Genomic DNA, 44,849 nt, shown 5'->3' on the forward strand with positions numbered 1-44,849 from the left:
AGGCCTTGGCCCGACCCTGGCGCGGCTGAAAGACGTGTGCGCCTCGGCGCCGGTGGTGGAGAAGTTGCATTTTTCCTGCGTACCCGCCGAGTGCCTGCCGCCTTCGTTGATGCAGCGTGAGCAGGTCATTCTCTGTGGAATCGAAAGCCATGTGTGCGTGCTTCAGACCGCGCTCGACCTGCTGGCCGCCGGCAAGCAGGTGTTCGTGGTCGCCGACGCCACGTCAAGCCGCACCGTGGAGAACCACCTCGCGGCACTCCAGCGCATGGCGGCGGCGGGTATTCAGGTCGTCACGCGTGAAATGGTCGTGTTCGAATTGTTGCGTAGCGCAAGCCACGAACAGTTTCGGGACATCAGCAAGGCCTTCCTGGCGGGCGAGCAGCCCTAACGGTTGACGGTTTTCTGACGGTGAGCCGGTTGCCCGGCTAACCGGCGCCCACCGATAGCCCTGCGGCTGTTTGCTGAGGCTGTGCGTGAGTGGGCGCGCCAGCAGCACGGGTAGCCTGCCTGCATGCCTTGTGATCGGTTGCGGTAATGCCAATCTAACGGCATCATTTGCTAATAGTTCCCATTAGCAAGTTAGCCATGTCTTACGCGCCTCCCGATAATCAGTCCCTCGCGCTACGCAACCGCATCCTGCAGCAGATGTTCGGCGACCACCATGACTGGCTGCTGCAGCGCCTGCGCGCACGCCTGGGCTGCAGCCATGACGCGGCCGACATGGCGTCGGAGACGTTTGCGCAAGTGGTGAAATTGCCCGACCCACAGGGCATCCACGAACCGCGCGCCTTGCTCACCACCATTGCCAAGCGACTGGTGTTCGCCAGTTGGCGGCGGCGTGACCTGGAGCGTGCCTACCTTGAAGCGCTCAGCCAGCAGGCGCCGGGTTATGAGCCATCAGCCGAAGAGCAGGTCCAGGCGCTGGAAACCCTGAGCGCCCTCGACAGCATGCTTGAAGGTTTGTCACCGCTGGGACGCAGCGCGTTTCTGTACAGCCAGCTGGAGAGCCTCACCTATGCCGAAATCGGTGCCCGCCTGGGTATTTCGGCGCCTCGCGTGCATCAGTATGTGACCAAGGGCTTGACCTTGTGCTACCTGGCCCTGGAATAAACATGCCCAAGACTCGACTGCCACGGGCGGTGGCCGAGGCCATCGACTGGCTGGCGCTCCACCGTTCAGGGGCCATGAGCGATGCAGATCGCCAGCGTTTCCAGCAATGGCTGAGCCTTGACCCGGACCACGCCGTGGCCTGGCAGCGCCTTGAACAGCGCCTGGGCATGGCGTTCGCCGATATGCCGCCACTGGCGCGTCAGGTGCTCAGCACCGAGTCCGGCAGCCGGCGCCGGCTTTTGCGCGGTGCATTGGCGGTCGCTGGGGTAGGTGCGGGTAGCTGGTGGTTGCAGCGCCTTGGCCTGTTGCCCGTTCCGGGGAGCGACTTGCAGACCGGCTTGGCCGAGCGCAAGCCGTTCACCCTGGAGGACGGCAGCCACGTTGTGCTCAATGCCCAGAGCCGTGCGGACATTGCCTTTACGGCCCACTCACGCACGCTTTTCCTGCGTGAGGGGGCGCTGAGCATTCAGGTTGCCGCCGACCCGCAGCGGCCGCTGATCGTTGTCACGGCCTTTGGCGAGGTGCGCGCCTTGGGCACACGCTTTACCGTCAACCAGCGTGACCAGGCTGCCGACGTTTGGGTACAGGAATCGCGGGTACAACTGCAGGCGCCAAACGGCGCCCGTCTGGAACTGGGCAGTGGTCAGGGTGCCGTACTGTCCAACGCGGGGATCCGTGCGCTGGATCCTTCCCGGGCCGGCGAGGGTACTTGGGAAGACGGCTATCTGGAGATTCACGACCAGCCGCTGAGTGCCGTAATCGATGCCCTGCGTCCCTATCACCGTGGCGTGTTGCGTATCAGCCCTGACGCTGCGGCATTGCGGGTATCGGGCGTGTTTGCGCTGGATGACAGCGGGCAAGCCTTGCGCACGCTACAAGAAACCTTGCCTGTACACGTCGAGCAACGCTTCGGTTGGTGGACCCAGGTGAGCCTTCACTGATTTTTTTTCATCCCCCCCTTAATAACAGAGCCACTCGCGTCACATAGCTGGCATCGACCACCTTCCGGGACCGCTGCCCATGTACCGAACACACCGTTTCAGCCTGACACCTCTGGCCTTCGCCCTGGCCTTGGGCGCACTGCACGCTCCCGTTAGCGCTGCGAGCGAGCCGGGTGGCCAACAGCAAGTGCTTGCCTTCGACCTGCCTGCTGGCGCGCTGGATGCAACCCTGACCGCTATCGCTCGGCAGAGCGGGCGCAGCATTTCTTATGACGCCTCGCTCACTCGCGGCCTGACGGTACCTGCACTGCGTGGCCGTTTCAGTACCGAGCAAGCCTTGCATCAAGCCCTGCAAGGCACCGCATTGCAGTTGAACGTCACGCCCGGCGGCGCACTGAGCGTCGAGCCGCGCGCAAGCGATGCTTTGCACCTCAGTGCCATCAATGTGTCTGGCCAGGCGTACGAGCAGGATGCCTGGGGGCCGGCCTACAGCAAGGTCGCCCGGCGCAGCGCGACCATGAGCAAGACCGATACACCGCTGCTGGAGATACCCCAGTCGGTGTCGGTGATCACGCGCGAGGAGATGGTGTCGCGCCAGCACGACAGCCTGGCGGATGTACTTGGCTATACCGCCGGTGTGGTCACCCAGCCCAATGGCTACAGTCGTGTGGCCGACGACTACCGGCTGCGTGGCTTCGACATCGGCCCACGCACCGGAAGCGTGTTGCGCGACGGCATGAAGATGCAAAGCACACAGTTCGAAGGTGGCCAGGAGCCCTATGGCCTGGAGCGCGTCGAGGTGCTCAAAGGCGCTTCGTCTGTGCTGTATGGCCAACTGGCACCGGGTGGTTTGATCAACACCATCAGCAAGCGGCCGACCCTCACCCCGCTGCACGCGCTCAACCTGGAATATGGAAACCATCAGCGCCGGCAGATATCCACCGACCACAGCGGCGCGCTGGATGACCAGGGGCGCTTCAGTTACCGCTTGACCGCGCTGGTGCGCGACAGTGGTACGCAGTTTGACGAGATCGATGACGACAAGCAGTACATCGCGCCCGCGCTGGCCTGGCAAGTGGACGACGACACTCGCCTGACGCTGCTGGCCAGCCACCAGCGCACGCAAACCACGCTGACCCCGCCCATCCGCTACGACCTGACCACCTTCAGCGACACGCCGGGCTACAAAGTGCCGTATGGCCTGTTTCCCGGCGAGCCAGACTTCGACAAGTACGATGGCACCCTGCAGACGTTCGGCTACCTGCTGGAAAGCCGCCTGGGCGATAGCCTGCAATTGCACCACGCCACCCGTTATTTCGAATCGCGCAGCGACTATGACTACATCACCCTGAACAACAGCCGGGTCACCGGGGCGAACCTGAACAACCTGACCCGCAGCTACAACGCCCGTGAGGACATTTCCACCGGTTGGACCAGTGACAGCAACCTGACCCTCCAGCTTGCCCATGGCAACTGGCAACACACGCTGCTCGGCGGCATCGATTACTACCGCAAGACCTACGACAGCCACCGGCACAGCGGCAGTGCGCCGACCCTGGACCTGGCCAATCCGGTTTACGGCAACTTGCCGACGGTGAACACCGCGATCGACAGCGGCTCGGACTTGCACAGCACGCAGATGGGTATCTACCTGCAAGAGCAGGCCACGTTTGACGAGCGTTGGGTGGTCATGCTGGGGATGCGCCAGGACTGGGCCGAAAACAACACACGCAACTACCGCGACGGTTCGCGCAGCACGGTTACCGACCACAAGACCACCGGCCGGGTTGGCCTGGTGTACCTGGCAGACAATGGCTGGGCGCCCTATGTCAGCTACAGCCAGTCGTTCTTGCCCTCCGCAGGCACTGACAGCAATGGCGACACCTTCGAACCCACCGAAGGCGAGCAGTACGAGATCGGTGTGCGCTATCAGCCTGCCGACCGCGAGTTACTGATCAGCGCTGCGGTGTATCAACTGACCCAGCGCAATGTGTTGACCTCGATCGCTGGCTCCGACTTCGACGAACAAACCGGCAAGGAACGCAGCACGGGCTTCGAGCTGGAAACCAAGGCGCAGCTGACGCCCGACCTGGCGATGAATGCCTCCTATGCCTATACCGATGCGCACATCATTTCCGATAACGACAAGGCACTCGAAGGCTCGCGCATCGAAGGCACGCCGTACCACAGTGCCGCCTTGTGGCTGGACTACCGGTTGAGCTGGCTGGGGCTGCCCGACGTCAGCGTGGGCGCTGGCGCCCGCTACAACGGCACGACACACACCGTGCCGAGCGTGAGCGACCGAAAGATCCCGGCCTATACCCTGTTCGATGCCCGCGTCACCTACCAGGTGAATGACCAATGGCAGGTGAGTGCTCGCGCCCAGAACCTGGCCAACGAGCGTTACCTGTATTGCGCCAACTCATGCCGCTATGGCGATGAACGCAGCGTGGTCGGCGCACTGAGTTACAACTGGTAGCGGTGTTGCTGGCCAGACACGCTCGGGGTGGCCGCCTGGCGCGCGATCAGAAGCCTTCCAGTACAATCTTGCCGCGCGCTTTTCCGCTTTCCAGCATGGCGTGGGCGCGCTTGAGATGCTCGGCGTTGATCGTACCGTAGTGCTCGCCGAGGGTGGTCTTGAGCACGCCACTGTCGACCAGTTGCGAAACGCGATCGAGCAGTTGGTGCTGCTTGATCATGTCCTCGGTCTTGTACAAGGAGCGCGTGAACATGAGCTCCCAGTGCAGTGAAAGTGATTTGCGCTTGAGCGGCATGACATCCAGCTGCGCCGGGTCGTCGATCAACGCAAGCTTGCCTTGTGGGCGAAGCACTTCCACCAACTGCGGAAGGTAGGTGTCGGTGTGCGTGAGGCTGATCACATAATCGACCGGGCCCAGCTTGAGCGCCTCCAGCTGAAGCGGAATCGACTCGGCGTGATCGATCACATGATGAGCGCCCAGCGCCTTGACCCACGCCTGGGTTTCGGGCCTTGAAGCTGTGCCGATGACGGTCAGTTGAGTGAGTTTGCTGGCGAGCTGGACCAGGATGGAACCCACCCCGCCACCGGCACCGATCACCAGAAGGCGCTGGCCATTGCCACCGTTTTCTTCAACGCCCAGGCGGTCGAACAGCAGCTCCCAGGCAGTGATGGACGTGAGGGGCAGGGCCGCGGCACTGGCGTTGTCCAGGCTGCGAGGCTTGTGCCCGACAATGCGTTCATCCACCACATGAAGTTCGCTGTAGCTACCCGGGCGGTCAATGGCACCGGCGTAGAACACTTCATCGCCCGGTTGGAACAATGTGACCTCTGGCCCGACCTCGCGGACAACGCCGACAGCGTCCCAGCCGAGCACTTGTGGCTGGTCACCGCCGCGGCTTGCACGGATTTTCGTATCGACCGGGTTGACGGCAATGGCCCTGACTTCGACAAGCAGGTCCCGGGCACCGGGTTTTGGGGTGGGCAGTTCCGCGTCGTACAGCGACTGTGGGGCGTGGATCGGCAAACCAGGTTGGGTGTAAACGACGGCCTTCATTGGCGCTACCTCTAGGGTGGTCGAAAAGTGCATCCAGACTATGCGTTTCGATTTACTCAAAAAATAGCCTGAATGCAGTAAGACTTTCTCGTTTTCAATGAAAATGAACGGTGAGGCCTGGCCTCATGCTGGTCACTAGGCCCTGTAGCGGGGCGCGAGCTGGTTGCTGGACAGTTGGCCGAACAAGGACTGTCGGCTGGCTTCGTAGTGCTCGAACGCTTGCAGGTCGTGCACCGAAGGCAGTGAGATCAGCACACCCTTGTCGAAGTCCTGCAGGGCGCCGTCCACCAGGTCCTCGGCCGACATCACGATGGCGGGGTCGAGGTTTTCGAGCGGCAAGCCACCTGTCTGCCAAAGGTCTGTCGCCGTGGCCCCGGGCAGTACAGCCTGGACCTGGACGCCTTTGCCGGCCAGCTCCTTGTCAAGCGCCTGAGTGAACGCGGTGACATAGGCCTTGCTGCCGCCGTAGACGCCGTTAAGCAGTTCCGGTGCCAGGCTGACGATGGACGAAATGTTGATGACCGCGCCCTGTTTGCGCGCCACGAAGCCTGGTACAGCCGCGTAGGTGAGGCGGGTGAGGGCGGTGACGTTGAGGCTGATCATTTCGGCCATGCGCTCGACGTCACTTTCCAGCAGGCCGGTATGGGTACCAATACCCGCGTTGTTCACCAGCAGGCTGATGCTGGCGTCTTCGCGCAGTTTGCGTTCGACCTTGGCGAGGTCGGCTGCGTTGGCCAGGTCGGCCGGGAACACTTCCACGTTCTGCCGGGTTTCGCTGGTGAGCCGGGCGGCCAATGCATTGAGGCGTTCGCGGTTGCGTGCTACCAGCACCAGGTCATAGCCGCGTCGGGCCAGGTGCCCTGCGTAGATCGAACCGATGCCGGTGGAGGCGCCCGTGATGAGCGCGGTGCCTTTGAATTGCTGCGTCATGGTGATGCTCCGGGGTTTGGGTGTGGAGCCATCATGCAGAATGTGTTATGTGTCTTAAACGACGTATAGGGTACGCTTTCAGGACATTTCAAAGAGGGGCCCCACAATGCACCGAGTCGGCTACCTGATACCCGAAGGCTTCCAGGTCATGTCCCTGGCGACGCAAACCGTGTTCGAGTTCGCCAACATCGTGGCAGGCGAAGCGGTTTACAGAATCCAGAATTTCTCCATTGGGGGTGGCACGGTACGCTCCTCCTTGGGGATGCATATCGACACTTTACCCTTGGGCGCGCCGGGCCTGGCCGACACATGGATGGTCACCGGCACTCTGACACCGCTGACGCCTCCCAGCGGAGAAGTGCTGGCCAGCGTGCGTGGCTTCGTCGACGCTGCGCGCCGTACCGCAGGCCTTTGTACCGGCTGTTTCGTGTTGGCGCAGGCCGGCGTGCTGGATGGCCGTCGCGCCACCACCCACTGGGCCTATGCGAACAAGCTGCGTGAGTTGCACCCGAAAATCGACGTCGAGGAAGACCGGATTTTCATTGTCGATGGGCCGATATGGACGTCTGCCGGCATGACTGCCGCCCTGGACATGGCGCTCGGCATGGTGGAAAAAGACCTGGGCACCGAAATGGCCAGGTCGGTGGCGCACAAGATGGTCATGCACCAGCGGCGATCTGGCGGGCAGTCGCAACATTCCGAGCTTTTAATGCTCTCGCCCAAGTCGGACCGTATCCAGAGCGCGCTGGATTACGCCCGCAAACACCTCAACCGCCCACTGAGCGTGGAAGAGCTTGCCGACGTGGTACACCTCAGCCCGCGGCAATTCACGCGTGTATTCACCGCCGAGACCGGGCAATCACCGGCCAAGGCCGTCGAGAGCCTGCGCCTGGAAGCGGCCCGGCTGATGATCGAGCAGAGCCGGCACAGCCTGGATGTGGTGGCCAAGGAAACCGGGTTCAGGGACCGTCGGCATATGCGAGAGGTGTTCATGCGCGGGTTTGGCGTACCCCCTCAGGCCGTGCGCCGGGATGCCCGGCGGTTGTTGTCCATTTGAAGTTGGAGGCAATGCCAGCATTGCCACTCGTTTTTTCCGCACTCAACGGATAATTCACGCACCGCCCGGACAGCCCTTTAGCGGCAACCGCCTGAAGATGTCTCCATCCCCCAGCGAATGGAGACATGACAATGAAGGGCCAATACATCACCCTCGCTGCCGATTCCGGCGAGCACTTCCAGGCTTACCTGGCCACTTCGATCGATGGCCGTGGCCCGGGCGTGGTGCTGTGCCAGGAGATTTTCGGCGTCAACGCGGCCATGCGCGAGGTGGCCGATCACCTGGCGCAGGAGGGTTATACGGTGCTGGTGCCAGACCTGTACTGGCGTCAGGAGCCAGGGGTAGACCTGGCTTATACCGAAGCCGACTTCCAGCGCGCCTTCGCCCTGTACCAGGCGTTCGACGAGGCACTTGGTGTGCGCGATATCGCCGCCAGCCTGCGACACCTGCGCAGCATGGAGGCCTGCAGTGCAGATGGCCTGGGCGTGGTCGGCTATTGCCTCGGCGGCAAGCTGGCCTACCTGGCGGCGTGTCGATTGCCCGAAGTGGCCTGCGCCGTGGGTTACTACGGCGTCGGCATCGAGAAGGCGTTGCATGAACTGGAAGGCCTGACAGGCCGCCTGGTGCTGCACTTTGCCGAACGGGACTCGTTCTGCCAGGCCGATGCCCGCGAAGCGATCATCAGTGCACTGCATCAGAAGCCTGGCACCGAGGCCTATGTCTATCCTGGCGTAGACCATGCTTTCGCCCGCCCCGCAAGCGATCACTACCACAAGCCCTCGGCCTTGCTCGCCCATGAACGCAGTATCGCCGCGCTGCGCCGTACCATCGGCCCGGACTACAACCTGTCGGCGTTGTGGGACGAGCATGTTCGTCATGAGTTCGATACCCGTGATGTGCCGGCGACCATGGCCACCATGGTCCCGCAGCCTTACGTCAACCATATCCCGACCATGACCGGCGGGGTTGGCTATCGCGAGCTGGCGCGTTTCTACCGTTACCACTTCGTGCATGGCAACCCGAAGGACATGGCACTGACGCCGATCTCGCGCACCGTGGGTGCGTCGCAGATCGTCGACGAATTCGTCATGAGCTTCACCCACGACCAGGAGATCGACTGGATGCTGCCGGGCGTGGCGCCTACTGGGCGCTTTGTCGAGATTCCGATGCTCGGTGTGGTCAAGTTCCGTGGGCCCAAGCTCTACCACGAACATATCTACTGGGACCAGGCCAGCGTGCTGGTGCAGGTCGGCTTGCTCGACCCCACCGGCTTGCCGGTGGCGGGTGTGCAAACCGCGCACAAACTGCTGGACGAGACGCTGCCATCCAACACCCTGATGCCGCGTTGGCCCAGCAGCGCCAACCTGCCGATCGAGGGGTGAGCCATGCATGTGAATCTGGCGGGGAAGGTAGCGGTGATCAGTGGCGGTGCGACCCTGATCGGGGCTGCAGTGGCTGAGACGCTGGTAGCTGCGGGGGCGCGGGTGGCGCTGCTGGACATCGACCACAAAGGTGCCGACGTGGCGTCGGGCTTCGCTGAGGCGGGCATGTTCGTGGCGCTGGACCTGACCGACGACGTCGCCATCGGGCAGGCGGTCGGTACGGTGAAGCAGCGTTGGGGGCGGGTGGACATGGTGATCAACCTGGCCTGTAGCTACCTCGACCAGGGCTTCGCTTCCGACCGAGCCGAGTGGCTACGCGCCCTGGATATCAACCTGGTTTCAGCGGTGCAGCTGGTGCGCGCACTGCACGACGAACTCAAGGCCAGTGGCGGGGTGGTGGTCAACTTCACCTCGATTTCCGCCGGCTGTGCGCAAACCGGGCGTTGGTTGTACCCGGTGTCCAAGGCGGCCATCAAGCAATTGACCCGCTGCATGGCCATGGACCTGGCCACCGACGGCATCCGGGTCAACTCGGTGTCGCCGGGCTGGACCTGGTCGCGGGTCATCGCCGAGGTGAGTGGCGGTGACCGCGACAAGGCCGACCGGGTGGCCGCCGACTATCACCTGCTGGGGCGGCTGGGTGACCCGGCCGAGGTGGCCCAGGTGGTGGCGTTTCTCTGCTCGCCAGCGGCCAGTTTCGTCACCGGTGCCGACTATGCGGTGGACGGTGGCTACTCGGTGATGGGGCCGGAACGCAACGTCCCAGCCATTCCACGGCTGGCCGAATAAGGCTGGCGAAAGCGTTATTCCAGCGCGTGCCGAGCGCGCTGCATTTCACACAGCAATCGAACAACAGGAGACACTCCATGCGTCGTATCGCCATCGTCGGGGCCGGCCAGGCCGGCCTGCAACTGGGGCTCGGGCTGCTTGCCCAGGGCTACCAGGTGAGCATCACCACCAACCGCACCGCTGAACAGATACGCACCGGCAAGGTGATGTCCAGCCAATGCATGTTCAACACCGCCTTGCAAACCGAACGGGACTTGGGCCTCAATTTCTGGGAAGAGCAGTGCCCCGCCGTGGAAGGCATCGGCCTCTGCGTGCCACACCCCGAACAGCCGGGCAGCAAGCTGATCGACTGGAGTGCGCGGCTTGAGCGCTACGCCCAGGCCGTGGATCAGCGCCTGAAGATGCCTGCGTGGATGGATGAGTTCGTCCGCCGTGGCGGCGAGTTGACCATCCAGGACGTTGGCGTCGAAGCGCTGGAAGCGCTGGCGGTCAGCCACGACCTGGTGCTGCTGGCGGCAGGGAAGGGCGAGATCGTCAACCTGTTCCCCAAGGATGCTGAGCGCACCCGCTTCAGCCAGCCACAGCGGGCCCTGGCGCTGACCTATGTGAAGGGCATGACGCCGATGTCGCCCTATTCGCGGGTGGCTTTCAACCTGATTCCGGGCGTGGGCGAGTACTTCGTGTTCCCGGCGCTGACCTTGAACGGACCGTGCGAAATCATGGTGTTTGAAGGCGTTCCTGGCGGCCCGATGGACTGCTGGCAGGATGTGCAAGGCCCTGAGCAGCATTTGCAACGCAGCCTGGAGATTATCCGCCGTTATGTGCCTTGGGAGGCCGAGCGCTGCCGCAATGTCGAGCTGACCGATGCCGGTGGCGTGCTGGCCGGGCGCTTCACACCGATGGTGCGCAAGCCGGTGCTGCAACTGCCGTCAGGCTTGCCGGTGTTCGGCATGGCGGATGCCTTGGTAGTCAACGACCCGATCACCGGCCAGGGCTCCAACAACGCCGCCAAGTGCAGCAAGGTCTACCTCGACGCCATCGTCGCCCATGGCGACCAGGCCTTCACCCCGCAATGGATGGTGCAGACCTTCGAGCGTTACTGGGACTACGCCCAGCATGTGGTCGGCTGGACCAACAGCATGCTGCTACCGCCCCCCGCGCACCTGTTGCAGTTGCTTGGCGCTGCCGGCAAGTCCCAGGCGCTGGCTTCGGTCATCGCCAACAATTTCGACGATCCGCGGCAATTCGCCCCCTGGTGGTTCGATGCCCAGGCCTGCCAGGCCTTCGTTGACAAGCTGTGCCAGCAAGCTGCCTGAGGAACCATGAGCATGAACGCAATGCATTTGCCTTACGACCTGATCGCCGCCGACGGCAGCGAGCCACGAGCCCTGCGCAACCTGCTCGGGCAGTTCGCCACCGGGGTCACGGTGGTCACTACCCGGGGTAGCGACGGGCGCAAGGTGGGGATGACCGCCAACTCGTTTTCCTCGGTGTCGCTGGAGCCGCCGCTGGTGCTTTGGAGCCTGGCGCGCACGGCACCGAGTGTGAGCGACTTCCTGGCCGCCAGCCACTTCGCCATCAACGTGCTGGGCAGCGACCAACACGGCTTGTCCGGGCATTTTGCGCGGCCGGCAGCGGACAAGTTCGCCGGCATCGAGCATGCCGAGGCGACCGCCGGCGTGCCGCTGCTCGACGGTGCCATCGCCACCCTGGTGTGCCGCAACCTGACCCAGTACGAGGGCGGTGATCACCTGATCTTCCTCGGTGAAATCGAGCACTACCGATACAGCGGCGGAGAACCGCTGGTCTTCCATGCCGGGCAGTACCGGGTTGCCGTCGCGCATCCCGAACTCGGCCGTTGAGTCTCCTGCCACTAAAAACAACATGTGGAGCCTTGCATGAACAACATCCGTTACCTGGCCTGCGCCCTTGCGCTGGGCAGTGGTGCGGCCCAGGCGTATGACCTGCCGGTGGTCAACCTGGGCCTTACCAGCTTTCTCGACGGCGGCCTGCCGGCGGGGCCTGGCTGGTACCTGCAACAGTACTTCCAGAACTACAGCGCGAACCGGCTGGTGGACAAGAACGGCGACAAGCTGGGTTTGCCCAAGACCCAACTGGACTATCAGGTGGCGGTGACCCAGGTCAGCTACCTGTCCGAGCTGCGCCTTGGTAACGCCAGCCTGGGCCTGAACACGGTGTTGCCCCTTGTTACCCGGATGAAGGTCGACGATGGCTTGAACAATGCAGCCCTGAAGGACCAGGGCGGGGTCGGCGACTGGCTGATCGGGCCGTTCATCCAGTTCGACCCGATCATGGGGCCGGACGGCCCACGCTTTGTCCACCGCATCGAGCTGCAGGTCAACCTGCCCACCGGCGAGTACAGCGACAAGAAGGACATCAACCCTGGCAACAACGCGGTGTCTTTCAACCCCTATTGGGCGGCGACTTACTGGTTCACCCCCGACTGGACCGCGTCGGTGCGTGCGCACTACCTGTACAACTTCAAGAACCACGACCCTGGCTACGGCTTTGGCGATGCCGGCGATATCCAGGCTGGCCAGGCGTTGCACGCCAACTTCGCCACTGAGTATGCAGTTACCCCGCAACTGCGGCTGGGCATCAACGGCTACTGGCTCAAGCAGATCAGTGACACCCGGGTTGATGGCCATGACGTGTCCGGGCGCCGAGAAAAGGTCTGGGCCATCGGGCCGGGCGGGATGTACAGCTTTTCCAAGGACGATCACCTGGTATTCAACGCCTACTTCGAGCAGGACGTGGAAAACCGCCCGGACGGTTCGAGGCTGCAGGTGCGTTACATCCACCACTTCTGATTGAAGCGGCGTGTGCGCCTTGATGAGACGTTGGCCTGCCCTTGTGGCAGGCCTTTTTTTTAAGGCGTGCTTGGCACGGCAGGGCGTGTCCCAGAATGAATTAAGCCCAGGCATTCCAGGAAATGCCCAGGCTCATGATGGTTACACCTATGTAATGCTGTTACTTCAGCTGTCAGCGTCGGCTGGCGCTTTGCAGGAACTTCTCGGCATAAACCTGTACCCCGGCCGGCGCCTGCTCGGCGACCCAGACCTTCACGGCTTCGACCATGGGTGGCGGGCCGCACAGGTACATGTCGAACGGCATGGCGGTCAGGCGTTCACGGTCGAAATGCTCGTGGATATAACCGCGCCGCCCGTTCCAGCCGGCGCCGGGCTGGCTGACCACCTGGGTGAACTCGAAGCCGGGGATACGCTCGCGCAGGGCCTCCAGGCGCGCGGTTTCGCACAGGTCGGCTTCCTGGCTCACACCGTAGAACAGCTGGATCGGATGGCCGCAATCGCCGCGCTCGGCGATATCGTCGAGCATGCCAAGGAACGCCGACAGGCCAGTGCCGCCCGCTACCATCACCAACGGCCGTTCCACCTGGCGCAGGTAGAAGCTGCCCAGCGGCGCCTCCAGCAGCATCTGCATGCCGGGCGTGCAGTGCTCGCGCAGGAAGGTGCTCATCACACCGTCTGGCAACAAGCGGATCAGGAACTGCAACTGGTTGCCAGGGTTTGGCCGGTTGGCGAAGGAATAGGCGCGCCATTGGTCGGTGCCGGGCACTTGCAGGCGGGCGTACTGGCCGGGCAGAAAGTGCAGGGTACCTGGCTGCTCGCCGGCATCCAGGTGGAGAATGGCGGTGCTGGCCGAAACCAGCTCCACGTTGGTCACTTGGCTGCGCAGCAGGAGCGGTTCGCCAGCATGGCAATGGCTGGAGTCGTGGTCGAAGTAGAAGGTGGCATCGGACTGCACCCGGGTCTGGCAGGCGAGCATTTTGCGTTGGGCCAGGTCGCGGGCGCTCAGGGCTTCGTCATCGACGTAGTCCTGCTCGTAGCGGCCGGCCTCGCAGCGGCCCTGGCAGGTGCCGCAGACGCCTTCACGGCAGTCCAGCGGCAGGCTGATACCTTGGCGCAATGCGGCATCAAGCAGCAGTTCACCCGGCTTGACGGCAATGAAGAAGGTCTTGCCGTCGGCGAAGCTGAGGGCAACGTTGTGGGTCATGGCGGTGGCCCTCAGAGGTGGTAGAAGTCGAGCACGGAGTCGATGGTGTCGTTGAGCAGCAGCACATGCTTGCGGCGAATGCGGAAACTATCGCCGGCCTTTCGCAGGCGGTAGGTGCAGTGACCGAAGAAACTGCTCTGCTGGCCCTGGCGGGCGTACAGGGTGTGCCAGGCCACGCGTGCTTCGAACTCGCTGTCACCCAGTGCGCGCAGCCGCAGGTTGCTGACCTGGTGCAGCGTGCGCGGCAAAGGCGTGGAGGCTGCAGACTTGCCGGTGCGCAGGCGGAACACCCGGTCTTCCAGGCCGGAGCGGTCGGCGTAGTAGATGTACGAAAGGCCCTGGTCCGGGTCTTCCACATAGCGGTGCTCGCTGATCCACTGCGGCAGGTGGAATTCGCTGTCCGCATCGAACAGCTCCAGGTAGGCGTCCCAGTCCTGGGCGTCGCAGAGCTCGGCCTTGTGGATCAGGAATTGTTCGATGGCGTAGTGCAGGGTGATGTTCATGCCTGGACTTCCTTGAGTTGCAGGGCACGGCGCGCCAGCCCTTCCAGCAGCAGGCGCTGCCAGGTGCCGTGCTGGTTGACGTAGAGCCCTTCGTGGGTGAATTCGCGGCCAGTCAGCACCGGGCGGATGCCCAGCGCCTCGCTGTTGGGCGTGGCGCCGTCAGCCCAGCGGTGATGCCCGCGCGAGATGTCGCTCCAGCGTTCCAGGCGGGCCTGGAAGCCACGCTGCTGTTCACGGAACTCCACCAGATCGTCCGGCGTGCCCATGCCCGAGACATTGAAGAAATCCTCGAACTGTCGGATACGGTTGCGCCGATCGGCAGCGGACTCGCCTTTGACCCCGATGCATTGGCTGATGACCTCGGTCTTGTTCCACGCCACCGGGCGGACGATGCGCAGCTGGGAGCTGATCTGGTCCATGAAGAACAGGCTCGGGTAAATGTTCAGGTTGCGCAGGCGGTGCATCATCCATTCGGCGCGGGTCTGCCCGTATTCTTCGACCAACCGCGGCATGACGCTGGCGTAGCCGGGGCGCACGGCGGGGTTGGGCATGTCGCTGAACAGCAGGCTGTGGCCGTTGTGGAACGTGAACCAGCCATCGTCGGTCTCGGCATCGCCGGCGCCGAGCTTGCTGTAGTCCAGGGTGCTGCCGGTGCCCCCTTTTTCTGCGTTGACCTGCTGGCGGTGCTGCACCGTGGACACATAGTTGTAGTGCACGGTGGACACATGATAGCCGTCCAGGCCGTTCTCGTTCTGCAGCTTCCAGTTGCCGTCGTAGGTGTAGGTGGACTTGCCGGGCAGCACTTCGAGTTCGCCGGTGGGCGACTGGGCGACCATCATGTCGAAGAAGATCCGCGCATCGCCAAGGAAGTCTTCCAGCGATTCGCTGGCCTGGCTGTCGAGGCTGATGAAGACGAAACCCTTGTAGCTCTGGATACGCGCCTTGCGCAGGCCGCGTGTGGCCTTGTCGAAACCTTCCGGGTACTCGCCGGGGGCCTTGACCTTGACCAGCCGGCCATCGCTCTTGTAGCACCAGGCGTGGAACGGGCAGGTGAAGGTTGACTGGTTGCCCGCACCCTGGCGGGTCAGGGTGGCGCCACGGTGCTGGCAGGCGTTGATCAGCGCATGCAGTTCGCCATTGCCGTCACGGGTGATGATCATCGGCTGGCGGCCAGCGCGCAGGGTGATGAAGTCGTTGGGGTTGGCGATTTCACTTTCGTGGCAGGCGTAGATCCACTGCTTCTCGAAGATCAGCTCCATCTCCAGGTCGAACAGTTCCGGCTCGGTGAAGATATCGCGGGCGATACGGTAAACCCCCTCGACGGGGCGAAAGTCCAGGCAACCCTGGACGTAGGTTTGCCATTGGGTCAGGCTGCGGGCGCTCATCGGGCGTGTCCTCATTGTTGGGATTGTGTGCAGGATTGAAGCGCTGGCAGCGGGTTGGCTCTAGCCACTAAATGGGCGTTGATCAGCCATTTTTTCTAGTGTTGCAGTGCGTGGATGAGCCGCTTGCAAATAGCTGCACAAAATGGATAGTGGCGAGGTCGCACCAGGCTGGACAATCACGCCAGAGCATTCCTTGACGGGAGATACCCATGCACAGCGTCACTGCCACGCTGCACAACCGTTGTGCCGAACTGGGCCTGGCCCAGCAATGGATGAGCGAGATCTGCGGCCCGCACCAGCTGCGCTCCCGGCACCCGGAGCAACTGAGCTTCAGCCACCTGGGCACGCGTCTGCCGGCGTTGGGCACGGTGCTTGGGTGCATCGCCTACGGCACGGAGGTGAGCATCGATATCCGCTCCCTCGACGCCTACAGCATCAGCCTGCCACTGCGCGGCCGGCAGCGCCTGCGCAGTGGGCGGGCCCAGGTGCGATCCGACGCGGCGTGTGGCCTGGTGGTGTCCCCCCATGAAGCGCATTCGCTGGAACTGGGGGGGGACTGCGAAAAACTCCAGGTAGTGATCCGCCGGCAGGCGCTGGAGGAAGTGGCCGAAGCCTTGTTGCAGCGGCCGCTGGCCGAGCCAATCCGTTTTCGTGCCGAAATGGATACCGGGTGCACGGCGGTGGCAGCCTGGTGGTTGAGCATTCGCCAGGTGCTGGAACACTGGCCGCAGATGAGTGCGCTCTACGGCCAACCACGGCTGGCCCGGGACATGGAAAGCCTGCTGATTCGTGGCCTGCTGCTGGCCCAGCCGAGCAACTATTCGGCGGCGCTGGCACAGGGCGGGCAGGAGCATGTTCCGCAATACCTGGTGCGTGCCCGTCAGTTTCTTCACGAGCATGCGCGTGAAGCCTTGCGTCTGGAGGACCTGGAGCAGGTTGCGGGGGTGTCGCGGGTGAAGCTCTACGAAGCTTTTCGCCGCCACCATGGGCTGACGCCGATGGCCTATCTCAAGCATCATCGGCTGACGGCGGCGCGCAGTGCGCTGTTGAATTGCAGTGCCTCGGCCAGTGTGTCCAACGTGGCGTTGGAGTGGGGCTTCAGCCACCTGGGGCGCTTTGCCAGCGATTACCGCAAAGCGTTCGGCGAGTCGCCTTCCGCCACCCTGGCGCGGTTGCGCTGAGGCAACCGCGCCATCCGCTCAGGAGGCCCGAAACCGGCGGGTCGCCGAGGGCAGTTCCCCATAGCGCCGCTTGTACTCCTGGGCGAACCGCCCCAAGTGGGCGAACCCCCACTTGAACGCCACATCGGTCACTGAAACGTGCTCGCTGCGGGCCAGTTCCTCGTGCACCTGTTCCAGGCGCAGCTCGCGCAGGTAAGCCATCGGGCTGGTATTGCGGAAGGTGCGAAAGCCCGCGAACAGGGTACGCACGCTGACGCCCGCCTGTTCGGCCAGCGACTCGACGCTCAGCGGCTCGTGCAAGTGTTCGCGGATAAAGGCTTCGGTGCGTTTGATGAAATAGGGCGAGATGTTGCTTTCTGCCGGGCGGTCGAGGTTGTCCAGCGCACTGTGGGGCTGGCCATACAGCAGTGAATTGAGCAGCGCCGACTCGAACTGCTTGAGTACCAGCGGTTGGTGCAATGGGTGTTCCGGGCTGCCAATGGCGTTGACCAGGGTATTGAGCAGTTGCAGGAAATAGGCCGCACCTGGGCGCGAGAAGTCCAGGCGTGGATCGAAGCTAGGCAGGCGCTGGCTAGCCTGGGGGATATGCTGGCGGCAGTGGTAAGCCATATCGGCCTGTTCGATGCGCAGGGTCAGTTGCGGTGCACCGCCTTGCCAACGCATGCGCGCTGGCAGGCTGGGCGACAGCAGAGAGGCCACCCGGGGAGAGGATTCGAACGCCAGGCCTTCGCAGCGGATGGTTGCGCCGCCGTGGATGGGGATCTGGATAAGGTAGAAATCCTCCAGCCGGCCGGGGTCGATATCGACCTCCGTCGCGTATTCCAACCGCCCCAGCGACAGGCCGCCACGCACTACATGGTGCATGCTTGCCGCGACCGTCTCGCCGGCATGTACGGCAGACAGCTCATGGGGTTTGAAAACCTGCCCGACACTGCTGCGCACGCTGTCGAGGTCGTCATGCAGGAACAACTGGTTCTGTTCGGTGAACAGTTGCAACTCATTGAAGCATTCACCGCTTGCAAGGCTTGTATCGTTGATGATCATTGTCACCTCTCGTTACACAGGCAATCATGGCTGCACTGTTTTGGCCCGAGCGTTCTGCGGTTACCGGAGGGTGGTTGCAGTATTCGGATAACGCCAAAGCGGCAGTGTGATTGTGGGTACCGATCACCGTCGGCTTGCCAGTTGTGTAGCAAGGAGCAGACCAACCCGCCCGGCGCGTGGCGCAGCTGCCTGCCAAACTGCAGGGCGGTTCAGGCGGCAGCTACAGGGTAATGAACTGCTGGGCAACAGCGCCGAAGCGGCACATGGATGAGGCCAGGGCCGCCACCCTCAACGCCCCTCCAGCACCATCGGCAAATACAGGTTCCCGATCACCAACAACGGCCGTCGATCCTCTTCCAGCGCCGAATACAGGGTCAGCGAGAACACCCATTCACCGCCCTCGCGCTGTGGGTTGGCCTGCTCACGCCAGGTGTCGACCGCCGTTTGCAGGTTGCCTGCGGTACTCCCATCGAGGACCTGGTTGGGATACAGGAACACCGGCGTTTCCCCTACCAGACCATGGCGCGGATCCAGCGGATCGGTGGCCAGTTCATAGGCATAGGCTACCCCGGCGGTGATGCTCAGCCCGCCATCCTGTGCGGCACTGCCGAACAGGTTGTCGAAGGCCGCCTGCAGGGCTGCGCTGACCGTGGTCGGCGCGGTCGCCAGCGGTACCCGCTGGTCCCAGGTGTTGAGCGGGGTGGCGACGCTGGCCGCTTCGACCCGGTCGGTCTGGAACACGAAGGCCGGGTTGGTCGCAGGTCCGTTCGCCCCGAGCAGCTTCTGGTTGCGCTGGACCAGGATCGACCCCGTCGCATTCTGCCAGCGGGCGACATTGAGCCGGGTGAAGATCAGGCTGAAGGTCGGCCACGAGGCCGGAACATGGACATCGGCAGGCACCTGGTAGCGCGACTCGGCAGCCGAGACACTTGCCCGTTCCAGCTCCACCCTCAATCCTGCCGACGTCAGCGCCCAGACCTGCGGCCATTGCCCGTCCGGGCCAACGCCCGCGCTCAGTGCCGTCAGGCCCAGGCTGGCCACTTCGCGGCTGGCTTGCGGGCCATCGCGGTCGGTGACCCGCGCCTGGAAGACGAACGCATCAGTGACCGGCGCTTGTAGCCGAGCCTGCGGCGCACTGTCGCCCAGGCGCACATTCCAGCTACTGGCCACGGCACTGGCCAGGTCGCGCAGGGTGTTCGCTGCGTTGCTCTGTACCGGCGTCAAGGCGCCACTGTCTGGCAGGTCACCGAGGATCTCCCAGAGGGTGTCGGCCACGGCGATGTAGCGCGCCAACTGGACGAACAGATCCACCTCGTTGGCCGCCATGCGCAGCATCTGGTCGGGGCGCAGGTTGTAGCTCAGGGTCAGGCTGACTTCGTCCTGCTCGGCGTGTTCGTGGGAGTAGGTGAAGCGGTGATCCCACAGCGCAAGGTTGTTCATGCTCACCTCGCTGTCCGCGCGCATTGTACTCAGGGCACGGCGGCTGCGCAGGCTCTGGCGCCGTTCGGCGTTCAGTGCGGTGGTGCTGGCGCGCTGGTCGATGATGACGGGCAGCGCCGGGAAGTCCCGCAGCGGGATTGGCACCGAGACCTCGCCCAGGTCGACGCTCAAGGCTGAGGGCAGGTTGCTGCCACCCAGTGGCGGAACGAAGGTCAGCCACTGCGAGGCAGCGTAGCCATCGGGCAGGCCGGCGCTGGTGATATTGCGCTCCAGGTCGGTGATGCCGAAGGCCATGCTGGCGGTGACCGAGCGGTGGCTGGCCGGGTCGGATTCGGTCAGGAGCAGGGTGATGAAGGGCGAGAAGTCGGTCAGCCAGCACTTACCGGCGCTCATGTTCCAAGAGCGGTCCTCGCCGCCGCGGGTGACTTCGATACCGCCGTACATGTCTGCGGGCAGCAAGGTCGTGCCTGGCGCCTGCCAGGCCGAGGTAACCTGGCGGTTCAGTTGCACCAGGGTCGAAGCGCTCCAGGCCCGGGACAGGCTGATGCCCAGTTGCTGTTGCAGGGTGGTGGCGGCAGCGGCCTGGCCGGCGACGGCATCCGGGTCGTTGATCTCCAGGACCGGCTCCAGCCCCTCGGGAATGGCCCCGGCCAGCTGGCGCTTGACCGTCACCAGGTCGGCGAGGGTCTGGCGGGTATCCGGGGTGCGGTACAGTGCGGCGACGTTGGCCGTACCGAGGATACGGTCCATGTCCGAGAGGAAGCGCCCGGCCCAGGGTTCCACGTCGATGCCCTGGAAGTCATGCTGGCTGCTGGCCTGGGACAGCGTCCCGTCCGGCTTGAGCGCCTGCAGGCCGACGCCCTGGCGGCTGACCAGGCACTTGTACAGCGGGGTCAGGGCGAAGAAGCGCGGTTGTGGCCCTGGTGCGCCGGGCACGGTTGTGGCCCCGGCGATGTTCAGGGAACGGATACCCGCAGCGCCGAAGTTCACTGCCCACAGGTCGCGGCTGTCCTCCAGGGCGCGGCCGGTGGCGATGCGCAGGTCGGGCAGGGCTGCACGCATGGCGCTGATAAAGGCATTGAAGGCCAGCCCGCCTCCCTGGTCCTCGGCTGCCGGTGCCTGTGGCGCCGGGATCGGGCTGCTGCAGCGGGACACGCCACCCTGGTTGTCGGCAGCAAAGTCCGGGTTGATCAGTGCCGCCGGGCGGCTCAGGGTCAGGCTCACATTGAGCGGGAAGGCCGGGCCCGGATAAGGCCCGCTGGCACCGATCGGCAGGCTGATGCGCAATCCGGCCGGTGGCACCAGCGCCGGTGCACCCGCAGCGAACAGGGCTTTGTCAGCGTTAGCCGGGGTGTCGACGATGTCCTGGGCATTGACCTGCACCCCGGCCTCGGCGAAGCGCACGATCAGGCTGTTCAAGCAGTCATTGGCCTGGGTTATCACCCGGGTCTGGCCGTGTGGCGCCGCTAGGGTGATACCGCTGGCGATCAGGTTCGGCGTACCGACGTTGGCCAGGGCGAAGGCCCCGGCGCTGACCCCGAGCAGCCCGGCAATCGCCGACGGCGCGGTGGGGCTGTTGAATTGCGCTGCGGCGCAGATCAGCAGGGCGCCGGTACTCAGCGCCTGGGGGGCGGCGCCGATGCCGGTGAGCAGGTCCGTCAGGGTCGCTGCCGGTGCCTGTGCTTGCAACTGGGTCAAGGTCGCGGCCAGGCTCTGCCCGTTGGCGGCGGTGGTCAGGCTGCAGGATTGGCCGTCGACGCTGATGTCCAGGGTTACGCCACCGGCCACCACGCACGGCATCTCCAGGTTGGCCGTGGCCAGCGCCTGGGTGGTTTCGGCGAAGCGTGGCGCGATGGTGTCGAGGCTGTCGCCGCTCTGGATCGAGTAGGGCACCCGTACCTGCGCCGCGTCGCCGGGCCAGCTGACCCTGCCCGGCAGGGCGAAGGCGCCGTCGCTGGGCACGGCAAGGCTCGGGTTGGCGCCCAGCAGCAGTTCCGCCGGGCAGGCGTGGGCATCGGCGAACTGGTGCAGGGTCTGTGCGCCATCGGCAGTGATTCCGGCGCCATCGTTGAAATCGCCCAGATAAAGCAGGGCACCCATCTCGAACAGATTGACCGAATGGGTGTTCAGCGCCGCCAGGGCGGCCTGGTCCAGGCCGCTGCCGTTGTGCGCCAGGCTGTCGTCGCTGCCCGCTACCCAGACCGTGCTGGAAATCAGCTGGTTGGCCTGGAAGATCGCCGGCAGGGCCTGATGGCTCTGGCCCAAGTCGATGACCCCGATGTTCACACCGAGGGCGGCGAAGGCAGTACAGACCTGCTCCAACGAGCGGATCGGCATAGGCACACTGGCTTCGGTCACTGTGACCGATACCCGCTCGGCCTCGGACACCGCCACCGAGAAGGTGATGCCCGGGGTGAGGATGGTCAGGCTGGCGTTATCCCCGGCCAGCAGTCCCGGCAGGGTACCGAGGGCATTGGCCAGGGTTGCCAGGTTGGCGCTGCCGTCGCCGGTATTGCGGGTCAGCGCTGGCGAGACCTGGAGTACCGTGCCGCTGCGCAACGGCAGATCGCCGTTCTCCGGGGCAGCCAACAGGGCTTCGGCACTGACGCTCGGCCAGCCGTCGGGGCGGGTGAGGGCGGTGATGCTCTGTGCCGTGTCGTTCTCGGCGAACAGGGCGTAGGCCGGGACCTTGAGCCGGGCGCCAACCCCGAACAGCGCCTGCATGGGTACCTGCGCGTTGGCCAAGGCCATTTCCGTGTAGCGCAGGCTGTAGTCCGCGGCCAAGGTCGCCAAGGTGGCATTGGCCGGCGCACGGGCGGCACCCAGTTGCGCGGCACTGGCGCTGAAAGCCTGGGATGCGGCGGCGAAGCGCCACAGCGGTGCCTGCTCGATGCCATGGGCGGCGCTGGTATCGAGGCTGGTTTCCACCGTTGCGCTCAGCGGCTGGCCGAGCTGGTAGTAGGCCTTGGCATAGGCTTCGGCCTGGCGATCGGCGGTTTGCGCAGCAGCATCACCGGGCTGGCTTGGCGACGGCATCACCGTGGCCGGGCGCGCCTCCAGGCTGATGCCGAGGGTCACCTTGCCGGCATCGGCACTGACCGCCCAGGCGCTGACCACTGCCGGCCAGTCGCCCACGCCCAGCAGTGGGTCGGTATAGCCGCTGGGCAGGCTGACCTGACCCTGGCCGGCAGGGTTGGCGCCGGTCGGGTTGCCGAGGATGTCCTGGAAGTGCAGCTCGACGTCGGCCGACGGCAGGCTGCTGGCCCAACCAAAGCCGCGATACGGGTCTTCGTCCGGCGTCGGCAAACCGGGCACACGCGGCAGCGGCGACGGCGTGGCGAAGCGGTACAGCGGCAGGACCTGTTCGTACAGCCAGTACGGATCGGCGTCCTCGGCCAGGCGCTGGTCGCGCAGCACGCCACGCCGCACCAGCCGCTGGCGCTTCCACGCGGGCGGCGCATCCCTCTCCACCGGGGTGGGTGGCGCCGGCATGCCTGAGGCGGCCATGGAGAAGGGTGAATCCTGGCGTGCGGGGATCTGCGTGCCGAGCAGGCTGAACAGCCGGCGGGCCTGCAGTTCGGCGGTACTTTCGGCCGCTTCCGGCGGCGCTTCCAGGGTCAGGTTGAAGCCGACGCTGCCGGCCGGCACCAAAGCCTGGAGAATCATGTCCTCTTCGTTGTGGTCTTCGGCATAGAGGGTGCCGATGGTCGCATCCAGCCCCGGCGCCACCAGGGCGCAGGTATTGAACGGCAGCAGGCTGCGGCCTTGCGGTGCGGCACCTTGCTGGGTGCCGGCGATCACCAGCAGGTCGATGCTGGCCACGCCGTTGGCATCCACCGCACTGGCCGGCAGGCCCTTGTCCAGGCCGAGGGTGTAGCCGGTACCACCGACCACGCTGCCTTCCCAGAGCAGGGTGACGAAGCGCTCCAGCTCGTCGAGGGAGGCGGCCGGGGCCGGGTCGCCGTCCCGGGCCAGGCTGTTGACCCGGCCGAGCAGGACGTTGGGTGAGCGTGGCACGCTTTCTGTGGACAGGTTGGCCTGGATCAGCCAGGTCTGCGCCGGCGCGCTGTCGAGCACGCTGAGCCCCGCGCAATTGCCGGCATCCGGTGCCGGGCGGGCAAGGACCTTGACCACCGTGCCGCTGCCTTCGCCAGCCGCCAGCCAGGCGCGCAGGGCCAGCAAAGTGGGGCGCTCGGCCTCGTCCACGCCTTGCAGGGCGAACAGGGTGAGGGCGTCGTTGACCTGCTTGATCGCCACCGAAATGCGGCAGGCCCAGGTGGTGTTTTCCACGGCGACGGCATCGCGACCGGCACTGGCTCCCTCGGCGGTGGTCAGCAAGTCGTAGGCCACGCTGGAACCGGCAAGGGCCTTGGCGCGCAGGTCCGCTGGCAGCGGCCAGAGGGTCGGCTGGGCGCCCACGGGCGGCGCGTCCATACCGGGAATCGGCAGGGCCACCGGGGTTTGCAGTTCGATGCGCTGGGTCAGGCCGTAGGCTTTCGGCGAGAGGCCGGCCAGGGCCATGGCCGCCGGGGCCTTGACCACTGGCAGGGCGAGGCGGGTGGCCGGGCCCATGGCAATGATCTGCGCATTGCTGTAGCGGTAGTCGAGGCTCTGCACCACGTCGGTGGGCACGGCCATGCCAGCGGGAATATCGCTGCGGGCGAGGAAGCGGCTGTTCGACGTCGAATTCGCCGCCGAGACGGTGCTGCCCACCAGGCTGATCCAGCTGGCCTGGGCGGTAAGGGTCAACGCCAGGGCGGGCGCGTCGGCCTTGTCCGGCGCGGTGTCCACCGCCAGGTCGAATTGCTGGCCGGTGAGGTCGTAAAGCGGGGTCGGTTGCTGTGCGTCGGCGACCGCATGGCCCTGGGTGTCGCTCACCGGTTTTGGTGCGCGCAAGCCGGCCATCAGCGAGCGCGAGCCCTGGTTGACGATACGCGGCAGTGCGGCGCCGCCGAGCAGTTGCGCGAGTAACTGGTCGACGGTGATCACCGGCACCTGGGTGACGGTCAGCACGGTATCGATGGCGTACAGGCCGGTCAGGTTTTCCAGGCGCGTGGCGGCTTCGGCGATGTCCAGGCCGTAGGTGTTAGCCAGCAGGGTGAAGCTCAGGGGCTCGCCGTCAGTGGCCTTGGCCACGGCGTTCGGCACCGGCACCAGGGCCAATGGTGCCAGGAAGGCGGCCGGGCCGGCCCAGGTCAGAATATTCGCCCAGGCGTATTGCCAGGTGCCCACGGCGGGGTCGCTGCTGGCGGTCCAGTTGACATCCAGCAGCAGGCGCCGCGCCAGGGCGTCGAGGCTTTCCCCGACACGGGTATGCAGGCCGGCGCTGGCCGGCAACCCGTAGGTACCGGCGCCAGGGCTGGTCACGGCGCCGAGGAAGGTCTGCCAGTCCGCTGCCTCTGGTGGCGACTGCCCGGAATAGACCTGGACCAGGGCCAGGGTCGCGGCGATCTGGTCGAGGGTGTCCCCGGGCTGGGTGGTGTAGTCGCTGGTCGGTTGCACGGCATTGAAACCTTGAGGCACCTTGAGCACTTGCCCGGGTGGCAGTTCCTGGCTGTTGACGGTGAGATCGTCGCGGGTCAGTCGGGCGATCAGCTCGGCATTACCGTCGAACACCGCCTGGGCGTACCAGTCGGCCGGCGGCAGGCGCGGCTGGCGATAGCGCACATAGGCCGTGGCAGCGGCCAGCAATCGGCTGGATGGCCCCTTGCTCCAGGTGCGCGCCGGCAGGTCGAAGGGTGCTGCCGGGTCGAGCAGTGCGGCAGATTCGCCCAGTCCGGCGCCGTCGGCTTCGAACAGCAGGCTGCTGCTGCCCAGATTGAACAGGCTGGCGATGGCATCGAGGGTTTCGCCGCTGGCAGCCTGGTGCAGCAGGGTGCCCAGCTCGATGCTGCCGAGGGCGAAGGCTTCATTGGCGTTGTCCACGGCCAGCACCTCGGGTGCGATGCCGAGGTTGACCGCTAGGCGGCTGCCCACCGATGCGTTTTCCAGTTGGCGTTGCAGGCCGGGATTGAGGAACAGCAGCTCGGCGCTGCTGGCACCGAGGGCCTGGGCCACGCTTTCGACGGTATCCCCGGAGCGTATCGGGTAGTCGATGGTGGCGCTGGCGAAGGTCGCCGCCAGTTGCGCCAGGGACTGGCCCTTGCCGCCGCCCGCGTCGGCGACGCTGACGCGGGTGCTGGCCAGCAGGTCCCCGGCTTCCTGCACTGCCGCCTTGGCCAGCATCAGGCAGTAGTCGCGGAAGATGAAGGTCGGGAATGATTCGTAGCTGGCCGGATCGTCCACCGTCGGACGTGGTCCGCTGGCGCCGCCCACCGGCAGGTATTGGCCCATGTATTGGGCCAGGTCCCATTCGTACCAGGGGCCGACCGGATTGACCTCGGCGAAATTCAGCGTGCCCCCCGGCGTGCCGCTGCGGGTCAGGCCCGGCGGCAGCGGCGCGACCATACCGCCAACCTCGGTGACCGCGCCCGGATCGGCGCCCAGCAGCAGGTGCAGGTTGGTGGCGAACAGGGTGTCCAGGTTGCTCCAGGCAAAGGCTGCGTCGGCGCTTTGCGGATCATCGAGCACGGCGGCGAGCAGGGCCAACTGGCCGGCGGTCAAAGGATCGGTTTCGCTGCGCGGCCCCTCGGGAATGGCGTATAGCGCGTACAGCAGCACGGTGCGAACCCACAGGTCCGGGGTTAGGCTGGCGGTGTCATCGGCGCTGGTGGCCAGGGCATGGTGCGATGCCGAGCGCCGGGCTTCGGCGCGGGCGTTGGGCGCCTGCGGGTCGACCCCGGAGTTGGCACAGAGAATGAACGCGGCGCGGTAGTTCGGCGTTGCGTCGGCCACGGCCGGGCCGCTCCAGGACACCGGCAGCTCGCCGATGGAAATGCTCGGCAGCAGGTACAGCAGCGCGCTGCGCGGCTGGCCGTCCGGCCACTGGCTGCGGCTCGGGGCCCAGTCCCAGTCGCTGTCCTCGAGCAACGCCAGGGTGTTGCTCGCCCGCTTGCGCAGCAGCACCTGGTGCAGGTGCTGGGCGCTGAGTACCTGCACCCGCTGCGCACGATTGCGTCGGGAGCGCGGGCCCTGGCCGCCGGACAGGCTCCCGGCCCGTCCCGGTGCTGCCAGCAGGCGGCTGCCCTGGAAGCCCTTGGGTTCGCCGCCCGGTGCGACGATCCACGGCGTCTGCTGCACCGAACCGAGGGTGAAGGACAGTTCAAGGGATACATGGAAACTGAATGAAATCTTGATGAACAGGATCTTCACCTTGGCCTCGGCGCGCACCGAGACCTTCAGGTCGAATTGCGTCGGCTGGTAGCATTCGAACAGCGCGCTGACCTGGGCATAGGCTTCCAGACTGACCGAAACCTTGATCACCTTGAAGTCTACATACCCGTACACCTTGCCGTGCAGGGCGGCGATGCCCAGGGCACGGAAATACTGGGCCGATGGCAGCCCGGCGCTGGCCGGGTTGAACCAGCCGAGCACGCCTTGGAAGATCACCTGCACCTCGACATAGGCACCGCCACCGAGGATCCCGGCTCGGATCTCTCTGCCCACCCCCACCGCCAGGCCGATGCCCAGTTCCAGCACGGGTGAAAAGGTGCCGTTGCTGATGCGCGGCACCTGGCTCGAAGTCACCCCGTCGAGCAGGCCGAAATACACCCCGCCGCGGCCGATGAAAACGTAGGCCTGGACCGAGAACGAGCGACTGAAGTCCTGGTTGTAGGGGAAGCCCAGGTCCACCTTGAAGTTGCCGTTGGTGTACACCTCGATCACCACGGTGCCCAGGGTCAGCGAGGCGATGCCGAGTTGGAAGGTGCGGAAGGCATCGGGCAGGCGCAGTTCGACGCGGAACATGCCGACGTCATCGGAAATCTTCTTGTACAGGATCTCGAAGCGCAGCCCGGCGAGGCTGCCGGCCTTCTCGCCATTGAGACCCACCGACAGGCCATAGAGGATCGGGTCGTTGAACAGGAAACCGAGGTCCACGGTGTTGGCCATCAGGCCGATATCCAGGCCGATCAGCCATTGGCTGTCGGCGGAGAAGGCGATGCCGCTGCCGCTGGTGGTGGGCAGGTTGCTCGGGTTCTCCACCGGCTGCATGAACTGTTTGAGCAGCGCGAGGTTGCCGGCCACGGTGTCCACCGGGTTCTGCAGGCGGATGCGCTGGCCGATGCCGAGGTAGCGCAGCTCCACCAGCGACGAACCGGTGCCCGGCACGGCGGGCGGCGGGTCGTTGACCACGTCCCAGGCCAGGGCATTGTCGCCGGTATAGGCCTTGCCCAGCAGCGAGCCTTCGAGGACCAGCTCCACCTTGCCGGCGCCGCCGCGGGTGTAGCGCACGCCGATCGCCGAGAGGCTGCCGAAGCCCAGGTCGACCGTGGCCTTGTAGACGAACTCGACCACGTTGTTGGTCGGGTCGAGGGTAAAGACGAAGCTCGACAGCTCGATACGCTTGAGCACGTCCCATGGCGAGTCGAGCGTGAAGCCCAGGGTAGGCGCGGCGAGGTTGACCAGGTATTCGAGCATGTCGCCCAGGGTGGTGCCGCCCAGTTGTACCGCGATCACCTGATGGCGCGGGTTGGTGGTGCTGTCTTTTTCGCCGCGCCAGGCGGTGATGGCCTGCACCCAGATCGTGTCGACGTACACCTTGAGCAGGTAGGTCGGTTCATCCACACCCACGTCCATGCCCACTTCGATACCGATGCGGTTGATCGAGAACTCGCCGCTCAGGCGTCCCGAGGCGGGTGTGTCCGCCGGGGCGTCGCCTTCCCGGGCGATATCGATGCTGGCCGCCGCCGAAATCTTCAGCGCGGTGCCGAACAGGGTCGGGGTCCAGCGCATGGAAATGGTGCCGCCCAGCTCATAGGATCTGTCGCCGGTGGAGAAGGCCACGTCGAGGCGGTCCACGGTCAGTTGGGGCACCGAGGCGGGGGCCTTGCCCAGGCCGAGGAACTGTGCGACCAGGTCGCTGAGGCTGATGCTCGTGCCTTGGTAGAGGCCGCCGGAGAAGCGCCAGCCCTCGGGGGCGTCCGGGTCTTGCACCGGGTAGTCGGCCCTGAAGACCAGGCGCGGGCTTTCGTAGTCGTCGTCGGCGGCCGCAGGGAAGAATGAGAACACGCCGTTAAGGCCGCCGCCAACCCGGCCGTTCTGCGCGCTGATCCAGAACCCGATCTGTTCCAGGCGCAGGGTGATCACCACCAGGTTGATGTCCCAGCCCTGGTCGGCGCTGGGCCCGTCGTTGTCCGGGGTACCGAAGACCACCAGGGTCTCGGCGGAATAATTCTGCACCAGCGGGTCGGCGGCGAAGCCCAGCTCGCTGACCACGGCACTTTGCAGGCCGCCCACGGCGGGACCTGGGGCACCGAAAAAGTAACTGAATGCCTGGCCAATGGGGATGTAGTCACCGCTGCGCATCTGGCCTTCGATGTACAGCTGGGGCAGGCTGACCGAGACGTCGATATCGACTTTCTGCCTGGTGTTGCCGTTGTCGCCGAAGCGTAGGGTACCGAAAACGCTTCCGCTAACCGTTCCGATCTGGCGGAACACACTGCTGTCGTCGCGGATCGCCCCCCAGGCCCAGACCCAACGGGTGCCGATGTCATGCAGGGTGACGAAAGGTACCGGTGGCGACCATTGTTGTTCGGAGGCGATGGTCAGTGCGAGGCTTTGCAGCTGGGGAGGCGATTGGTCGTCCGGTGAAGTGAACGTGAAGTCCACTTCATGGAATTTGAAGGTTTCCAGCAGCGGAAAATTGTCCGGTAAGGGCAGCGCAGGGACGCCGAAGATGCTGCTCAGCTGTGCCACTCCACGGACGACCGAGGCGTGGGCGGGATCGAACACCGCGATCAGGTGCCATTGATGCCCTACGAGCAACAGGGGAGTAGAGACGTTGGCGACCAGCGCGGCGTTTCCTTGTCCTAGGCTGGCGGTGCCGACCAGGTTGACCACCGAGAAACTGCTGCGCCCCCATTCGCTCGTGTTGAGGTCGTCGCGCACCAGCATTTGCAGGCCGAGGTTCGACAACGTCAAGCCTTTGGGGCCATCTCCCGTGGTGGCTGGTGAACCGATGTTAAGTACAGGGGAGCCCGCGGCCCGGGCCAGTAGCTCCATGACTGGGATTGCGGTCCAGTTCGCGGGCATCTGCAGGGTGCCGCTCAGACTCAGCGGCCAGGGTGCTAGCATGGCCAGCGTGGAGGCGAAAAGGTCATTGGCCGGCAGCCGCCCGGACAGGGTCAGGTTAGCGTCGGCGCTGCTGTCGGCGCTGAACACCACGGATTCCAAGGCAAGCCCGTGCAGAAAGGACGGGGTCCAGATGACTGTGCCCAGGCTGGACTCCTGACCCTGGCTGCTCGGCAGGCAGTTGGGGTTGAAGAAGTCGGAGAATGTCCAGCGACCGGAAGCGATGCCAAGACTGAGCTGAAAGGTGCCGATGCCGCCCTCGGGCTCGACGTAAAGCAATTGACCGTGTACCGCAAAGCGCATGCCCCGTGGGTCGCCGGGCTGGCCGAAGACACCGCTGCCGGTCAGGGTCACACGGCCCAGTCCCTGTGTCAGGCTCGCCTGCGATAACAGGTAACTGTCCTGAATGCCGAACAGGCCGAGCACGCCGCGTATGGGTGCCAATGCGGCTTGCGCAGAGGCGCTCCAAAGATCGATGACACCATTGTTAAGCGCGGCATTCAACGCGGAGTAGACGGTGGCGACAGACATGGTTTACCTCTGGGTCGAAAAACGGGCAGATAGGAACGGGTTCAGCGGCGGGATTTCAGCTGACGCAGCTGTCTTTGTTCCGTCGCGGGCGGGCGGGCCCTGTTCGTTGTAGGCGGTCGGGGCATGAGGGCCGTGCTGTTTTCTGCCTGGCGTCCTGCGGTCCTGCTGGCGCGGGCGTCGACGAACAGCCGTTCAAGCTCGACGGCGGTCTCGGGCAGGCGCCCGCTAGGCACGCCGGTCATAGTGATGGTGTCAGGTGACCGGGTGGACTTTGAGTCGACCTGATAGAACCAGTTCATGCCCTCGCTTGGTACTCCGGTTAAGGGTGTAGCCGTAGCGAGGGGCGCGAAGCTGAAGTTCCACGGGGTGCCGTAGAGGCTGTGATACAGGGTGGTGTAGAAATTCTGGCGGGTCTGGTAAGTGCTGATGCCATATGGAGTTGGCAAGGTAAGGCTGTAGGCTGCATCGAAATAGGTCGTTGTGTAGTGATAGGGCGGGATCAGCGGGTCATACCACCATGAGTTGGTGTTGTCGGCATAGGTAACGAAGGCATCGATGGTCTGCAGTGAGGGGTGCTTGTGCAACGTGTCCGCACTGACGACGACTGTCGCAGCGCCCATCAGATACGCGAATGTGTTGACGACCTGAGCCTGGGGAAGGGTTATGGGGTCTGTGCTGACTTTCAGGCCAAACGTGGTCTTACGGCTACCGTGGTGCGGTGCCTGCAACGCGAAGGTGCAGTCCAGCTTGAATGTGAAAGTGTGAAACAGATTGTTGACGAACTCGAAGGTCGTATAGGTCGCGTCGCCAAAGATAACGGCGCCGACATTGAACACTTGAAGATAGATGCCGAGGGATGTGGAGTTGGCCACGTCGCCATTCGGGGTATAGCTTCCGATGCTCGTTGACGACCCGGAAGAGACGGTGTTGACCGCGATAACATAGGCGACTGCATGAGTAGTGCCCCACAAGGGCGTCCAGTCGGCCTGGGTGGGGCCTTTCAATCCCGTGTATGCGATAGGAAATCCCATCACATCCTTGTCGGAACTCGTGGTGCGTTTGCCCAGTTCGGTCAGGACGTTGATGCCCCCGTCCATGTACCAGTTGTAGCTTCCGCTGTAGAACACCTTGCCGATTTCCATGTATGGGAGTTCTTCCAGCAACTCGAGGATCATGTTGATATGGTCGCTATCCTTGTGCGACAGGAATACCGCATTCAGATAGCCTGAGCCGGTCACGCCTCCTGTATTGGCAAGGATCTGCTTGGCAAGGAATGCCCTGGCAGGCTTCCCTGCCCGGACCTTGTTTTTGTTGGAACCCAGATCGAACAATGCATTGGCGACAATCGTGCCCGAGGCGTCGTACTCCTCGAAGAATGTACTCATCCCTTGGCCAACATCGAGAAAGTAAAGGCGTTGGTAACTCATGGGCAAAATCCTGTGCCATTGATCTTCAGATAACCGGCGGCGTACGCCGCCCGGAACGGGCGAGACGTCTGCCGTCCGGCGTACGCCGTGCGACCTGGCGCGGCGCCGGGGCGGCCAGCAACGCCTGCTGCTGTTTCTTCTTGTCCTCGTCCTTTAGATACGCCGCATACCAGCCCAGCGAGGTCTTCGGGCTGCCCGGCGCGCCGAACAGCATCAGGTCGGCATTGCCCGGCGGGAAGCTCCAGGCCAGCACCGAGAGGGCGAAACGGCGCATCCGCAGCAGGTAGTTGAGGCGGTTGTCGCTGTCGCGCCAGGTCTCGAAGAGGAAGTTGCGAAAGCCCAGCTTGAGCACCCCCTGCAGCGGCAGGCTGCCATTGAGGGCGTTGGACATACCGAGCTTGATCCCCAGGTAGACCGGCGGATCCCCCGCCACCGGCTCTGGCCCCCAGGCGGCGAGCAGGGTGATCTTCAGGCCGATGGCGCCGCTGAGGGCGCCGAGGGTGCCCATGTCCAGGGCCATGCTCAGGCCGAACCAGGGGGCAGCCAGCGGCTGCTGGTCGAGGGGCGCGCCAATGGAAGTGAAACCGAGGCTTTCCGGGGTCGCACCTTGTGGCGGTTGGCCGGCGGGGGCCAGGTCGGGGGCGGCGACCAGGCCGTCGAGGCGCAGCGGGAAATTCTCTATCAGCGACGCCGGACGCGCCAGCGAGGCGCCTGGGCCTGTGTCGAAGTTGACGCCGGCTTCGCCGGAGGTGAAGCGCTGCTCCGACGGGTTTTCCATGGCGAAGGACATTGCCACCACCAACCCTTGAAAACTCAGGTAGCCGTTGACCACGTCACCTGGGCCATACCCGAACAGGTCGAATTCGGGTATCTCGACGAAGCCCAGGCGGCCGGATAACACGAAATTGGCGGTGAGCAACCCGTCCACCGGGGCGGCGGCGGTTTCCATGCGACAGTCGCGGATATCGATATTGGCCAGGGCCGCGCCATTGCTCTGGAATACGTTGTCGCCCAGCAAGCTGAACGAGTAGCTCGGCTGCCCGCCAATACGCTGGTAGCTGCCGGTGAGGATCAGGTTGTTGCCACGCGCACGGTCGACCTTGGCCAGCCACGAGGCGAACAGGCGGTTGACCATCAGCTCGGCCTGGGCAGAGAAGTCCACCACCCGCGCATTGTCGAAGCGCACGCGCATGGACAGGGTCTTGTAGCCGAAGGGAATGGTGGTGGAGGCCACCAGGTCGTCCGGGTCGTTGTAGTCGATGAGGCCGAACGCGGCGGTCTGGCCCAGTTCGATGATACCGTCGTGGGGCGTGTAGGGCGTCAGCGAAAAGCCGATGTGGTGGGCGTAGAAGCGCGTACGGTCGACGCCGGCGGCCATGAAACGCAGGGCCGAGGGCATGTCCTGGAAGTCGATGGGGGCATTGAGGAACAGCACACCGTTCCACCGCGGGTTGTCCAGTACTTCGTGGTAGAACAGCGCCAGCGGATTACCGTCGTCGGTATTGGGGTCGAGGGCGGCGAGGCGCGCTTTGAGAATCACCGCGTGGAGGGCGGCCAGGGTCGGTGCCAGGCTGCCGTCCGGGGCCTTCGCCACGTCCGGCCAGCACCAGGCGCTGGTGTCGGTCGCCAGGTCAGTGATGGCCCGGCCGCAGTACTTGAACAGCATCAGGGTCGGGGTCAGGGCGTCTTTGCGCCAGGCGCGCGGCGAGAGCTGGAAGGTCCAGCCCTCGATATCGGCGCGCAGCAGCCCGGCGGCCGACTCGGCCTCGGCCAGGTAATCGCCGGCGCTGGCCGATACCGCAGCGTCGAACGCGGTCTCGTTGGGGAATTCCGGATAGCCGAGGGCCTTCAGCGCGGTGTTGATCGCCTGGGCCTGGGCGGCTGGCACCCCGGCAGCGAGCAGACGTGACACGGCGTTGGCGGCGGTCAGCTGATAGGCCACCGAGCTGCCTTCGTCCATGAAAGTGTCGACATCGGCCACCACCATGAACATCTGGTTGGATTGCAGGGCTGCCTGAAAAGGTGGTTTTACCTCGGTGAGGATCAGTTGCCCGGTACTCGACTGCGGCATGTTGGCGAACAGCATGCCGGCCCAGGCCGATTGCGCCGGGTCGAGCACGGCGATCAGGCCGCTGGGGGTGACGCCCAGCGGCGGCGTGTCGGCGGCATTGGCCTGCGTGCCGAGGCGCAGGCGCCCGGTGGGCGCGCTGCGCGGTGCTTGCTGGGGCGGCAGGCCGATCAGGGTGCGTCGGGTCGGTGCCAGGGCGGCGTCTTCCAGGTGGGCGGCCTGATCGATGGCGCTGGCGGCGATGCGCCCGTACACACCCATGGGCCACACCGTCGGTACGCTTTGCTGGCTGGCCTGCAACGTCGGCAGGGTGGCGGCATTCATGTTCAGGTAGGCGAGAAAGCCTGCCACCGGCACCTGGGCCGCGTTGAACAGCGGCGCGCGCGGGGGTTGCGCTCCGTAGCTGCGGCCGCTGCCGCCATCGGAGAGCACGGTAGCCCAGGCGGTGGTGCCGAGATCGCTCAGGGTGGCGCTGTTCGTTTTCTCGTCAGCGGGCGGCAGATAGGCTGCGCCATTGGCCTGGAACAGCAGCAGCGAGGCACCGTCTTGCGGCAGCACCACGGTCTCGGTGCCGGAGACGCCGAGGATGAGTCGGGTATTGCCGTCGCTGCTGCGCGCCTGACGGGGCGTGCCGAGGTCGAACAAGCCATCCGGCGCCAGGTGCCAGACCAGGCTGGCGCTGGCGGCATCGGGGGCATCGAACAGCGGGGTACGGCCGAAGTTCAGGCGCGCACCGGGCAGCACGCCGCTGCCGGCGCGAGGCGTGGCCTGGGTGGCGTGCCCGGTATTGCTGAGCTGGGCAAAGCCCAGGGTTGGCGCCTGGCCCTCGGCGGTGGCGAAGACCAGCGCGCTGCGCTGTGGCAGTTCCGGATTCAGCGGATCGAAGGCCAACGCCAAGTCGAACGGCGTGGCGTCCAGTTGCCGGAACAGGGGCATGTCGATGATGCTGACTTCGCCCACCCGGCTGTCGGCGTCGGCCTCGCCGTAGCGCAGCATGACGCCGAGGCGCTGCATATCGTCGGCCTCTTCGCTGCCCCCATGGCTGGCGCGGATACCGAAGGTCAGGCAACCCAGTTGCGCGCCGGCCAAGGGCAGCGGGCACTGCGTCTCGATCGGTGGATAGATCCCGCCGGGGGCGGTGAAGGCCAGGCCGCTGGCGGCGAACAGCAGGCTGTCGCTGCTGGCGCTGAAGCGGGTTGCGCCATGTACAGTCACGGCGTACCCGCCCAGATTGAACGCGCTATCGCGTACCACGCGCCAAATGCCCGCCGGGTCGCCGGCACTGGCGGGCAGGGCGTCGATGCCATGGGTTTGCCACTGGCTGGCGGGGTCCGCCGGATTGGCGAGCCACAGCAGGCGTAGCCAGCCCTTGGGCGACAGGCGCGGCCACAGCGCGCGCAGGTCGCTGACGAAGGCCGCCGGATCGGCCGGCGCGCTGCCGAGAAACAGGTAGGCGCCGCCCTGGTCGGCCCAGGTCTGCGCCAGGCTGGCGCTGGCACCAAGGTCGTTATCGGGGCTGGCCAGGTAGCCCGCCCAGTACTGCTCCAGCCCGCTTTCGGCGAGGGTGGATAGGCGGTACAGGCCCGCAGTGACTTGCTCGAACACCGGTACGCTCATGGCGGCTCCCTGTCGCGACACGCTGAAAGATCAGGGCTGTTGGGTGGTCACGCTGTCACCCGCCAACAGCGGCGCGGACAGCGGCGTCCAGCCCGGGCCGTAGCTGCCCAGCCCGTTCCAGTCCAGGCGCAGCGGCCAGGCCCCGGTGCCCAGTGGCGCGTTCGGGTCCAGTACCGCCGCACCCAGGCCACGCAGCACCCGCACGCCGTGCACCGGCAGGGACGCCGCCACCGGCATGCGCCCAGCCTGGGCCAGCAGGTTGGCCACGGTGGTGCCGACCGGGACCACCAGCGGTGTGCCGTCGAGGGTCACCCGCAGGCAGGCCTTGGGCACCACGCGACCGCGGAAATAGGCGACCGGCACTGTGCCGCCCGGCAGGTTGCTGGCGCTGCTGAGGGCGGTGAAGCTGGCAGCGGCGGCGAGGCTGAAGTTGTTGACCGTGGTGGTGACCGCCGGGTCGCTGGCGCTGGCCAGGGCGGACGGTGAGAACAGGCGGTAAAACGGGGTGATGAAGGCCGGAAAGTACAGGTCGGCGGCATCGGCGACGCCGCCCATCTGTTGGGTGGTGTCATGGGAAGGTGGCGGGTTGACCGACAGCGCGCCGCCGCTGACCAGCTGGCCGATAAAGGAATCCCAGCCGGTGCTGATGCCGCCGGAGCTATCGACGAACTGCCCGACCGGGTAGTCCACGGTCGGTCCGGTCACATAGCCGTTGCTCCACTTCAGGTCTGAGGTCGACTGCGACAGGGTCTGGAACGGGCTGGCGGCGACCCGCAAGATCATGCCCGGGCGAAGGTCCACCGAACCGAGGGTGGCGCCGGTGTCGGGCGACGGGAAGGACAGGCCGAAGGCGTAGTACAGCGACTCCTCGAAGGTCTGCGGCATGGCCCGGGCCAGCGCGTCCTGCACGGCGATGATGCCCCATGCCGCAGCACCGGCGCTTTCCAGGGCCTGTAGAAAGGCCACATAGGCCTTGAGCAGGCCGCTGCGCACGGGCTGGGTGTCGAAGGTCCAGGGTGAGTCGGTGCCACTGGAGGCGATCGCCAGGCTGTAGGGGTAGGGGGTGCCCGTGGCCGCTGCCAGCGTGAACGGCCCTTGGGAAATGGGCAGCCCGGTCAGGCTGTCGGTCTTGCCGATCTGCGGCAGGTACAGGGTCAGTGCGCTGGCAGGCGCGCTGCCACTGAGGGCGGTGCTCAGGGACGCCGCCGGGATCAGGTGTGGGAAGCTGCTCGACGCCGCTTGCGCCGAGGGGATGAAGGCGCTGCGGTACAGGGCCGGAGCCTGGCTGGCCGGGCCGATATTGTCGATGCCAAGCACCGGCTGGTTGGCTTGCACTACCACGCTGAGGGTCGCCTCGGGGGTGCTCGGGGTATAGGCCCAGCTTTGCTGGAGCACGCCGGCGCTGGAGGTGAAGGCCTGGTCCACGGAGGTTGTGCCGGATACCGTCTTCAGCACCGAGATCCGGTAGCTCTGGCCCTCGTTCACGACACTCCAACGGGCGCTGAGAGTCGCACCGTCGTAATCCACCACGACATCCCGCACCGGGGTAGTCGCCAGGACGAAAGGTGCGCTGGCCGGGCCGATCAAGGTGCAGCCATTGACCGTTCCGGCGCTGCGCAGGGTGACCTGGGCCGGGTTGCCGCCATTGGCCAGTTGAGCCGGGGTGAGGGTGGTGCGGGTGCCCGTCAGGTCCAGGTGCTGGCCGCCGGGCAGGCTCAGGCGGTAACCGGGGGCGCCGACGAGTACGGCCCAGCTCAGGGTACCGCTGGCGCTTACGGCATCGGTGTCCCAGCCGCTGATCTGCGGGATCGTCACGGGCACGCCGAGGGCGGTGGTACTGGTATTGCGCACCACGCCTCTGCTCGGCGCCAGGCAAACGGTGAGGGCCGCGCCGCCGCTAGTGGCCGGCAGGGCCAGGCGCGCAGTATTGCCATTGACGCCCAGGCTGCTGGTAACCGTGCCGTCGAGCAGCAGGCTGACCGTGGTGAGCTCGGCACCGGTCACCGAGGCCGGGGCTTGCCAGGTGACCTCAAGGCTGCCGCCATCTGCGCTGACCACCAGGCTGGTAAAGTTGGCGCAGCCGGTGATGATCGGCAGCAGCTCGCCTTCGGCGCCGACGCCGCCGGCGCTGCCATTGGCGATGACCTGCGCCACCCAGGCCTGGGTGCTGTCCAGCGGCGCGGCCAGGGGAATGCTGCCGGACGTGGCGCCCGCATTGCTGACAGTTGCCAGGAAATGTTCTCCGCTGGACAGGGAAACGGCCTGCAGGGTGTAGCCCGTCACCGCCGGGTTGTAGGGAATCACCCAGTCGAGTTTCAGTGCAGTGCCGTTGTAGTCCACCGAGGTCAGCACCGGGCGGGTCGACACGATCGGCGTCAGCGGGCTGACCAGGCCGGCGCCGCTGGCGGTCAGGGCTGTGACCGAGAGTTGGAAGTTCTCGCTGTCGGCCAGGGCGGCAGGCAGGGCAAGGGTGGCGCTGCTTGCGTTGGTGCCAGGGACGTTGAGGCTGTAGCGGGTGGCGCTGGCCGGGTTGCTGGCGCTCAGGCGGTAACCGACCACGCCGCTGGCAGTGGTGCCGGTCCAGCGGGCGACGATGCGATTGCCGTCGCGGTACAGATTGGCCTTGTCCAGCACCGGGCGGGCCATCGAGGACGGCGGGAAACTCGCGGCATCGGAGCGTGCGCTGGCGCTGTTTTCGCCGACTGCCGCGACGTACACCACCCATTCCGAGCTGTCGCCCAGGCCGCCGCCGAGCTTGTCGTTGTCGATCAGCGCGGATGAGGTCTGTCGGCCGCTGACCGGGACGTTGTATGTGGTACCGATGTTTTGCGACACGACCAGGATTTCGTAGCCGCTCGCAGCCTGCCACGAAGGCTGCCAGGTCACCTGCAGGCCGTGGCCGTCGTAAAGTGCCTCGTCAAGGGTCGGCCGCGCGGTGGGCAGGATCACTGGCGCGCTGTTCTGCCCGCAAGTGCTGCCCCATTGTGCCTGGACCACGATCTGGTAGGTGACGTCGGTGTTCAGCGGCTGGCTCAAGGTCAGGTTGCCAATCCCAGTGTTCTGGCCTTGGAACACCTGGCTCTGGTAAGCGACCACCGGGGCGCCGCCGCCCAGCCAGGCGAGCTGGATGACATAGCCGGTGACCGAGGTGTCGCTCGACGGGGTCCAGATCACCCGCACGCTGTTGCCGTCGTAGATCGCGGACTGAATAACCGGGTCGGTGTTGTTTTGCGCTTGTGCGTGAACGGCCATGCGAGCCTCCGGAGGAAGGGCTGGAAAGAAGGCGCCGGAAAGAGAGGGCGTCGGGGAATGCGCGCTGGCGCATCCCCGCAGGCGTCACTGGTCGGGGGTGTTGTCGAAGTCCTGCAGCCACTCCTTGGGCAGGGCGGCGCGGATTTCGGCGCGGCTGCGCAGCGCCTTGCGCTCGCTGACCGAGGCCAGCGACTGCTGCATGTTGGCGTCGCCGGTGAGCAAGCCGCCGGCGTAGTAGGTGCCGGAGGTGGGGTAGGGCTGGGTCAGCAGGTTGTGCACCTTGCCGCTGTACTGCTCCAGGGTCAGCTCGGTGACCCGCGCCTTGCCGTCGATGCTGGTCAGCTCGTCACCGACCCGCAGGTAGCGGGCCTGCACCGGCAGGCCGTTGGCGAGGATCATCGGGTGCGTGCGGGTGACCAGCACGTTCTGCCCGGCATCGGTCCTGACTCGGATCATCGGATGGATCTCGTTGCCCTGGGTGGTGCCGCGCACCTCGCTGGTCTTGCCATCGGCGCTCTTCACCGACTCACCGCCCTTTCCGGTAAAGGCCTCCACCGGGCGCTGGCTGCCGTCGGCCAGGGTGATTTCAGTGCCTGCGGCCAGGCAGCCCTGCATGATGTAGAGCGGTGGGATGATATTGACCCCCGGAGTGCCGAGGTAGGTGCGGTCGCTGGTGAAGTTCAGGGTGCCGAAGGGCGGTTCCTGGCCCTCGCTGCCATTGAGCGCGACATAGGCGGTGACCCACAGGTTGGCGGCGGTGCCGTCGTAGTAGTTGATGCAGGTCTTGTTGTTGGGGAAGGCCGAGGCCGGGTAGTTCCACGAGATGGTTTGGCCGTTGGCGGTCCAGTATTGCTGGTCGAGCACGCTGCCTTGCTGGAAGAACACATTGCAGCCACCGCCGGCGGGGTTCTGGATATAGATCGAGGTGACCCCGGCCGCAGGTGAAACCACGCTGTTGGCGAAGGTGGCCGTGCCTGACAGAGGGAAGACGAAGTCGGTCGGGTGCGCGTTAGCGTTCCAGTAGTCGCACTCCTGCTGGCTGCCGCGGTACCAGCACAGCTTGATCTGCTGGGTGTTGGCTTTGGTGTTGGTGCAACTGGTTTCGTAGGTACCGGTGCAGTTGCCGGCGCTGTTGCGCACGCAGTAGTTCGGCTGGTTGAGGCAGGCGCTGGTGGGGTTCACGGTGTCCTGGAAGGTCTGCACGAAGATCACCGGCGAGGCGACCGGACCTGCGTTGGCCGGGTAGTAGTAGAACAGGCCCTTGGCCTGGGTGGTCGGGCTGCCGTCGTCGGCAGGCACCAGGCCTTCGACCTGGACGCGGAAGTCCGTGCCCTGGCCGTACTGGCTGTTGGACTTGGTGGCGTAGACCTTGCCGGTTTCCACCTCGTACAGCTCCATGACAATGGAGGTGGTGGTGGTGCCGCCGACCACCGAGGAAATCCCCGTGGCCTGGTAGCCCGGCTGGGTGGCCGAGAGGGTTGCCTCGCCCTGCTTGGCGCCGACACCGTTGTCCTGGGAGAAGGTGGCGATGAAGTTGAGGTTCTGGATGCCGTCTGTGGCGGTGGCATTGACCGCCAGGGCCTTGCTGGGCTGTGCGGCATTCTTCTTCAGCGCGGCGGTCGCGATATCGCGGCCATTCTCCAGGCTGCGGAACAGCTGTGGCGCGTTTTCCGGGGTTTTCCCGGCGCGCTTGAAGGTTTCGGTGATGTAGCGGTAGTGCAGCGGATTGGCCAGGTCGAGCTGGTGCGGGATGCCGGGCTTGACCTCGGCGTCGAGGGCCTTGATTTCGGCTTGGGCCTCGGCGTGCAGTGCCTGTGGTACGGCGTGGGCCGGAGTGGTCGTCAGTGGGCCAAGCACGGCCAGCATAAGAAAAGCGTGACGCACAGCTCGAACGAAATCGCGAGTCGCCATGATGTCTTCCCTGAGGTGGTGGCTAGCGGCTCACTGGCACCGGGTGCCAATTCCTTTTGAGCGCCGGGTGCTCGAAACATAGTTGCGGGGGTAGCAAACTGCAAATGATTATTTCAGTGGTTTCGGGGGTATGAAATAGCGTTGTGTGCTGAGCAAGTGCCCGTAAACGCTGGGCGGGAAGCGTTTTAGTAACGACTTGGACAGGCTAGAGGTGGCGGAATCCGGGGCTTGTGGCGGAGAGGGAGGCGATTTGGAATGAGGCCATTTGACATCAATGTGTCTTGGTTCTCGCGGGTGATAGTGGCAATTTCCGATGAAAGGGCCACTAATCCATACGGCATAATCAGAAAGTATTAATTGCGCCGCTATCCTTAAAAATCGAACTCCCACCGATCAATAAGGGGTTACGCACATGGCGACGATAAGTGGAAATGATGGTGCCAACACGTTGAGCGGGACATCGCGTGCCGACACCCTTAACGGCCTGGGAGGCAACGATACGCTCAACGGGAATGACGGCAACGACATCCTGGACGGCGGAACCGGCAATGACCTATTGATCGGGGGTGGTGGCAACGACAGCTACCGCTTCGGGGGTGGTTACGGCAATGATGTGATCGACAACAGCGGCGGCCAGGCCAATGACCTCGACAGCATTCAGCTGGTCAACCTGAACGCCAGTCAGATTCGCTTGACCCGGGTCGGCAATGACCTGGTGCTGACCCTCCTGGCCAGTGGCGAAACCCTGACGGTCAGCCAGCATTTCCTCGATGCCAACCATGCCATCGACCGTATTCAGTTCGCCGACCGCACCACCTGGAATGCCAGCGCGATCCAGGCCAATCTCTACTACCTGCCCGTCACGCCCACCGCGGGTGCCGATGTTCTCAATGGGAACCCTGATAATGACGTGCTGCAGGGCCTGGGAGGTAATGACACGTTGTTCGGCAACGGTGGCAACGACCTGCTCGACGGTGGCAGCGGTGCGGACCGCATGGAGGGGGGCATCGGCAACGACACCTATGTGGTCGACGACCAGGGCGATGCAGTGGTGGAGGCGGCCAACAGTGGTGACGACACGGTGCAAGCGAGCATCGACTACACCTTGAGTGCCAACGTCGAACGCCTGACCCAGTTGGGCACCGGCAATCTCAAGGGCACCGGTAACACCTTGGCCAATACCTTGATTGGCAACAGTGGCAACAATACCCTGGACGGTGGCGATGGTGCCGACAACCTGCAAGGCGGCGCCGGCAACGATACGCTGTTGGGCGGTGCCGGTAACGACAGCCTGGCCGGCGGTGACGGCAATGATGTACTCGACGGTGGCGCGGGCACTGATAGCCTGGCCGGTGGCACCGGCGATGATCTTTATTTGATCGCCCAGGCGGGTGATAGCATCAGTGAGGCTGGGGGAGAGGGGAGCGACACGGTCCGCGCATCCATCGCGTACACCCTCGGCGCCAACCTGGAAAACCTCGAACTCACTGGCACGGGTAACCTGGCGGGCACCGGCAATGTCCTCGACAACCGCCTGACCGGCAACAGTGGCCGCAACACGCTCAATGGCGGGCTCGGCAACGACTGGCTGGCAGGCCGCCAGGGCAACGATACCTATGTGTATGGCCTTAACGGCGGCAACGACCTGGTCGACAATAGCGGCGGGTTGGCTGCCGACGTCGACACGCTGCAACTGACCGGCCTTAACCCTGCGGATGTGCGCTTTCTGCGCAGTGGTAATGATTTGGTGATGCTGGTTTCGAGCAACCTCCAGACGCTAACCATCAAAAGTTTCTACTTGGGCGCGGACTTCGAAATCGACCGTGTCCAGTTTGCCAATGGCACCGTGTGGACCAAGGCGACTTTGCTCGCCAACGTGCAAGCGGGAGCTACCAATGGCCCGGATGTGTTGTTTGGCAGCAATGGCGACGACCTGATTCAGGCGCTGGGCGGCAACGATGAGATCCGCGCGCTAGGTGGCAACGACACGCTCGAGGGCGGCACTGGCGACGATGCGATGTACGGCGGTGCCGGGGACGACCTTTACCAGGTCGACAGTGCGGGTGATCAGGTCAATGAAGTGGCGGGTGAAGGCAGCGACACCGTCCGGGCTTCGATCAGCTATACGCTGGGCAGCAATGTCGAGAACCTGACACTGACCGGTTCGGCCAACCTCGATGGGGTCGGCAACGCCAGTAACAACCAACTGCAGGGTAACGCAGGCAACAACCAGCTCAGCGGCGGGGCGGGCGATGACAGCCTTGATGGTGGTGTGGGTGACGACACGTTGCGCGGCGAGGATGGCAACGACACGCTGCTAGGGGGCGGCGGCGTGGATTTCCTCTGGGGTGGTGCCGGTGACGATCGGTTGATCGTCGGCAACGGCCAGGTGGGTACGTTCCTCTTGGGCGAGGCCGGTAACGACACCTTCGATGCCCGCAGCCTGAGTAATGGCAGTGGCGCGAACCTGATTGGCGGGACCGGTAACGACACATATCTGGTTGACGGCACGGGTGACCTCTCCATCAGTGATGACAATGGGCTCGGACAGTTCAACGTCGTTCAGTTCTCGGCCAATATCAGTCCCGGCGACCTGCACTTCGTGAGGCCGGCTGACCGTTTCAATGACTCGGGCAACATGCTGATCGAATTTCCAAATGGGCATCGCCTGTTCATTGGGAGCATGGGGTTGGCCTACCCACAAGACTCCGGCGAAGGCTTTGGTGTGCAAGCCTTCCGCTTTGCCGATGGCACCGAGTGGAATCGCGCTGAGATCCTGCACCGTGCCGGCTGGTATTTCGGCACTACGCAAAATGACAGCATTGTCGGCAGCGCCGGTCACGATTATCTCAACGGTTCGGCGGGCGACGACCAGCTCAATGGCGTTGCAGGCAATGACTACGTCAACGGCTGGGTGGGCAACGACGCCGTGGCCGGTGGCGATGGCAACGACCTGGTGGATGGCAACGAGGGCAATGATGTTGTCAGCGGCGGTGCTGGCGATGACCAGCTGTACGGCGGCTATGATGACGACATCCTGTCTGGCGACAGCGGCAATGATGTGTACCACTATTTCCTCGGGCGCGGTGCGGACATCGTCGATAACCGTAGCGCTGAAGTGGCGGACCACGACGTCATTTTCCTCGAGGACGTCCAGCCAGCGCAGGTGACCGTCACGCGCGTTGTCAATGATCTACTGCTGACGCTGAATGCCAGCGACAGCATCACGGTCGTCGAGTACTTCCTTGGTGGGGAGGCACAAGTCGGCGAAATACGCTTCGCCAATGGCACGGTCTGGTCCCTGGCGACTGTCCTTGCAATGTTCCGTTCACCGCCCAGCTCGACCGATGACAGCGTGACCACCCACGAAGATACGCCGCTAGTGCTGCAAGCGAGTGATTTTGGCAATTACAGCGACCCGCAGAACACCCCGCTGGTCGCCGTGAAAATCACCAGCCTGCCCGTGCTCGGCAGCCTGCAGTACAACAATGGTAGTGCCTGGGTCGCGGTGGCTCAGGACCAGGTCATCAGCAAGGCCGACCTCGATACTGGCAAGCTGCAATTCGTGCCGGTGCCCAATGGTAATGGCAACGGCTATGTCAGCATCGGTTTCAAGGTTGGCGACGGTACCGACTTCTCGATCGACGCCAATACCTTGAGTGTCGATGTGACGCCGGTCAACGATGCGCCAACCGGCGTGGTGGCCATCAGTGGCAACGCCACCGAAACCCAGACACTGACCGCCGTGAACACCCTGGCAGACCTCGACGGCCTTGCCGCCATCAGCTACCAGTGGCAGTTGTCGGCCGACGGCAGCAGCAATTGGACCGATATCGCCGGCACCACCAGCACCACGCTGGTGTTAAGCAATGCCTTGCTAGGCCAACATGTGCGTGTGCTGGCCAACTACACCGACGGCGGCGGCACCGTCGAGTCTGTGGCCAGCGTGGCAACCGCAGCGGTCGCGCAGTTGGTCAACCTGTTCGAGGGCGATGCCAATAACAACGTGCTCGACGGTACCGGCTTTAGTGACATCCTCAGAGGCTTCGCAGGTGCTGACGTTCTCAACGGCTATGCCGGGGAGGATGTGCTGGAGGGTGGTGATGGCGATGACACAATCACCGCTGGAGACGGCGATGACACGCTGACCGGTGGCAACGGTGCCGACACGTTGCGTGGCGATAATGGCGCCGACACGCTGAACGGCGGAGCCGATGGCAGTTTCGATCAGTTGTTCGGCGGTGATGGCGACGATCAGCTGACGTTGGCCTATGGCCGAGCATACGGTGGCAACGGCAACGACCTCCTCGATGTACGCGCGGCATTGATCGGTGGCTTTGTGGATTTGTCCGGCGACGCAGGCAGCGACACATACCGCGTTGGCAATGCTGCCCAAAGTACTTATATCAGCGACTTCCGCAGCCTCAGCAGCGCCGAGCTGAACCTGGTTGAGTTCAGCACCGACATCGACCCGGCCACGCTGCAGTTGTCGCGCAGCAATGACAACGTGATCGTCACCTTCGCCAACGGCCGCACGCTGCAG

23 protein-coding genes (1 of these 23 only partly in view) are annotated in these 44,849 nt (G+C 64.8%); 12 read left to right on the top strand and 11 right to left on the bottom strand.

Going from position 1 to position 44,849, the window contains the following annotated elements; all coding sequences use genetic code 11:
* The 4 genes from QQL85_RS10245 to QQL85_RS10260 form a co-directional block, all read left to right on the top strand.
* Nucleotides 1-388: the 3' portion of a hydrolase gene (locus tag QQL85_RS10245; protein WP_284353845.1), read on the top strand. It extends 173 nt beyond the left edge of the window; only the last 388 of its 561 coding nucleotides appear in the window; its start codon lies off the left edge, out of view; the stop codon is at nt 386-388.
* A 197-nt stretch (nt 389-585) separates the two neighbouring features.
* The gene (locus tag QQL85_RS10250) at nt 586-1,110 is read left to right on the top strand and encodes a sigma-70 family RNA polymerase sigma factor (protein WP_284353844.1); all 525 of its coding nucleotides are present in this window, start codon (nt 586-588) and stop codon (nt 1,108-1,110) included.
* Between the two features lie 2 nt (nt 1,111-1,112).
* Nucleotides 1,113-2,051, top strand: coding sequence for a FecR family protein (locus QQL85_RS10255; protein WP_284353843.1), 939 nt, complete (start codon nt 1,113-1,115; stop codon nt 2,049-2,051).
* A 79-nt stretch (nt 2,052-2,130) separates the two neighbouring features.
* Nucleotides 2,131-4,530 (top strand): TonB-dependent siderophore receptor, encoded by a 2,400-nt coding sequence (locus tag QQL85_RS10260; RefSeq protein ID WP_284353842.1) that lies wholly within the window; start codon nt 2,131-2,133, stop codon nt 4,528-4,530.
* 46 nt (nt 4,531-4,576) lie between these two features.
* Here QQL85_RS10260 and QQL85_RS10265 read toward each other — a convergent pair whose 3' ends face one another.
* Together QQL85_RS10265 and QQL85_RS10270 are read right to left on the bottom strand one after the other, a co-directional pair.
* A complete protein-coding gene (locus QQL85_RS10265) occupies nt 4,577-5,584 on the bottom strand; it encodes a zinc-binding alcohol dehydrogenase family protein (protein ID WP_284353841.1) in 1,008 nt (335 codons plus the stop codon).
* Nucleotides 5,585-5,719: 135 nt separating this feature from the next.
* On the bottom strand, nt 5,720-6,514 hold the full coding sequence (locus tag QQL85_RS10270) for an SDR family NAD(P)-dependent oxidoreductase (protein WP_284353840.1): 795 nt from the start codon (nt 6,512-6,514) through the stop codon (nt 5,720-5,722).
* A 106-nt stretch (nt 6,515-6,620) separates the two neighbouring features.
* On the opposite strand from QQL85_RS10270, the gene QQL85_RS10275 reads away from it, so the two are divergent.
* The 6 genes from QQL85_RS10275 (at nt 6,621) to QQL85_RS10300 (ending at nt 12,573) form a co-directional block, all read left to right on the top strand.
* Complete coding sequence (locus QQL85_RS10275) at nt 6,621-7,571, top strand: GlxA family transcriptional regulator (RefSeq protein WP_284353839.1); 951 nt, start codon at nt 6,621-6,623, stop codon at nt 7,569-7,571.
* 131 nt (nt 7,572-7,702) lie between these two features.
* Complete coding sequence (locus QQL85_RS10280; RefSeq protein ID WP_284353838.1) at nt 7,703-8,953, top strand: dienelactone hydrolase family protein; 1,251 nt, start codon at nt 7,703-7,705, stop codon at nt 8,951-8,953.
* Nucleotides 8,954-8,956: 3 nt separating this feature from the next.
* The gene (locus QQL85_RS10285) at nt 8,957-9,742 is read left to right on the top strand and encodes an SDR family oxidoreductase (RefSeq protein WP_284353837.1); all 786 of its coding nucleotides are present in this window, start codon (nt 8,957-8,959) and stop codon (nt 9,740-9,742) included.
* Between the two features lie 77 nt (nt 9,743-9,819).
* On the top strand, nt 9,820-11,058 hold the full coding sequence (locus QQL85_RS10290) for a styrene monooxygenase/indole monooxygenase family protein (RefSeq protein ID WP_284353836.1): 1,239 nt from the start codon (nt 9,820-9,822) through the stop codon (nt 11,056-11,058).
* 12 nt (nt 11,059-11,070) lie between these two features.
* Entirely contained in the window at nt 11,071-11,604 is a 534-nt protein-coding gene (locus QQL85_RS10295) for a flavin reductase family protein (RefSeq protein WP_284353835.1), read from the top strand.
* Nucleotides 11,605-11,640: 36 nt separating this feature from the next.
* Nucleotides 11,641-12,573 carry a SphA family protein gene (locus tag QQL85_RS10300; protein ID WP_284353834.1) on the top strand — a complete coding sequence of 311 codons (933 nt, stop codon included), beginning with the start codon at nt 11,641-11,643 and terminating at the stop codon, nt 12,571-12,573.
* Nucleotides 12,574-12,745: 172 nt separating this feature from the next.
* Here the strand turns inward: QQL85_RS10300 and antC are convergent, their stop codons facing one another.
* The 3 genes from antC to antA are packed head-to-tail and all read right to left on the bottom strand — an operon-like array spanning nt 12,746 to nt 15,665.
* Complete coding sequence (antC, locus tag QQL85_RS10305; protein WP_284353833.1) at nt 12,746-13,777, bottom strand: anthranilate 1,2-dioxygenase electron transfer component AntC; 1,032 nt, start codon at nt 13,775-13,777, stop codon at nt 12,746-12,748.
* A gap of 11 nt (nt 13,778-13,788) precedes the next feature.
* On the bottom strand, nt 13,789-14,280 hold the full coding sequence (gene antB / locus QQL85_RS10310) for an anthranilate 1,2-dioxygenase small subunit (protein WP_284353832.1): 492 nt from the start codon (nt 14,278-14,280) through the stop codon (nt 13,789-13,791).
* Entirely contained in the window at nt 14,277-15,665 is a 1,389-nt protein-coding gene (gene antA / locus QQL85_RS10315; RefSeq protein WP_284353831.1) for an anthranilate 1,2-dioxygenase large subunit, read from the bottom strand. The genes antB and antA overlap by 4 nt, the downstream gene beginning before the upstream one ends.
* A 209-nt stretch (nt 15,666-15,874) precedes the next feature.
* Here antA and QQL85_RS10320 point away from each other — a divergent pair, with 209 nt between their 5' ends.
* A complete protein-coding gene (locus QQL85_RS10320) occupies nt 15,875-16,846 on the top strand; it encodes an AraC family transcriptional regulator (RefSeq protein ID WP_284353830.1) in 972 nt (323 codons plus the stop codon).
* An 18-nt stretch (nt 16,847-16,864) separates the two neighbouring features.
* Here QQL85_RS10320 and QQL85_RS10325 read toward each other — a convergent pair whose 3' ends face one another.
* The 6 genes from QQL85_RS10325 to QQL85_RS10350 all read right to left on the bottom strand — a co-directional run bounded on the left by QQL85_RS10325 (nt 16,865) and on the right by QQL85_RS10350 (nt 40,306).
* Nucleotides 16,865-17,890 carry an AraC family transcriptional regulator gene (locus QQL85_RS10325; protein WP_284353829.1) on the bottom strand — a complete coding sequence of 342 codons (1,026 nt, stop codon included), beginning with the start codon at nt 17,888-17,890 and terminating at the stop codon, nt 16,865-16,867.
* A 288-nt stretch (nt 17,891-18,178) separates the two neighbouring features.
* On the bottom strand, nt 18,179-30,031 hold the full coding sequence (locus QQL85_RS10330; protein WP_284353828.1) for a LysM peptidoglycan-binding domain-containing protein: 11,853 nt from the start codon (nt 30,029-30,031) through the stop codon (nt 18,179-18,181).
* A 41-nt stretch (nt 30,032-30,072) separates the two neighbouring features.
* Entirely contained in the window at nt 30,073-31,458 is a 1,386-nt protein-coding gene (locus QQL85_RS10335) for a hypothetical protein (RefSeq protein ID WP_284353827.1), read from the bottom strand.
* Between the two features lie 25 nt (nt 31,459-31,483).
* Nucleotides 31,484-35,143 (bottom strand): hemagglutinin protein, encoded by a 3,660-nt coding sequence (locus tag QQL85_RS10340; RefSeq protein ID WP_284353826.1) that lies wholly within the window; start codon nt 35,141-35,143, stop codon nt 31,484-31,486.
* A gap of 30 nt (nt 35,144-35,173) precedes the next feature.
* The gene (locus QQL85_RS10345) at nt 35,174-38,395 is read right to left on the bottom strand and encodes a hypothetical protein (protein WP_284353825.1); all 3,222 of its coding nucleotides are present in this window, start codon (nt 38,393-38,395) and stop codon (nt 35,174-35,176) included.
* An 84-nt stretch (nt 38,396-38,479) separates the two neighbouring features.
* Nucleotides 38,480-40,306, bottom strand: coding sequence for a Hint domain-containing protein (locus QQL85_RS10350; protein WP_284353824.1), 1,827 nt, complete (start codon nt 40,304-40,306; stop codon nt 38,480-38,482).
* A gap of 412 nt (nt 40,307-40,718) precedes the next feature.
* Here QQL85_RS10350 and QQL85_RS10355 point away from each other — a divergent pair.
* The coding region (locus QQL85_RS10355; RefSeq protein ID WP_284368767.1) for a beta strand repeat-containing protein at nt 40,719-44,849 on the top strand (4,131 nt) is incomplete at its 3' end.

It is taken from the genome of Pseudomonas putida (genome assembly GCF_030159595.1).
GTDB classification, from domain to species: domain Bacteria; phylum Pseudomonadota; class Gammaproteobacteria; order Pseudomonadales; family Pseudomonadaceae; genus Aquipseudomonas; species Aquipseudomonas putida_AC.

What these genes read in the sequence shown, in the direction of transcription:
- QQL85_RS10295 (WP_284353835.1), top strand. Translation starts at nt 11,071, where the DNA reads ATGAACGCAATGCATTTGCCTTACGACCTGATCGCCGCCGACGGCAGC.
- QQL85_RS10270 (WP_284353840.1), bottom strand. Translation starts at nt 6,514, where the DNA reads ATGACGCAGCAATTCAAAGGCACCGCGCTCATCACGGGCGCCTCCACC.
- antA (WP_284353831.1), bottom strand. Translation starts at nt 15,665, where the DNA reads ATGAGCGCCCGCAGCCTGACCCAATGGCAAACCTACGTCCAGGGTTGC.
- QQL85_RS10335 (WP_284353827.1), bottom strand. Translation starts at nt 31,458, where the DNA reads ATGAGTTACCAACGCCTTTACTTTCTCGATGTTGGCCAAGGGATGAGT.
- QQL85_RS10300 (WP_284353834.1), top strand. Translation starts at nt 11,641, where the DNA reads ATGAACAACATCCGTTACCTGGCCTGCGCCCTTGCGCTGGGCAGTGGT.
- QQL85_RS10320 (WP_284353830.1), top strand. Translation starts at nt 15,875, where the DNA reads ATGCACAGCGTCACTGCCACGCTGCACAACCGTTGTGCCGAACTGGGC.
- QQL85_RS10285 (WP_284353837.1), top strand. Translation starts at nt 8,957, where the DNA reads ATGCATGTGAATCTGGCGGGGAAGGTAGCGGTGATCAGTGGCGGTGCG.
- QQL85_RS10255 (WP_284353843.1), top strand. Translation starts at nt 1,113, where the DNA reads ATGCCCAAGACTCGACTGCCACGGGCGGTGGCCGAGGCCATCGACTGG.
- QQL85_RS10350 (WP_284353824.1), bottom strand. Translation starts at nt 40,306, where the DNA reads ATGGCGACTCGCGATTTCGTTCGAGCTGTGCGTCACGCTTTTCTTATG.
- QQL85_RS10345 (WP_284353825.1), bottom strand. Translation starts at nt 38,395, where the DNA reads ATGGCCGTTCACGCACAAGCGCAAAACAACACCGACCCGGTTATTCAG.
- QQL85_RS10340 (WP_284353826.1), bottom strand. Translation starts at nt 35,143, where the DNA reads ATGAGCGTACCGGTGTTCGAGCAAGTCACTGCGGGCCTGTACCGCCTA.
- antB (WP_284353832.1), bottom strand. Translation starts at nt 14,280, where the DNA reads ATGAACATCACCCTGCACTACGCCATCGAACAATTCCTGATCCACAAG.
- QQL85_RS10280 (WP_284353838.1), top strand. Translation starts at nt 7,703, where the DNA reads ATGAAGGGCCAATACATCACCCTCGCTGCCGATTCCGGCGAGCACTTC.
- QQL85_RS10330 (WP_284353828.1), bottom strand. Translation starts at nt 30,031, where the DNA reads ATGTCTGTCGCCACCGTCTACTCCGCGTTGAATGCCGCGCTTAACAAT.
- QQL85_RS10265 (WP_284353841.1), bottom strand. Translation starts at nt 5,584, where the DNA reads ATGAAGGCCGTCGTTTACACCCAACCTGGTTTGCCGATCCACGCCCCA.
- QQL85_RS10260 (WP_284353842.1), top strand. Translation starts at nt 2,131, where the DNA reads ATGTACCGAACACACCGTTTCAGCCTGACACCTCTGGCCTTCGCCCTG.
- antC (WP_284353833.1), bottom strand. Translation starts at nt 13,777, where the DNA reads ATGACCCACAACGTTGCCCTCAGCTTCGCCGACGGCAAGACCTTCTTC.
- QQL85_RS10325 (WP_284353829.1), bottom strand. Translation starts at nt 17,890, where the DNA reads ATGATCATCAACGATACAAGCCTTGCAAGCGGTGAATGCTTCAATGAG.
- QQL85_RS10290 (WP_284353836.1), top strand. Translation starts at nt 9,820, where the DNA reads ATGCGTCGTATCGCCATCGTCGGGGCCGGCCAGGCCGGCCTGCAACTG.
- QQL85_RS10250 (WP_284353844.1), top strand. Translation starts at nt 586, where the DNA reads ATGTCTTACGCGCCTCCCGATAATCAGTCCCTCGCGCTACGCAACCGC.
- QQL85_RS10275 (WP_284353839.1), top strand. Translation starts at nt 6,621, where the DNA reads ATGCACCGAGTCGGCTACCTGATACCCGAAGGCTTCCAGGTCATGTCC.